Source organism: Mucilaginibacter pankratovii (genome assembly GCF_014773265.1).
Lineage (GTDB): Bacteria > Bacteroidota > Bacteroidia > Sphingobacteriales > Sphingobacteriaceae > Mucilaginibacter > Mucilaginibacter pankratovii.
In genome coordinates this window covers 1-57,073 of sequence record NZ_JACWMY010000018.1, presented here as the reverse complement: position 1 = coordinate 57,073, position 57,073 = coordinate 1, and the positions used below count along the sequence as shown (strand labels likewise).

At 45.7% G+C, this 57,073-nt stretch carries 59 protein-coding genes (1 of these 59 cut by a window edge); 30 read left to right on the top strand and 29 right to left on the bottom strand.

Going from position 1 to position 57,073, the window contains the following annotated elements; genetic code table 11:
* On the top strand, positions 1-380 hold the 3' portion of the coding sequence (locus tag IDJ77_RS26030; protein WP_191191929.1) for a NifU family protein. 172 nt of this gene lie to the left of the window's left edge; the window shows 380 of its 552 coding nt (coding positions 173-552); its start codon lies off the left edge, out of view; it ends in the stop codon at positions 378-380.
* Between the two features lie 136 nt (positions 381-516).
* Here the strand turns inward: IDJ77_RS26030 and IDJ77_RS26025 are convergent, their stop codons facing one another.
* From IDJ77_RS26025 to ppk1, 8 genes are all read right to left on the bottom strand, one after another.
* A complete protein-coding gene (locus IDJ77_RS26025) occupies positions 517-1,305 on the bottom strand; it encodes an inositol monophosphatase family protein (protein WP_191191928.1) in 789 nt (262 codons plus the stop codon).
* Complete coding sequence (locus IDJ77_RS26020) at positions 1,295-1,720, bottom strand: GtrA family protein (protein WP_191191927.1); 426 nt, start codon at positions 1,718-1,720, stop codon at positions 1,295-1,297. The genes IDJ77_RS26025 and IDJ77_RS26020 overlap by 11 nt, the downstream gene beginning before the upstream one ends.
* 34 nt (positions 1,721-1,754) lie before the next feature.
* On the bottom strand, positions 1,755-2,927 hold the full coding sequence (locus tag IDJ77_RS26015; protein WP_191191926.1) for a prolipoprotein diacylglyceryl transferase: 1,173 nt from the start codon (positions 2,925-2,927) through the stop codon (positions 1,755-1,757).
* Positions 2,928-2,957: 30 nt separating this feature from the next.
* Positions 2,958-4,277, bottom strand: a complete 1,320-nt coding sequence (gene mtaB / locus IDJ77_RS26010) for a tRNA (N(6)-L-threonylcarbamoyladenosine(37)-C(2))-methylthiotransferase MtaB (RefSeq protein WP_191191925.1) — start codon at positions 4,275-4,277, stop codon at positions 2,958-2,960.
* Positions 4,278-4,371: 94 nt separating this feature from the next.
* Positions 4,372-5,757, bottom strand: coding sequence for a S41 family peptidase (locus IDJ77_RS26005; protein WP_191191924.1), 1,386 nt, complete (start codon positions 5,755-5,757; stop codon positions 4,372-4,374).
* Between the two features lie 104 nt (positions 5,758-5,861).
* Positions 5,862-6,428: a UbiX family flavin prenyltransferase gene (locus tag IDJ77_RS26000; RefSeq protein ID WP_191191923.1), complete on the bottom strand. Its 567-nt coding sequence runs from the start codon at positions 6,426-6,428 to the stop codon at positions 5,862-5,864.
* Positions 6,429-6,590: 162 nt separating this feature from the next.
* A complete protein-coding gene (locus tag IDJ77_RS25995; protein ID WP_191191922.1) occupies positions 6,591-7,472 on the bottom strand; it encodes a Ppx/GppA phosphatase family protein in 882 nt (293 codons plus the stop codon).
* Positions 7,469-9,523, bottom strand: a complete 2,055-nt coding sequence (gene ppk1, locus IDJ77_RS25990; RefSeq protein ID WP_191191921.1) for a polyphosphate kinase 1 — start codon at positions 9,521-9,523, stop codon at positions 7,469-7,471. Before ppk1 ends, IDJ77_RS25995 begins: the two co-directional genes overlap by 4 nt.
* A gap of 141 nt (positions 9,524-9,664) precedes the next feature.
* On the opposite strand from ppk1, the gene IDJ77_RS25985 reads away from it, so the two are divergent.
* Positions 9,665-10,156 carry a YajQ family cyclic di-GMP-binding protein gene (locus IDJ77_RS25985; RefSeq protein ID WP_191191920.1) on the top strand — a complete coding sequence of 164 codons (492 nt, stop codon included), beginning with the start codon at positions 9,665-9,667 and terminating at the stop codon, positions 10,154-10,156.
* 238 nt (positions 10,157-10,394) lie between these two features.
* On the opposite strand, the gene IDJ77_RS25980 is transcribed toward IDJ77_RS25985, so the two are convergent.
* Positions 10,395-10,832: an Hsp20/alpha crystallin family protein gene (locus tag IDJ77_RS25980; RefSeq protein WP_191191919.1), complete on the bottom strand. Its 438-nt coding sequence runs from the start codon at positions 10,830-10,832 to the stop codon at positions 10,395-10,397.
* A 135-nt stretch (positions 10,833-10,967) separates the two neighbouring features.
* Here IDJ77_RS25980 and IDJ77_RS25975 point away from each other — a divergent pair, with 135 nt between their 5' ends.
* Positions 10,968-11,414 carry an acyl-CoA thioesterase gene (locus IDJ77_RS25975; protein ID WP_191191918.1) on the top strand — a complete coding sequence of 149 codons (447 nt, stop codon included), beginning with the start codon at positions 10,968-10,970 and terminating at the stop codon, positions 11,412-11,414.
* A gap of 5 nt (positions 11,415-11,419) precedes the next feature.
* Positions 11,420-11,908: a hypothetical protein gene (locus IDJ77_RS25970; protein WP_191191917.1), complete on the top strand. Its 489-nt coding sequence runs from the start codon at positions 11,420-11,422 to the stop codon at positions 11,906-11,908.
* 36 nt (positions 11,909-11,944) lie between these two features.
* On the opposite strand, the gene IDJ77_RS25965 is transcribed toward IDJ77_RS25970, so the two are convergent.
* Together IDJ77_RS25965 and folB are read right to left on the bottom strand one after the other, a co-directional pair.
* Positions 11,945-13,342 carry an FAD-binding oxidoreductase gene (locus IDJ77_RS25965; protein ID WP_191191916.1) on the bottom strand — a complete coding sequence of 466 codons (1,398 nt, stop codon included), beginning with the start codon at positions 13,340-13,342 and terminating at the stop codon, positions 11,945-11,947.
* Positions 13,332-13,709, bottom strand: coding sequence for a dihydroneopterin aldolase (folB, locus tag IDJ77_RS25960; RefSeq protein ID WP_191191915.1), 378 nt, complete (start codon positions 13,707-13,709; stop codon positions 13,332-13,334). The genes IDJ77_RS25965 and folB overlap by 11 nt, the downstream gene beginning before the upstream one ends.
* A 207-nt stretch (positions 13,710-13,916) precedes the next feature.
* On the opposite strand from folB, the gene IDJ77_RS25955 reads away from it, so the two are divergent.
* Positions 13,917-15,098 carry an acyl-CoA dehydrogenase family protein gene (locus tag IDJ77_RS25955; protein ID WP_191191914.1) on the top strand — a complete coding sequence of 394 codons (1,182 nt, stop codon included), beginning with the start codon at positions 13,917-13,919 and terminating at the stop codon, positions 15,096-15,098.
* A gap of 83 nt (positions 15,099-15,181) precedes the next feature.
* On the top strand, positions 15,182-17,320 hold the full coding sequence (locus IDJ77_RS25950) for a tetratricopeptide repeat-containing sensor histidine kinase (protein WP_191191913.1): 2,139 nt from the start codon (positions 15,182-15,184) through the stop codon (positions 17,318-17,320).
* Here the strand turns inward: IDJ77_RS25950 and IDJ77_RS25945 are convergent.
* A complete protein-coding gene (locus IDJ77_RS25945; RefSeq protein ID WP_191191912.1) occupies positions 17,288-18,640 on the bottom strand; it encodes a GH1 family beta-glucosidase in 1,353 nt (450 codons plus the stop codon). The genes IDJ77_RS25950 and IDJ77_RS25945 overlap by 33 nt on opposite strands.
* Before the next feature lie 414 nt (positions 18,641-19,054).
* Between IDJ77_RS25945 and IDJ77_RS25940 the strand changes: the two genes are divergently transcribed.
* The 6 genes from IDJ77_RS25940 (at position 19,055) to IDJ77_RS25915 (ending at position 22,394) form a co-directional block, all read left to right on the top strand.
* Positions 19,055-19,525: a DinB family protein gene (locus IDJ77_RS25940; RefSeq protein WP_191191911.1), complete on the top strand. Its 471-nt coding sequence runs from the start codon at positions 19,055-19,057 to the stop codon at positions 19,523-19,525.
* A complete protein-coding gene (locus tag IDJ77_RS25935; RefSeq protein WP_191191910.1) occupies positions 19,522-19,932 on the top strand; it encodes a hypothetical protein in 411 nt (136 codons plus the stop codon). Before IDJ77_RS25940 ends, IDJ77_RS25935 begins: the two co-directional genes overlap by 4 nt.
* Positions 19,929-20,579 (top strand): SCO family protein, encoded by a 651-nt coding sequence (locus tag IDJ77_RS25930; RefSeq protein ID WP_191191909.1) that lies wholly within the window; start codon positions 19,929-19,931, stop codon positions 20,577-20,579. The genes IDJ77_RS25935 and IDJ77_RS25930 overlap by 4 nt, the downstream gene beginning before the upstream one ends.
* Positions 20,576-20,995: a c-type cytochrome gene (locus IDJ77_RS25925; RefSeq protein WP_191191908.1), complete on the top strand. Its 420-nt coding sequence runs from the start codon at positions 20,576-20,578 to the stop codon at positions 20,993-20,995. Before IDJ77_RS25930 ends, IDJ77_RS25925 begins: the two co-directional genes overlap by 4 nt.
* A gap of 216 nt (positions 20,996-21,211) precedes the next feature.
* The gene (locus tag IDJ77_RS25920; RefSeq protein WP_191191907.1) at positions 21,212-21,442 is read left to right on the top strand and encodes a hypothetical protein; all 231 of its coding nucleotides are present in this window, start codon (positions 21,212-21,214) and stop codon (positions 21,440-21,442) included.
* Position 21,443: 1 nt separating this feature from the next.
* The gene (locus IDJ77_RS25915; RefSeq protein ID WP_191191906.1) at positions 21,444-22,394 is read left to right on the top strand and encodes an aldo/keto reductase; all 951 of its coding nucleotides are present in this window, start codon (positions 21,444-21,446) and stop codon (positions 22,392-22,394) included.
* Between the two features lie 73 nt (positions 22,395-22,467).
* On the opposite strand, the gene IDJ77_RS25910 is transcribed toward IDJ77_RS25915, so the two are convergent.
* Positions 22,468-23,466 carry a hypothetical protein gene (locus IDJ77_RS25910; protein WP_191191905.1) on the bottom strand — a complete coding sequence of 333 codons (999 nt, stop codon included), beginning with the start codon at positions 23,464-23,466 and terminating at the stop codon, positions 22,468-22,470.
* A 294-nt stretch (positions 23,467-23,760) separates the two neighbouring features.
* Between IDJ77_RS25910 and IDJ77_RS25905 the strand changes: the two genes are divergently transcribed.
* Positions 23,761-25,059, top strand: coding sequence for a PQQ-dependent sugar dehydrogenase (locus IDJ77_RS25905; RefSeq protein WP_191191904.1), 1,299 nt, complete (start codon positions 23,761-23,763; stop codon positions 25,057-25,059).
* Positions 25,060-25,114: 55 nt separating this feature from the next.
* Here the strand turns inward: IDJ77_RS25905 and IDJ77_RS25900 are convergent, their stop codons facing one another.
* From IDJ77_RS25900 to IDJ77_RS25880, 5 genes are all read right to left on the bottom strand, one after another.
* A complete protein-coding gene (locus tag IDJ77_RS25900; protein ID WP_191191903.1) occupies positions 25,115-25,636 on the bottom strand; it encodes a tetratricopeptide repeat protein in 522 nt (173 codons plus the stop codon).
* 422 nt (positions 25,637-26,058) lie between these two features.
* Positions 26,059-26,304: a hypothetical protein gene (locus IDJ77_RS25895; RefSeq protein ID WP_191191902.1), complete on the bottom strand. Its 246-nt coding sequence runs from the start codon at positions 26,302-26,304 to the stop codon at positions 26,059-26,061.
* A 247-nt stretch (positions 26,305-26,551) separates the two neighbouring features.
* Positions 26,552-27,301, bottom strand: a complete 750-nt coding sequence (locus IDJ77_RS25890; RefSeq protein WP_191191901.1) for an ABC transporter ATP-binding protein — start codon at positions 27,299-27,301, stop codon at positions 26,552-26,554.
* The gene (locus IDJ77_RS25885; protein WP_191191900.1) at positions 27,298-28,164 is read right to left on the bottom strand and encodes an ABC transporter permease; all 867 of its coding nucleotides are present in this window, start codon (positions 28,162-28,164) and stop codon (positions 27,298-27,300) included. The genes IDJ77_RS25890 and IDJ77_RS25885 overlap by 4 nt, the downstream gene beginning before the upstream one ends.
* Positions 28,164-29,135: an ABC transporter substrate-binding protein gene (locus IDJ77_RS25880; RefSeq protein WP_191191899.1), complete on the bottom strand. Its 972-nt coding sequence runs from the start codon at positions 29,133-29,135 to the stop codon at positions 28,164-28,166. Before IDJ77_RS25880 ends, IDJ77_RS25885 begins: the two co-directional genes overlap by 1 nt.
* Before the next feature lie 112 nt (positions 29,136-29,247).
* Between IDJ77_RS25880 and IDJ77_RS25875 the strand changes: the two genes are divergently transcribed.
* Together IDJ77_RS25875 and IDJ77_RS25870 are read left to right on the top strand one after the other, a co-directional pair.
* Entirely contained in the window at positions 29,248-30,393 is a 1,146-nt protein-coding gene (locus IDJ77_RS25875) for a methionine aminotransferase (protein WP_191191898.1), read from the top strand.
* Positions 30,394-30,451: 58 nt separating this feature from the next.
* Positions 30,452-31,228, top strand: a complete 777-nt coding sequence (locus IDJ77_RS25870) for an amidohydrolase (RefSeq protein WP_191191897.1) — start codon at positions 30,452-30,454, stop codon at positions 31,226-31,228.
* Between the two features lie 91 nt (positions 31,229-31,319).
* Here IDJ77_RS25870 and IDJ77_RS25865 read toward each other — a convergent pair whose 3' ends face one another.
* Positions 31,320-32,162: a phytanoyl-CoA dioxygenase family protein gene (locus IDJ77_RS25865; protein ID WP_191191896.1), complete on the bottom strand. Its 843-nt coding sequence runs from the start codon at positions 32,160-32,162 to the stop codon at positions 31,320-31,322.
* 165 nt (positions 32,163-32,327) lie between these two features.
* Between IDJ77_RS25865 and lepB the strand changes: the two genes are divergently transcribed.
* The 9 genes from lepB (at position 32,328) to IDJ77_RS25820 (ending at position 39,575) form a co-directional block, all read left to right on the top strand.
* Positions 32,328-33,437, top strand: coding sequence for a signal peptidase I (gene lepB / locus IDJ77_RS25860; protein WP_191191895.1), 1,110 nt, complete (start codon positions 32,328-32,330; stop codon positions 33,435-33,437).
* A gap of 3 nt (positions 33,438-33,440) precedes the next feature.
* Positions 33,441-33,791 carry a DUF1801 domain-containing protein gene (locus IDJ77_RS25855; protein ID WP_224751240.1) on the top strand — a complete coding sequence of 117 codons (351 nt, stop codon included), beginning with the start codon at positions 33,441-33,443 and terminating at the stop codon, positions 33,789-33,791.
* Between the two features lie 207 nt (positions 33,792-33,998).
* The gene (locus tag IDJ77_RS25850; RefSeq protein WP_191191894.1) at positions 33,999-35,015 is read left to right on the top strand and encodes a sensor histidine kinase; all 1,017 of its coding nucleotides are present in this window, start codon (positions 33,999-34,001) and stop codon (positions 35,013-35,015) included.
* Entirely contained in the window at positions 35,008-35,787 is a 780-nt protein-coding gene (locus IDJ77_RS25845; protein ID WP_191191893.1) for a LytR/AlgR family response regulator transcription factor, read from the top strand. Before IDJ77_RS25850 ends, IDJ77_RS25845 begins: the two co-directional genes overlap by 8 nt.
* A gap of 149 nt (positions 35,788-35,936) precedes the next feature.
* On the top strand, positions 35,937-36,161 hold the full coding sequence (locus tag IDJ77_RS25840) for a hypothetical protein (RefSeq protein ID WP_191191892.1): 225 nt from the start codon (positions 35,937-35,939) through the stop codon (positions 36,159-36,161).
* Between the two features lie 44 nt (positions 36,162-36,205).
* On the top strand, positions 36,206-36,949 hold the full coding sequence (locus tag IDJ77_RS25835) for a hypothetical protein (protein ID WP_191191891.1): 744 nt from the start codon (positions 36,206-36,208) through the stop codon (positions 36,947-36,949).
* 17 nt (positions 36,950-36,966) lie between these two features.
* Positions 36,967-37,377, top strand: a complete 411-nt coding sequence (locus tag IDJ77_RS25830; protein ID WP_191191890.1) for a hypothetical protein — start codon at positions 36,967-36,969, stop codon at positions 37,375-37,377.
* Between the two features lie 98 nt (positions 37,378-37,475).
* The gene (locus IDJ77_RS25825) at positions 37,476-38,543 is read left to right on the top strand and encodes a serine hydrolase domain-containing protein (protein ID WP_191191889.1); all 1,068 of its coding nucleotides are present in this window, start codon (positions 37,476-37,478) and stop codon (positions 38,541-38,543) included.
* Between the two features lie 93 nt (positions 38,544-38,636).
* Entirely contained in the window at positions 38,637-39,575 is a 939-nt protein-coding gene (locus tag IDJ77_RS25820; RefSeq protein WP_191191888.1) for a CAP domain-containing protein, read from the top strand.
* A gap of 50 nt (positions 39,576-39,625) precedes the next feature.
* On the opposite strand, the gene IDJ77_RS25815 is transcribed toward IDJ77_RS25820, so the two are convergent.
* From IDJ77_RS25815 to IDJ77_RS25795, 5 genes are all read right to left on the bottom strand, one after another.
* Positions 39,626-41,596, bottom strand: coding sequence for a glycoside hydrolase (locus tag IDJ77_RS25815; RefSeq protein ID WP_191191887.1), 1,971 nt, complete (start codon positions 41,594-41,596; stop codon positions 39,626-39,628).
* Between the two features lie 195 nt (positions 41,597-41,791).
* Positions 41,792-43,393 carry an ammonium transporter gene (locus tag IDJ77_RS25810; RefSeq protein WP_191191886.1) on the bottom strand — a complete coding sequence of 534 codons (1,602 nt, stop codon included), beginning with the start codon at positions 43,391-43,393 and terminating at the stop codon, positions 41,792-41,794.
* A 557-nt stretch (positions 43,394-43,950) separates the two neighbouring features.
* Positions 43,951-44,151: a hypothetical protein gene (locus IDJ77_RS25805; protein WP_191191885.1), complete on the bottom strand. Its 201-nt coding sequence runs from the start codon at positions 44,149-44,151 to the stop codon at positions 43,951-43,953.
* Between the two features lie 366 nt (positions 44,152-44,517).
* The gene (locus tag IDJ77_RS25800) at positions 44,518-45,987 is read right to left on the bottom strand and encodes a TlpA family protein disulfide reductase (RefSeq protein ID WP_191191884.1); all 1,470 of its coding nucleotides are present in this window, start codon (positions 45,985-45,987) and stop codon (positions 44,518-44,520) included.
* A gap of 175 nt (positions 45,988-46,162) precedes the next feature.
* The gene (locus tag IDJ77_RS25795) at positions 46,163-46,441 is read right to left on the bottom strand and encodes a DUF6958 family protein (protein ID WP_191191883.1); all 279 of its coding nucleotides are present in this window, start codon (positions 46,439-46,441) and stop codon (positions 46,163-46,165) included.
* 238 nt (positions 46,442-46,679) lie between these two features.
* Here IDJ77_RS25795 and IDJ77_RS25790 point away from each other — a divergent pair, with 238 nt between their 5' ends.
* On the top strand, positions 46,680-47,000 hold the full coding sequence (locus tag IDJ77_RS25790) for a hypothetical protein (protein WP_191191882.1): 321 nt from the start codon (positions 46,680-46,682) through the stop codon (positions 46,998-47,000).
* A gap of 57 nt (positions 47,001-47,057) precedes the next feature.
* On the opposite strand, the gene IDJ77_RS25785 is transcribed toward IDJ77_RS25790, so the two are convergent.
* Complete coding sequence (locus IDJ77_RS25785; RefSeq protein WP_191191881.1) at positions 47,058-47,240, bottom strand: hypothetical protein; 183 nt, start codon at positions 47,238-47,240, stop codon at positions 47,058-47,060.
* 97 nt (positions 47,241-47,337) lie between these two features.
* Positions 47,338-47,532: a cold-shock protein gene (locus tag IDJ77_RS25780; protein ID WP_128533579.1), complete on the bottom strand. Its 195-nt coding sequence runs from the start codon at positions 47,530-47,532 to the stop codon at positions 47,338-47,340.
* Positions 47,533-47,744: 212 nt separating this feature from the next.
* Here IDJ77_RS25780 and IDJ77_RS27905 point away from each other — a divergent pair, with 212 nt between their 5' ends.
* Positions 47,745-47,873, top strand: coding sequence for a hypothetical protein (locus tag IDJ77_RS27905; RefSeq protein WP_262708165.1), 129 nt, complete (start codon positions 47,745-47,747; stop codon positions 47,871-47,873).
* Positions 47,874-47,880: 7 nt separating this feature from the next.
* Positions 47,881-48,204, top strand: a complete 324-nt coding sequence (locus IDJ77_RS25775; RefSeq protein ID WP_191191880.1) for a hypothetical protein — start codon at positions 47,881-47,883, stop codon at positions 48,202-48,204.
* Positions 48,205-48,271: 67 nt separating this feature from the next.
* On the opposite strand, the gene IDJ77_RS25770 is transcribed toward IDJ77_RS25775, so the two are convergent.
* Positions 48,272-48,820 (bottom strand): PRC-barrel domain-containing protein, encoded by a 549-nt coding sequence (locus IDJ77_RS25770; RefSeq protein ID WP_191191879.1) that lies wholly within the window; start codon positions 48,818-48,820, stop codon positions 48,272-48,274.
* Positions 48,821-49,480 carry an OmpA family protein gene (locus IDJ77_RS25765; RefSeq protein ID WP_191191878.1) on the bottom strand — a complete coding sequence of 220 codons (660 nt, stop codon included), beginning with the start codon at positions 49,478-49,480 and terminating at the stop codon, positions 48,821-48,823.
* Between the two features lie 162 nt (positions 49,481-49,642).
* Between IDJ77_RS25765 and IDJ77_RS25760 the strand changes: the two genes are divergently transcribed.
* Positions 49,643-51,229 carry a M20/M25/M40 family metallo-hydrolase gene (locus IDJ77_RS25760; RefSeq protein ID WP_191191877.1) on the top strand — a complete coding sequence of 529 codons (1,587 nt, stop codon included), beginning with the start codon at positions 49,643-49,645 and terminating at the stop codon, positions 51,227-51,229.
* 439 nt (positions 51,230-51,668) lie between these two features.
* Positions 51,669-53,696, top strand: a complete 2,028-nt coding sequence (locus tag IDJ77_RS25755) for a tetratricopeptide repeat protein (RefSeq protein ID WP_191191876.1) — start codon at positions 51,669-51,671, stop codon at positions 53,694-53,696.
* Positions 53,697-53,809: 113 nt separating this feature from the next.
* Here the strand turns inward: IDJ77_RS25755 and IDJ77_RS25750 are convergent, their stop codons facing one another.
* The gene (locus IDJ77_RS25750) at positions 53,810-55,519 is read right to left on the bottom strand and encodes a GMC oxidoreductase (protein WP_191191875.1); all 1,710 of its coding nucleotides are present in this window, start codon (positions 55,517-55,519) and stop codon (positions 53,810-53,812) included.
* Between the two features lie 586 nt (positions 55,520-56,105).
* Between IDJ77_RS25750 and IDJ77_RS25745 the strand changes: the two genes are divergently transcribed.
* A complete protein-coding gene (locus IDJ77_RS25745) occupies positions 56,106-56,948 on the top strand; it encodes an MOSC domain-containing protein (RefSeq protein WP_191191874.1) in 843 nt (280 codons plus the stop codon).
* Positions 56,949-57,073: the final 125 nt, after the last annotated feature.

Genomic DNA, 57,073 nt, shown 5'->3' with positions numbered 1-57,073 from the left:
CCAGTAACTTTGTTACCGTTACCAAAACCGAAGGCAGCGAATGGAACGACATTGAAGCAATACTGAAAGAGTTTGTAAAAGGCGCTGTTGAATCAGAACTAAAGGTGCAGGAAATTGAACAAACCGGCGAGGTTGATTTTGAAGGAACAGAAACCGAGATCAAAATTCAGCAGATATTAAATGACTACGTACGCCCGGCTGTTGAGCAGGATGGCGGCGCTATCAGCTACCGTTCGTTTGATGCAGGTGTGGTTACTGTAGAGCTTCGCGGTTCATGCAGCGGTTGCCCGTCATCAACCGTAACCCTTAAAGCAGGTATCGAGAACTTATTAAAACGCATGGTACCAGAAGTTACCGAAGTGGTTTCTGAAGCATTATAACCGGGATTGCACCGATTTGATATTGATTCCACCGATTAAAAGATAAATTTATAATATAAAACGCCGATTTGAATGATCTTCAAGTCGGCGTTTGTGTTTCTATCCTATCGGTGAAATCAATCCCAAATCGGTGAAGTCAAAAAAATCTCTGAATATACGCCAGCATCTCCCCCGTTATCTTCCCGTTGGTTGCCAAAACTTCCCGGGTGTTTAATACTTCATCGCCACCTTTAAAGTTGAGTACTTCGCCGCCGGCTTGTTTCAGTATAACAATACCACCGGCAACGTCCCATGCGTTCAGGTTGTATTCGTAATAGGCATCAAAACGCCCGCTTGCCGTATAGCACAGGTCCACAGCGGCAGAACCTAAACGGCGCAGGCCGTGGCAATTACGCATCAATTCGGTAAATAATTCTATATAAGGAGCTTGTTTCGAAAAATCATAGTATGGGAAGCCTGTAGCGATAAGGCTATCGGCAACCGTTGGTTTGTTGCTTACTTTTATTTCCTTACCGTTGAGGTATGCAGGCGAATCGCCATGGGCGTAAAAGCATTCATCCTGGCATACTTCGTACACTACGCCTAAAACCAGTTCCTCGTTTTTTTGAAGCCCTATGCTTACCGAATACGAAGGCAAGCCATGTATAAAGTTGGTGGTACCATCCAGGGGGTCGACGATCCAGTTGTAAATATCGCCTGTTTTGGTGGTGGTTTTTTCTTCGGTGATAAAGCCGGCTTCGGGTATTATCTTCTCCAACCCGGCTACGATCTTTTGCTCGGCGGTTTTATCCACGTAGGATACCAGGTCGTTAAGTCCCTTGTATTCAATTTTATCGGCATCAAAGGTTATTCTTTCCTGGCGGATGAACTGGCCTGCAATTTTGGCAACCTCGGTTACCTCAGTAATAATGGAGTTAAGCTTCATTTGGTTGATGTTGACGTAAGGATAAACTGAACGAAAATACTTTATGTACAAAATAGCTTGCTACAAATAAACTTAATGCGGCACCTATGCGTGCATATGGCGGATAAATATTTAGCTGCTGTATCAATATCTTCAATACACCGAGGTTAGCAAAAAAACCAATAAAGGCCACGGTTGCAAACCTGCCGAACTGTTTTGCCGGTGATAATTTCGACTCGTTAAACACCAGGTATTTGGTCATTAAAAAATTGACAATAACACCCAAAGTATAGGAAATGGTTAGCGATACCGATGAATTCCGCACAGGAAACGAAAACATCCTGTAGCTTTCTTTCACAAATGTATAGTGGAATAACAGGTAAAAGGCCGACATATCTATCAAAAAACCGGCACTTGCCGAAAGCAGGAACCTCATAATATGGCTAATACTTATTTTATACCAAAGCCTTTTAGCCATGCGCAACCGGCGACTTTTTGTAGCGCACCGTACCAAAGTAGATTAGCGCTGCACCACCTAATACCATAATAAGCGATATCAGTTCTGCCTGGGTAAACGGGATGCCCGCAACTACGTATTTGGTGTTTACACGAATTAGCTCTATTGTAAAGCGCTCTATACCAGCAAGTATCATATAAATACCAAACAAAACGCCGGGCGCTTTAATATTGTGGCGAATCTTCCAAATGAAGAAGAACAGCAAAAGGCATATAACTGATTCGTAGAACGATGTGGGGTAAACCGGCAGCCTCAATTCGTTACAAAATTTGCCAACACAATCGGCAATACGGTTACCCGGGTCAACTTCGTTTACGTTATGCGGGAACTTGAACGACCACATCCAATCAGGTGCCCAACTCAACCAACCAGGCTTTGCCGCAAGGTTAGGTATCCCCCAGTCACCATCACCAGACATTTGGCAGCCTACCCTACCCAGCGCATAGGCAAGCATTACGCCTGCCGCACCAATATCCAGCATATCAAGCGGCTTTACATTGTGTTTGTTGGCGATATATAATACAGCTGCGCCACCGCAGATCAGTCCGCCGTAAAAGGTTAAGCCGCTAAAGCCAATGAGCATACCTACCGGATCTTTCATAAACTCGCCCCAGTTTTCGAGCGCATTGAATATTTTAGCCCCGGCAAAACCAAAAACGGCCGCCCAAAGTAATATGCTGCCCATTAGCTCGTGAGGATGCACAGTTATCCTGCGTTTTTCCGGCTTTGGTAATTGTTGTTTTTTTGCCTCGTAGTACGCCCAGTAAGCAAAACCCGCGGCAAATGCGATACCGCCTACCCAACTGCCACGCAGGGACAATAGAAACTCTTGCGGACTATCGATCAAGGCCGAATAATTCATGGCGGCATCTACCACTTTAAAGCCGAAGATAAATCCAAAAATCCCGTTACCCACCAATTCTCCGGTAGAAACGGGTTCGCCAACCATCACGTCTTTTTCGAAAGATTTGATGTATCCCGCTTTCTCTTTACGCTTAAATTCCTGTGTAAAGGCCCAATAGGCGGCCATAAAAGCCAGCGCCACAAAAAAGCCGAAAGTTTGTATAGGTAAAGGGATATTGATCCCGAAAAAGTATTGTAAAAGCGAGGATATGGTTGGAAACATTGGCTGGTATTTGTGAGGGCGAATATAGGTTTAATGCACTAAAATTTCTGCGCTTTCTGTTATTTCCATATCACCATCCGGTGAAATTTCGGTTAAATGCACCGTCTTTATTTCGTTAACCAGCACAGGATCGTACTTGGCTTTTACCTTAACGTAATTGCGGGTAAAACCGTGCATAAAGCCATCTTTTATGTCGCCTTCAAACAAAACCTCATCGGCTTTGCCTAATTGCGTTTCGTAAAATGCACGGCGTTTTTTGTCAGATAAAATGTGCAGCATCTTGCTCCTGTCTGCGCGTGCAGAGCCGGGTACAGTACCTTTCATTTCCGCCGCAGGGGTATTTTCTCTTTCCGAATAGGTGAACACGTGCAGGTAAGAAACATCCAGTCCGTTCAGGAAATTGTAAGTATCTACAAAATCCTCCCTTGTTTCGCCGGGGAAGCCCACAATAACATCCACGCCAATGCAGCAGTTCGGCATCACCTCTTTTATTTTTGCAACGCGACTGGCATATAGGTCGCGCCTGTAACGGCGGCGCATTAGCCCCAGAATTTTATCTGAACCTGATTGCAGAGGGATATGAAAGTGCGGCACAAACCTTTTGGAGGTGCTTACAAATTCAATGATCTCATCGCTCAGCAGGTTTGGCTCGATGGAAGAGATCCGGATACGCTCGATGCCTTCCACCTCATCTAAAGCTTTCACCAGGTCGAAGAATTTATCTTCGCGGTTACCATTACGGATGCCGAAATCGCCGAGGTTTACACCGGTCAGTACAATTTCTTTTACGCCCGATTCGGCTATTTGAATAGCCTGTGCTACCGCGTTCTCAATGGTATCGCTGCGGCTTGCCCCACGGGCCAGCGGGATGGTACAAAAGGTACACGAATAATCGCAGCCATCCTGAACTTTCAGGAAGGTACGGGTGCGATCGCCAAAAGAGTATGAGGGTACAAACTCGTTTGCCTCGGTTACCGGTTGGTTATATACTAATGTCTTGGGGTTCTTGGTCAGATCAGTAAGATACTCCACTATCCTAAACTTCTCGGCAGCGCCCAAAACCATATCCACACCAGGTATTTCGGCAATTTCCTTTGGTTTTAACTGGGCGTAGCAACCCACTATGGTTACGTAAGCGTTCGGCGAGATCTTAAGCGCCTCTTTTACTATCTTTTTGCATTTTTTATCCGCGTTCTCGGTTACCGAGCAGGTGTTTATTACAAACACATCGGGCGTATCACTAAACTCCACGGTATTGAAACCGGCCTGTGTAAACAGGCGGCCAATGGATGACGTCTCCGAGTAGTTAAGCTTACAACCAAGCGTATAAAATGCGACTTTCTTATTCATTTTCAGCCGGCAAAGATACGTTTTTTAGAGATTAGTTAATTAGCTGTTAGAGATTAGTTAGTTAATGGAAATGTAAAAACAATCTCCTTTTCCTCTATTTGGTCTTCTTATTCATCTCTTTAAGCGCAGCCTGCAATACGGTATCGGTGCCTGCAATTACATCGCTGGGGTTGCGTGCTATCTCAATATCCGGGATAACGCCAACGCCAACAAAGTCGCGCCCATCGGGGTAAGTATCACGTTTGGTACAGATGCGGCCGTCGGACAATCCCGGCAGACTGATAGGGAGCGGCTGCCCGGTACTGCCAAAAGTGCGCTGCCCCATGGTAGTGGCCCGGCCTCTTAAGCCATCCAAGATAATTAAAAAGTCTTCGGCAGCTGAGGCTGTGTTATTGCCCGTGAGCACAATTAACGGCGTGGTGATCTTTTTTTCTTTTACATCATTCTCAAAGGTCATGGTATCACCCTGGTACCAGTAATTGCCTTTATAAGAATCCAGCGCCTTTTTCTGCCAGGCGGTTAGGGCTTTTTTAGAAGTATCTTTTGATTGATAATAACCCCAAGCCTTAAACGACGACAGGTTATCGCGGGTTTTCCACGCCGAGCCTACCAGCAATTTCTTATCGGTAAAGTATTTTAATATCTCTGCGCCCACGCCCGTGTCGCCGCCGCCGTTGTCGCGGATATCTAAAATAACCCCTTTACAAGCGTACAATTGCGGCACGATGCTTTTAAACGCGCTGTCGATCTTTTCATCGCCAAAAGTGTTCAGCTTTACATAACCAATGCCATCCATCACCTTAAAATCCATCATTTTCCAGGGTGTACTGCCATTACGCCTCACCCATTTGGTGCCATAGGTATGAAACTGGTAATCATAAGGTATCACCTTGCCCTGCGGCGTTTTCAGCTTCAGATGGAATAATTTGGTTGAATCCGTACCGTAAAACATCATGGCCGCAGCGGTATTCCAAAGTACATGCTCGGTTGATGAGCTGATATAGGGTATCAGTTCCTTTTCGGCATATTCTTTTGCGGGGACGCCATTTACGCTTACTACCTCCGAGCCCAGCGGAACCAAATCTTTATACTGAACCGGAATATCGGTGATGATGAATTTCTTGTTAAAATTTTCGATGTAGATCCACTTATACCTCGATTTATGCGTGAGTAATTTCTCGGGGAACCCAACGCCGGTGTGCCCGTCCTTTAGCAACGCACAAAAACGCTGCATCAGCATGTAATACTCCCAGGTGTTTTTGGTGGCGATAACTTTGGGGATGTAGGCACGGTACGTGCTGTCCCAATTTACTTTTGCATGATCGAAATAAGCAAAGTTGGCATTCACTTCCGACCAAAATTTGCTCAGTCCGTACAGTTTATCTTCCGTAGGGATATTGGCAACTGTATCTATTTGGGCAAAAGCAGCACGGTAGTTTAGTGCCGAAAGTAGTAAAACAAGGCAGTAGATCTTTTTCATAAGATGAGGTAGGTGTTTAAACTCAAATTTAATTATTTGAGGGTACATCATCAAGAAAAAATTGACGTTACCGAAAATCTTTTCAGCAATTTAATTAATCAAAATCAGATCCCCTCCCACCGGTAACTTTCGTTTTCTAACCCAACAAGGTCTATCACGCGGCTTACTACCGTCATGGCCAGTTCCTCTATGGTTTTTGGCTTGCTGTAATACGATGGTATAGCAGGGCAAATAATACCGCCCGCTTCGGTTACCGTTTGCATATTGCGGATATGGATGAGATTGAACGGTGTATCACGGGCTACCAGGATCAGCTTACGGCGCTCTTTTAATATCACATCGGCGGCCCGGGTTATCAGGTCGTCAGACACGCCGGAAGCTATTCTGCCCAGGGTACCCATGGAGCAGGGAACGACAACCATGGTATCGAATTTGGCCGAGCCCGAAGCAAAGGGAGCCATAAAATCGTTTTTTGCGTAGAATTTAAAGGGATAGGCTTGATGATCGTTATTATCCAGTTCAAATTCCCAAACCTGTTTAGCGTTGTCAGACATCACCACGACAACTTCTGCTACCTGGGTTTGCAGGGACAACAGCTTATCCAGCAATAGTTTAGCATATATCGCCCCGCTTGCGCCGGTTACGGCCACTACAATTTTTCTCTTCATCATCCTGGCAACAAACTTAAGCAACAAATGTTAGGGCACAAAAAAGGGTCGAAAACAAGTTCTCGACCCTACATCTACCTATGAAAAACATGCCCTTTGAGCGGGCACTACAAATATAACAACAGTTTCTTAATTTCTAAACAATTATTTTAAATAAATTTAACGCTATACCTTTTGGTTTTTATCGATAAGTGTTTGAATGATACCGTCGACCATACCCACCGTTGGTACGTACATACTTTTGATATTGGCACACTTTAAAACGGTTAAATAGATCTCGCAGGCGGGGATAATTACGTCGGCCCTGTCCTGGTTTAGGCCCAGCACATTGATACGTTCTTTCATCGAAAATGAATCGAGGTAATTGTACAGCGATTTTAACTTAGCGTAGGTAAGCGGCGCGCCATCCTTCTCGTTGGAGAGCTTGTACAGCTTATTGATGTTGCCACCTGTACCGATGCCGAAAATATTTTTATGATGGCGGGTGTGCTCGCGGATAAAATCTTTCATCTCGTTCCAGGTTTCTTCTTTATCCTGATTATCCAGGATACGGATAGTACCCAAATTGAACGATTGCGATGCCTGCAATTCGCCACGCGAGAACAGCGAAAGTTCGGTACTACCGCCACCAACATCAATATACAGGTAGTTTTTATCCTTATCTATGTTGATCTCGGCATGGCTGGCGTAGATAATTTCCGCTTCGCTTTGGCCGTGTACAATTTGTAGGTCTATGCCGGCTTCGGTTTTTATACGGTCGGCAACTTCCTGGCCGTTATCCGCTTCGCGCATGGCCGATGTGGCGCAGGCCATATAATCGGTTACCTTAAAAACGTCCATCAGGTTTTTAAACGCCTGCATAGATTTTACCAGGTCGTCGGCCTTTTTATCAGAGATATGTTTATTGAGGAAGGCATCGTCGCCAAGGCGTACGGGCACCCGCACCAATGTGTTTTTTTTAAAGGAAACCGAACCGTTATTTTCTATAATATTGGCTATCAGCAGCCTTACTGCGTTGGAGCCAACATCAATTGCAGCGTATCTCAATTTGTAGTTGTTTTTGTTTTAAGGTAATTATAAATATCTATCTGGGCGCGCGTTAAGGTTTCGGCCTTGGTTTTATGGTATTTATTCAGGCTGCTTCCGGTTATTACGCGGGCCTTGGTGTTATCGCTTAATTGTATATTGATGATATCGCGTATCTCCTGGCGCAGGTTAGTATCGTAAATAGGAAAGCCAACTTCTACCCTGTTATCAATATTGCGGGTCATGAAATCGGCAGAGGTGAGGTATATCAGTTCGTTACCGCCGTTGCCATAAATGTGCACGCGTGCGTGCTCCAGGTATTTATCAACAATACTGATCACTTCAATATTTTCGCTAAAGCCTTTTATACCGGACACCAAACAACACATCCCCCGGATGATCATTTGTATTTTTACTCCTGCATTGCTTGCCTGGTACAGTTTAGCTATCAATTGTTCATCGGCAAGGCTGTTCATTTTAAATATCATGTAGGCCTTTTTACCGGCTTTGGCCAATTTCATCTCGTTATCAATGAGCTTGTAAATAGCCGGGCGCGAATCTATCGGTGATACGATGAGGTGCTTAAGGTCTTTGGGCAGGGTTAATTTTATCAGTGCCTTAAATATATGTACCATATCGGCTGTTATCCTTTTATCTGCGGTTAGCAGCGTATGGTCAGCGTAAATTTTCGCGGTTTTCTCGTTAAAATTACCGGTAGACAGGCATCCGTAATACGCCGGTTTGCCCTTTTCCATACGGGTTACGAGGCAAATTTTTGAGTGCACTTTGTAACCATCGATACCATAAAGCACATTTACACCCTCTTCCTCCAGCCTGTTACTCCAATAAATATTGTTCTGCTCATCAAAGCGGGCGCGCAGCTCTACCAGGCAATTCACCTTTTTGCCGTTTTTGGCGGCGTTAATGAGGGCGTATATAATTTTGGAGTTTTCGGCAAGGCGGTAAACGGTGATGCTTATCTCTTTTACTTTCGGATCGATTGCGGCCTCGCGCAAAAAGTGAATCACGTAGTCAAACGACTCGTACGGGGTGCTGATGAGGTAATCGCGCTTAGCTATCATCCCCATCAGGCTCTTGCCAAAGGATAAACCCGCCAGTGGCAATGCACGGGTTTTGGTGTATTCCAGTTCGGGGCGCCCCACATTGGGGAAGCTGATGAAATTTTTAAAGTTGTGGTATCGGTTCCCAGGGATTAAATTCTCGCCCTGCAGGCGCATTTTCTTCACCAGGTAGCCCAGCATGTCCGGCGGCATTTCTGTATCAAACAGCAGGCGCATTGGCTTGCCCTTGCGCCTCTTTAACAGGCTCTTGGCCAGCGAATCTATAAACTTCACGCTTACCTCCTTATCCAGGTCGAGCTCCGCATCGCGGGTGAGCTGTATGGAAAAAGCCTCTATGCTATCGTGCTCGAATATGAAGAAGATATCCTCCAAACTATAGCGGATAATGTCATCCAGCAGGATAATAAATTTAAGTTTATTAGTCTCGGGCAGTACCAAAAACCGCGAAAGGTTATCCGGTATCTCTATCAGCGCATAACGAAACTTCTTGCCTTTGGTGAGCTTTACAAAAAAGTATATCGCCCTGTCGCGCAGTTCTGGTATAGGTAAGGCATCATCCAGCATTATTGGTACCAGTGTAGACAACAGGCGCTCGCGGAAAAAATCCTTCACAAACTCGCCGCGGGTAACATTCAGCTGAGTATCGTTCAACAGAAAGATCTTTTCTTCGGCAAGTTCTTTTACAATGATATTTTCATACAGGTTATTGAATTTCTTCTCCTGCTTTACTACAATGTTTTTGATCTGGTTCAGCAGCTTTTTGGGGTTGTAACCCAGTATTTCCTTCGCCTTTTCGTTCAGGTTGCTCAGGCGCGTCAGGGTGGCCACGCGCACCCTGTAAAACTCATCCAGGTTGCTGCTGAAGATGGCTAAAAACTTTACACGTTCTATAAGGGGCACGGTTGGGTCGGCAGCTTCCTGCAAAACTCTGTCGTTAAAATATAGCCAGCTTATTTCCCTGTTAACTAACGGAATGTTTTTAGTATCCATAAAGCACAAATCTGCTTTTTTATTTGTTAAGATAATATTAAATTATTGTAATGTATACAAAGCAGGTAAACCAAATATCTGTATTATAGTTTACAGCTTATGCAAATCTTACATTAGCTTTGCAACACAAAACCACAAATTATGCCTTCATTTGATATTGTAAGCAAGATAGACGGCCAAACGCTGGACAACGCTATCAACACCGCTAAAAAAGAGATCCTGAACCGTTACGATTTTAACGGCAGCAAAAGCACTATCGACCTCGACAAAAAAACCAACGAGATAACTATAGTTACCGAAAACGATATGCGTCTGAAAGCGATCATCGATTCTATCATCAGCCGCATGTCTAAACAGCAGCTTGACCCACAAGCACTTGATTTTGGTAAGGACCAATACGCATCAGGCAACATGATCCGTAAGGAAGTTAAGATAAAGGAAGGCATTGATAAAGAGGTGGCCAAGAAGGTTGTAAAGAAGATAAAAGACAGCAAGTTAAAGGTTGAAGCTGCTATAATGAACGACCAGGTGCGTGTTACCGCCAAAAAGATAGACGACTTGCAAGCCGTGATCAGCCTGTGCCGCACCGAAGACTTTGGCCAGCCGATGCAGTATATTAATATGAGGGCGTAGGGAGGATTTTGGAATTGGGATTTGAGCTTTCGGATTTATTTTCTAAATCCGAAATCGAACACCCTAAATCCGAAATAAAAAAAGACCGCTCCTTTTACAGAACGGCCTTTAAACTAAACCAAACTTATGAAAACACTCTTTAGGGCCTCACCCCAGCCCTCTCCAAAGGAGAGGGAGTAAAGATTTTTTTTAGTCCTCTCCTTTGGAGAGGATTTAGGTGAGGGTCCTAACTCTTCAATTATTTTACAGCTATTTCTCTTGATTGAAATTTAGCTTCTTCTCTTTTTGCCACGGTAAGTTTTAAGATCCCGTCGGTATAATCAGCTTCAATCTTAGCGTAATCGGCGCTGTCTGGCAAGGTGAACGAGCGTACAAATGAGTTGTAGCTATATTCGCGTTTGCTGTATTTCTTTACTTCCTGGCCGTTTTCGGTTTTCTTTTCTGCCGAAATGCTCAACACATTTTTATCCAGGTTAATTTTAAAGTCTTCTTTCTTTAAGCCCGGTACTGCTAATTCTATATGAAATTCGCTGTCGTTCTCTGCTATGTTTACGGCAGGTACACGTGCAACCAATTTGTCGCTTAAAAACGAATCGTTTACGATAGAATCGAATACATCGTTAAAGAATGGATTAACATTGCTTTTCAGTCCGTTGTTAAATTTTACTAATGTCATTTTTATATCCTCCTGAGTTTTTGTTTTTATTAACTTCGTTGATGATTTATCAACTGTTATACCAACAGTAAAAACCAGGCGTTTACAAGACAGAATGTCTGTAAAATAAAAACCCAACAGACAAGTTGTCCTACTATGGCTGAAAAACTAACAGATTACAAGTATAAAACCGACATAGCCATCCGCTTTTCGGATATCGATAGCGTGGGTCACGTAAATAATGCCGTGTACCTCACCTATTTTGAAGTGGCCCGTTTTAATTACTGGCGCGATGTTGCCCATTGGAACATAAAGGAAACTGGCATTATTGTGGGTCGGTCTGAGATCAACTACCTAAAACCCGTAACTATTGATGACCGGCTGGTTTGCTACGTGCGCGTTATCCGCATAGGCAACAGCAGTTTTGATGTGATGCATGTATTGGTAAAACTTACCGATAAAGGCGAAGAGATCTGCACCACCTGCAAAACCGTGTGTATCAGTTATGATTATACCGCAGGCAAATCTATCTCTATCCCCAGGGAGGGCAGGCAAAAAATGATAGATTACGATGAGCCGAGGTTGATTTTGAATACGAATTAACTTTAATGCTTGTATCAAAGAAAATAGCGGATAACGTCTTGCATTTATGTATAAATGAGAAACTTATCTACAAAAGATGGCTTAACACCGGCGCATCCAAAGTATTTGACATAATTGCCTACGACAAATACACAAATGCCAGTCACCAAGATATTGAATATGAAAGCTATCGTGGGCTATTGTGCGTACGGGCAATGTTAAAACTTAAAAGCACTGAGGAGGGCGGTAGAAAAACCGGATTCAGTAGTGGGTACCGGCCAAATCATGTATTTGAATATTTAAATGGTCGTCTTTTGCAGACCTATATCGGGGAGATCTTATTTGAATATGATGGGTTATTTATGCCGGGCGATGTGAATGAAGTTATTGTTCGGTTCATATTAAACCAAAGATTTGACCATTATATAAATGTCGGCCGAAATTGGTGGATACACGAAGCTGGGTTACAAATAGGAGAAGCTGAAATTATTGAGATACTGCCTTCTACTAAATAACCTCAAAACTAAACCAATAGCCGTTTCATCTGCCATCTAAAAGATTTTCCCCGGATTCAAGATTCCATTAGGATCAAAAACAGCTTTTATCCCTTTCCAAAGTGCAAAGTGTATAGGCGTGTACTTCAGCGACATAAATTCCTTTTGCACCACACCAATACCATGTTCGCCGGAGATGGTGCCGCCAAGACTAACGGTTAGTTCAAAAATCTCGGTGATGCCGGCTTTTAGTTTATTGTTCCAGTCTTCATCGCTCATACCGGCTTTAATGATGTTTACATGCAGGTTGCCATCCCCACAGTGGCCGTAGCAAACCGATGCAAAACCGTAACGGCTGCCAATTTCTTTAATGCCATTAATGAGTTTTGGCAGCGCGGCACGTGGTACTACGGTATCCTCCTCCTTGTATATCGAATTTGACTTTACCGAAACCGCCATGGTGCGGCGGATGCGCCAGATCTCTTCTTTTTGTGCCGAGGTATCGGCAAACAGTACGTCGCGGCAATTATGCGCTTCTAAAACTTCGTTTATCTTTTCGCAGTCGGCAAATATCACATCCTGGTTGGTACCGTCGGCTTCTATCAGCAGGAACGCTTCCGCTCCATCCTGCAGGTCGAAGGTTAGCCCGTCATGCTCTATCACCCACTCTATCCCCTTGCGCTCCATAAACTCCAGCGCGGATGGCACCACCCCCGCCCTGAATATCGCCGAAACCGCCGCGCAGGCATCCTCGTTACAATTAAAAGATGCCAGCATCAAGGCATCCAAAGTAGGTTTGGGTATCAGCTTAACCACAATTTTGGTAACGATGGCCAGCGTACCCTCGCTGCCAATAAGCAATTGGGTTAAATTATAGCCCGAAGCATATTTGAGGGTATTGGCGCCCGTCCAGATCACCTCTCCGGTTGGCAGCACTGCCTCCATATTCAGCACATATTCGCGTATAGTGCCGTACTTCACCACCCTTGGCCCGCCGCTGCAATTGGCCACGTTCCCTCCTATAAAACAACTGCCTTTGCTGGCAGGGTCTACCGGGTATAGCAGGCCTTTTTCGGCAACGGCATTTATAAATATCTCGGTTATAACGCCCGGCTCAACGGTGGCCTGCAGGTTCATCTCGTCAATGTCCAGGATCTGGTTAAAACGCTCCATCGAGATCATCAGGCCGCCATTAATAGCCAGCGCGCCGCCCGCCAAACCCGTACCGGCCCCGCGTGGTGTAACCGGGATAAGGTTCTGGTTACAAAATCGCATTAAAGCGGCCACTTCCTGTGTGTCCTTTGGCTTGGCCACTACTTCGGGGTAGTACACCAGATCCTCGGTTTCATCGTGGCTGTAACCCGCTATGGTTGCCGGTGTGCTTAACACGGCATCGCTGCCCACAATAGCGGTTATGGCGGCAAGGCTTTCCGCGTTTATTTTATTAAAGGCCATGCTTCGCTTTATCTTTATTATAACTAATACTCACTACCGAGTTTTGCACAGGGCCACCCAAAGCCGGGTGAGCCTTTTTAATAGTAACGGATGCTGCTCTTACATAGCCGTACTTACCGGTTATGCCGTCAATAATGCCCTGGGCCACGGTTTCGATAAGTTTGCGGGTATGCTGCATTTCGGTTTTGGCAATAAGGTATAACTCCTCGTAATTCACCGTATTAGCAATCTTATCGTCGTTAAAATCATAGGCGTTCTCAAAAACCACCTCAATATCCACTACAAAACGGGTACCCAAAAGCTGCTCCTGCGGGTAAAACCCGTGATAAGCAAAAAACTCCGCGCCTTGTAAAGCTACTTTTACCATGTGGTAAAATTAGGTTTTTATTTGGTTTGAGGGAGGCAATTGTTGATAATGATTAATTGCTAAAAAATATTTTCTCCCAAAAACCATGTTTAAATCGTTTAAACCTACTTTTTACTAAAAAGTGCCCCCACTATATCAAAATCAACGTTTTTAGGTTATTTAATCCCCTAAATCCTGTATATATTTGGCCAACCAATACATATTACCATGGCCAAAACCGACCTGTACGAAGCACCGGATTACTACCAGATAGACGAATTTTTATCAGAAGAACACAAACTTATCCGCCAAAGCGTGCGCGATTGGGTGAAGAAAGAAGTAAGCCCAATTATTGAGGATTACGCGCAGAAAGCCGAGTTCCCGAAACAGCTTTTGAAAGGGCTTGCGGAGATAGGAGCTTTCGGCCCTACCATCCCGGTTGAATACGGCGGCATGGGCCTGGATTACATGGCTTATGGTATTATTATGCAGGAGATAGAACGCGGCGACTCGGGCATCAGGTCTACCGCATCGGTACAGGGTTCGCTGGTGATGTACCCTATTAATGCTTACGGGTCTGAAGAGCAAAAACAAAAATACCTGCCAAAACTGGCCTCGGGCGAGTTGATGGGCTGTTTTGGCCTTACCGAGCCCGACCATGGCAGCAACCCCAGCGGCATGGTAACCAATATAAAAGATAAAGGCGACCATTATTTACTTAACGGCGCAAAAATGTGGATCTCCAACTCCCCTTTCGCGGATATTGCCATTGTATGGGCCAAGGATGAAGAAGGTAAAATACGCGGATTGATAGTAGAGCGCGGCATGGAGGGCTTCAGCACCCCCGAAACTCACAACAAATGGAGCCTAAGAGCATCCGCCACGGGCGAGCTTGTTTTTGATAACGTAAAAGTGCCAAAAGAAAACTTGCTGCCAAATGTTTCGGGATTAAAGGGCCCGCTTGGCTGCCTTAATCAGGCTCGTTATGGTATAGCGTGGGGCGCATTGGGCGCGGCGATGGATTGTTATGATACCGCACTCCGTTATTCTAAAGAACGCATTCAGTTTGGCAGGCCGATAGCAGGCTTTCAGCTGCAGCAGAAAAAACTGGCCGAAATGATAACCGAGATAACCAAAGGCCAATTGCTGGTTTGGCGTTTAGCCACTTTAAAGAACGAGAACCGTGCTACCCCGGCGCAGATCTCTATGGCTAAGCGTAACAGCGTGGAAATTGCCATTAATATTGCCCGCGAGGCCCGCCAGATGCTGGGTGGCATGGGCATCACCGGCGAGTACCCGATAATGCGCCACATGATGAATTTAGAATCGGTAATTACCTATGAAGGCACGCACGATATCCATTTGCTGATAACCGGGATGGATGTTACCGGCGAAAACGCTTTTAGTTAATTATTTTAGGTTGTTTTATAACTAAAATATTCTGCTGAATATTATATTTGTTGGTGAGGTGTTTAACTGCCCCTAAAACGTTGATGTACGAACTTAAGTATTCTGCAAGGAAACTCCTAAACTGTAATTGGTGGCTTTTTTTACTAACGCTTACGATAGTATCGTGCGGAGAGAAAAAGGCTGTCGATGATGGAAACTATTCTGAAGAATATTTAACGGTGCAAACCAAAGCCGACAAAATTTGGGGCCTCAGAAACAGCGATGCGGCTGTTCGTTTTATGGATTCGGCCTTTAAACGCCTGCCAAACCCTACCATTAACGATCGTTTTCGGTTTTATGCTTTTCATTACGTGCATTACCAAAAATTAAAGCACGAGTATGAAACCGCCTTGTTATATGCCGACAGCATGGTTGCCATAGCCAAAAACAGCGTAACCCCCAAACAATATTCTATGAACTACGCCGAGGCCAACTTTGCCCGCGGCGATTCGTATTTCGAACTGAAACAGTATACCGACGCCTATCAAAGTTATTACCAGGGCTATCTAACCGGCAAAAACTATCTAAATTTTGCGGCCCTTGGCGATTATACCTATCGCATGGGGATGATCATGTACAAAAAAGGGCATTATAAACTGGCGGCCAGCTATTTTAAAGACAGCTATAAGCAAAACAAGGTAGAAAATTACACCCTTAATAAAGATTTTGTAAGCTTTTACCGCAGGCAGGAATTATTAGATAACGTAGGCCTAAGCTACCGCCATAACGCCGATAATGATAGCGCCATTGTTTATTTCGACAAGGCGCTGGCATTGATCGACAGCAGCGCTCCCGCCTTCCCGGACAGGAAGCTGCACCTGGATATGGCCCGCGGCGTAGTTTATGGCAACAAAGCAGAAGTATATATCCAAAAAGGCGATACCGCTACAGCTATGGGCTTATTGCGTAAAAGTATAGCCATAAACCTGCAGCCGCGCTACGATAATGTGGACGCACAATTAACGGAAGTAAAACTGGGTAATCTATACCTGAAAATGAATCAGCAGGATTCGCTTAAAAACCTCCTCGGCAATTTACGCAACCAACTGGATACCATAAAAAACCCGGACGCGGAAGCAGATTACAACCGGCTTTTAGGTAACTACTATATCAAGAAGAACAACCTGCGAAGCGCAATAAATCACATACAGCGTTATAACCTGCTAAAAGATTCTATTACGGCGCGTGCCAGCCTGCTGATGGAAAGCGACGTAAATCAACAACTGGCAAATTACGAAAAGCAACACGAGATAGACACCCTGAGTAATGATAACAAGTTGCAGGCCATTTATTTATATGTTATAGGCCTTGTAGCTGTGCTGGCCTCAGCAATCATTTTCCTGGTATTTCGTAACTGGAGGCGCTCTAAAAAAGATGTGTTGACGGTAAATATCCTCAACCAGCAAATAAACGAGCAGAACCATGTGCTGGAGAACGCGCTGAACGAGTTGAGTAACAGCAGCCAGGAGAAAGACCGCATTTTACGCACCGTGGCGCACGATCTGCGCAACCCTATCGGCGGTATAGCCTCATTAACCGCTATGATGGCCGAAGACGATTATACCGACGACCAGAAAGAGCTGATAAACCTGGTGAAAGAAACATCGGTAAACTCGCTGGAACTGATCAACGAGATATTGGAAGCAACAAACATCGCTTCGGTACAGTTAAATTTGGAGCCTGTAGAGATAAACTCGCTGGTAAGCAACAGCGTAGAGTTATTACGGTTTAAAGCCGCAGAAAAGGGCCAGAAAATCCTTTTAGAACCACTGAACAAACAACAGGAACTGGTCATCAGCCGCGAAAAGATCTGGAGGGTAATTAGTAACCTCATCAGTAATGCCATCAAGTTCAGCCCAACCGGTCAGTCTATCCATGTGAGGGTAAAAACCGGTGTAGGTGAAGTGATCATATCGGTAGAAGACAATGGCATTGGCATCCCCGAAAAACTTAAAGATCAGGTATTTAATATGTTCACCAGCGCGCAGCGGCCGGGTACAGATGGTGAGAAGTCTTTCGGATTGGGCTTATCAATTTGCCGCCAGATAGTGGAAAAACACAACGGTAAGATCTGGTTTGAGAACAACCCAACCGCCGGCTCTACCTTTTTTGTAAGCCTCCCTGCGCCTGGTGTAGATAATAAAACCCGGCTACCCGAGCAGCTTAGCATACCACTGGCCTGATGATTTGACTATGCGCTTCTGCGTATCAAAATCAACATGTATCAGCCCAAACCTGGGGTGATAGCCTTCGGCCCATTCAAAATTATCGGTTAGCGTCCACACAAAATAACCAAATACCTTGCAGCCCTCCTGTTTTGCCTTTAAAACCTGCTGCAGATGGTCTTGCAAGTAGGTTACACGTTTAGGATCGTCAACAGTATCACCGGTAACCACATCCGGGAAAGCGGCACCATTTTCGGTGACGATGATCTTTTTTATTTGCGGGTAGCTATCGTACTTTTTCAGCATATGATAAATGGCGGGTGGATGCACTTCCCATTTCATAGCCGTCAACTCAACAGCACGTTTTTCGGCTTTAACCAGTGTAGCGCCGATGTAGGGAGTAAAAAAAGAATATTTTACAATCTCTCGCGTATAGTTCTGCAGGCCGATAAAATCAAAATCAAAGCTCATGTTATCCTCGTCGCCCGGCTTAAAATACTTTTGAATCCCTTTTAGAGCCGCAACTTCCGTGGGGTAGCCTAAACCCAATATCGGCTCTAAAAACAAACGGTTTATTAACGCTTCTGCACGCCCGGCAGCAGCTACATCTTTAGGCCTGTTAGAATGTGGTTCGATATGCGAGCAGGAGAACGTGGTGCCTAAATGCACATGGGGCAGTGTTTTGCGCATCACCTTTGCGCCTGCCACTAAGCTCAAAACCACATGGTGCACCGCGGGCAGGAAATTTCGCAAGCCCATTCTGCCGGGAGCGTGGATACCTAAAAAATAACCTGCACCGGTAAAAACGGCCGGCTCGTTCATTACCATCCAATTTTTTACCCGGTCGCCGAAAGCGTCGGCACAAATTTGTACGTAATTGGTAAACCAGCCAATGATGTCGCGGTTTGTCCAGCCGCCTTTGTTTTCCAAAGCTTGCGGCAAATCCCAGTGATAAATGGTGAGCCAGGGTTCAACACCTTGTGAGAGGCAATAGTTTATAACCTTATTATAATGATCTATCCCTGCCTGGTTTACTTCGCCCTCGCCCTTTGGCAAAATGCGCGGCCAGGCGATTGAAAAACGAAAATTCGGAATGTTAAGCTTTTTTACCAGGTCGATATCCTCCCGGTAATTCTCATAAAAATTGCAGGCGGTTATGGGTGTATCGCCGTTAAGTATCTTGCCTTTTTTGGCAGTAAAGGTATCCCAGATAGACGGTCCTTTTCCGTCGGCACCACAGGAGCCTTCTATTTGCAGGGCGGCGGTAGATACCCCCCAGGCGAAATCATCGCCAAAAAGTTTTTTATCGAGTTCTTGTCCTGCTTGTTCAGATACCATTAATTTGAGCTAATGCGAGGCCCAAAATGTACATTATAATTGTATAAACGAAACGCTTTCGTAAAAATTAGTGCTTAAACGATGAACGCATGCTTTTTAAAAACAGGTATTCGCGTATATCGTTGATGATGGCGGTTAGTCTGCTGAAGATTTTCATTGTCGCGGTGTTTTATTGTTTATGCTAATGTACGTAGGTGATGTGTGCTTAACGTGTTGTTTGTGTTATGATTAGGTTAAGGGGCAGGAGAACCTAAAACGTAGTTTAAATATCGAACACCGAATTTCCAATATCGAATAATGAAGTGTTTGGTTCGGGCTTATAGGTTCATAAATTCATTATTCGAAATTATTCCGACTTTAATATTTACCCCACCCTGTTTAAATTTCCACTAACCGTTGCGTACTTTTGCGCTGATGAAAAACTATTTTATCCGCCTGTTTAATTACGATGCCCATGCAAACAGGCAGATGAATGGGCTGATAGCGCAGTTTGGTGACATGGAAAAACCCAGAGGCTGGATGGCGCACCTGCTTGCTGCCCAACAGATCTGGCTTTTACGCTGCAAAGGCTTGCCTGCCCCCGGTGGCCCGTTATGGCCGGATAACAATACCGAAGAAATGGCAGGCACAATCACCACAAACAGTACCAACTGGCTAAACTACCTGGAAACGCTACAGCCGGAGGATTTCGACCGCATTATTACTTATAAAACCCTGAAAGGCGATGACTTTGAAAACACGCTGAGCGATATACTGGCGCATGTGATAAACCACGGTACGCACCACCGCGCGCAAATTGGGCAACACCTTAAACAAGCCGGAGCTACCCTGCCCGCTACCGATTATATATTATACGTACGAGAATTATACAAAACCACATCATGAAGAAATTATTTGCCATCGCCGCGTTAAGCATGCTATTTTTTAGCTGTGCCGATCCTCAAAAACAAGAAAAAGAACTGCTTGACCAGGTGATCGACATTCACGATAAAGTAATGGCCAAAGATGAGCAGGTAATGAAAGCAAAAATTCAGCTGGATACCCTGCTGAAGAAAGATGCATTGCCAAACCCGGATACTGCGGCAACCAGTCTGCTGAAACTGCTTGACAATGCCGACGCTAAAATGGAGGACTGGATGCATAAGTTTGATGCCGAGAACAAAGGCAAATCTCATGATGAAATTATGGCTTACCTGGCCGACCAGAAAAAACAGATAGAAGCCATTGATAAAGATTTTGATATTGTGATAGAAGCAACAAACAACTACAAAAAATCGCTGATAAAAAAATGAGGAAACTGGCTACGCTGATTGGCGTAATATTACTTTACGCAGCTTGCAAAAATGGCGGCACGCAGGCAACACTGCCCATTTATGGCAACCGGGATACCAAAACCATCACCAAAGATGGCAAACAAGTGGTAGATACCATTTACCAAACCATCCCGGCATTTAGGTTTGTGAACCAGTACGGCGATAGCATTACCCAAAACAGCCTGAAGGGTGATATCTACGTAGCCGATTTCTTTTTCACCACCTGCCCTTCTATCTGCCCTATTATGCACCGCAACATGCTGAAGGTTTATAGCGAGTTTAAAAACGTGAGCGATTTTAAGATCATATCCCACAGCATCGACCCGAAACATGATAGTGTGCCTATACTAAAAAAATATGCCGACGGCCTGGGTATCAGTGGTAACAGCTGGTGGCTGCTGCAGGGCAAAAAAGACGACACCTATAATCTATCTGCCAGTTACCTGGTGCGCCGCCCCGAAGAAAGCGCAAAGGAACTGTTTATACACGATGGCTATTTTGTGCTGATAGATAAGCAAAAACGAATCCGCGGCAGCTACGATGGTACCGACGAAAAAGACGTTGCCCGGATGATAGGCGATATCAAGACCCTCCGCGCTGAAACCAACCCCCAAATTGCCCAATGAAGTTTAAAATAATTGCCGGCCTCGTTTTAATACTTTCGGTAATTATTGCCTCCTGCGGAAGCGCGGAGGATATGGAGTTTAAGCGCTACTACTTAGGCGGCGAGCAATTATACAAGCAAAGATGCCAGAATTGCCACGGCACCAAGGGCGAAGGATTATCAAACCTCATCCCGCCGCTAACGGATAGCACATTCCTCAAAACAAATAAAAAACAGCTGGCCTGTATTGTAAACAACGGGCTTAAAGGCGCCCTGGTGGTGGTAAACGGTAAAAGTTTTGTAGGCGATATGCCTGCAAACAACATTCCACCTGTCGATATCGCCCGCATACTCACTTATATAACCAACTCATTCGGTAATAAAATGGGGACGGTCAAATCGGAGGATGTGGCGTTAAGTTTAAAAGATTGTAAATAAGTTTTATCAATCATATAGTTCGAATAGTTAGGGCGTTCCCTGCGGGCCGGGCTATCCGCTCATACTGCGCAGGCCTTAATCACATGGCCGGTATCCGCTCCTATCCCTAACGCAAAAGGCAATGCTATCTTAATATAAAACAATACGTTAAGTCAAATAGCTGTCGGTATCCAAACACAAACCCATACCCGTTGTTAAATTTATAAAACAGATATTATGGAACAACAATTTGACGCGGTGCTTACCGGATCGGACAGCGAAGTAAACGGTATTGCAACCCGCCTTGATAGCGGCGCTTATGAATTTAATTCGCTGGATGGCAGCCTGCAGCTCATTATCGCCCGCGATGCCGATGGCAAATGGGAGCGCGTAGCCGGTACCGAGCCTTACTTTAGCGGATGGATTGATGAACTTGCGGAGCAAATTCCCACAGCTATAGATATTTAATATGGAAAAACGAGAATTAGGCAAATCGGGGTTAATTGTACACCCCTTTGTTTTCGGCGGCAATGTTTTCGGTTGGACGGCGGACGAGAAAACGTCCTTTGGCTTGCTGGATGCCTTCATAGATAGTGGCTTTGATTTTGTAGATACGGCCGATGTATACTCTAAATGGGTGCCCGGCCATACCGGCGGCGAATCGGAAACCATCATTGGCAACTGGATAAAACAAGGTGGCAAGCGCGATAAAATTATCCTGGCAACCAAAGTGGGCAAGCCCATGGGCGAAGGTAAAACCGGCTTATCAAAAGCCTACATTACTAAAGCGGTAGAAGATTCGCTTAAACGGCTGCAAACCGATTATATCGACCTGTACCAATCGCACGAAGATGATACCAATACACCGCTGGAAGAAACCCTCGCCACCTTTACCGACCTTATTAAACAAGGTAAAGTACGCGCTATTGGTGCATCTAATTATAGCGGGGCCCGCCTGCGCGAAGCTTTGCAGGTAAGCAAGGATAATGGCTTCGCCCGTTATGAGAGCCTGCAGCCCGAGTATAATTTGTACGCCAGGGAAGATTACGAACACCAGTACGAATCGCTCTGCAGGGAGAATAACCTGGGTGTTATCACCTATTTTTCGCTTGCCAGTGGTTTCCTCACGGGTAAATATCGCTCAGAGGCCGATCTGGATAAAAGCAAGCGTGGCGGCGGTATCAAAAAATATTTAAACCCGCGTGGTTATAAAATTTTGGCCGCCTTAGACAAAGTTGCCGCAGAATATAATGCTACACCCGCTGCCGTTGCACTTGCCTGGGTTATGGCAAGGCCGGGCATCACCGGGCCAATTGCCAGTGCAACCAGTATACAACAGTTAAAAGAAATTGGCAAAGCCGCCGAACTCAACCTTAGCCCCGAAGCTACAGAATTGCTCACCACCGCGAGCAGCTACTAAAAATTAAAACAAAAAAGAAGCCTCCCGGATATCAGGAGGCTTCATCATCTATATATATTGGGGATGTAATTGCTTAGAATCTTGCGGGGCGCATAAAACCGCTTTGCCTTACCATTTGACGGCCGCCGCCGTTGTTTTGGGCTACCTGCCCGCCACCACCGTTGCCTCTGTCGCGGCCGCCACCGTTTTGGCTACCGCCACCGTTTCCGTGCTGGCCACCGTTATTGGTAGGTTGCTGAGGCTGTTGTTGCTGGCCACCACCATTTTGGTTGCCCCAGCCGCCACGGCCACCGCCCTGATTGCCGCCACCGTTAGATGGTTGTTGCTGTTGGCCACCGCCATTTTGGTTGCCCCAGCCACCACGGCCACCGCCCTGGTTCCTGTCTGGTTGTGATGGTTGTCCACCACCCCAGCCACGTCCGCCGCCCTGGTTTCTGTCGGGTTGTGATGGTTGCCCGCCACCCCAGCCACCACGGCCACCGCCCTGGTTCCTGTCTGGTTGTGATGGTTGTCCACCACCCCAGCCGCCGCGTCCGCCACCCTGGTTTCTGTCTGGTTGGCCGTAACCGTTGTGATCGTTACGCTGTGGTTGTCCGTAGCCTCCGCCGCGGTTATTGTCTCTGCCCCAGCCACCGTTATTGTTGTTGCCACGGTTGGCGTAGTCGTTATTACGACGGTTCCAGTTACCCCGGTTAGGGTTACCTCCCCAACGGCCACGGTATACATCGTGGTTCATGTATGGCCTGCGGCCACGTACTTCAAACCTGCGGGCGCTGCGCCAATCGTAATTGCGATATGCTCCGGGTAAATATTGTGCCCTTATCCAGCGGCCGCCGTCGTTATAAAAATAGCATTGTAATGGTATGCTGTAGTAGGCTTCCACTTCGGGTAAGTAGTAGTAATCATCGCTGTCGTCAAAGTCGTCATTATAAATAACTTCGGGTTGTGGCGCAGGCACGTATACATGCCTTACAGGGATATTTAAGCCAATATGTACCGATATTTGGGCCTGGGCTTTGTTTGCAAACAAACCGGCTAAAACCACTGCGGATAATAAATATATCTTTTTCATGTGTTTCAAATTTTATACATCTATGACGGCATCGGTCTACGAAAGTTTAATGCCAAATACCAATAATACTACAGGCCAATATCCAAACAGAACATAATTCTTACATACCAACCAAATAAAGAATTAGATTTCAATAAGTCGAGTTCAGTAACGGTTTAGCAAATCAAGATTTCCTTGCGGACGGTAAAAAATATTTTGCCCATTGGTAACAGTATTGTGATTATCGCTCCATAATGCCAAACTGATTTCCGTATCTCCTGTTAATTGGTTAATTTGAAGATCAAAACATTTATTATGAACAACATCAAACAATTAAATTTTTTACCCGTGTTCGCAATCGCCTGCCTTAGCTTTTTATTCACGGCGTGCAATGGCGATAAAACTAAAACCGCCGGGGCGGATAGCGCCGTCACTGATACCTCCGGCCCCGGCTTAACGCTTCCAACTGGTTTCAGCGCGGCGGTTATTGCTCATGACCTCGGTAGCGTTAGGCATATCGCCATTACTCCGCAGGGCGGCATCTATGTAAAACATAAAAGCGCAGGCGGCAACGCAGGCATTTTATACTTAACCGAAGCCAATGGCGCCGCTACGGTAAAAACATCCTTCGGTACTTTTGACGGTACCGGTATTTATGTAAAGAACGGATACCTGTATGCTTCCTCGGATGAGGAAGTTTTCCGTTTTAAACTGAATGCCAATAACGAAGTAGAAACCCCTGATAAACCGGAAAAAATTGTAACTGGCCTTATATCCCGTAGCCAGCATGAGGCGAAGGCTATTTTGCTGGATGATGCCGGTAACTTATACGTAAACATTGGCGCTTATTCCAACTCCTGCCAGGTGAAAGACCGCACCAAAGAATCTCCGGGCCAGCCGGGCTGCCCAATACTTGATTCGGCTGCGGGCATCTGGCAATTTAAAGCTGATAAGCTAAACCAAACCTATAAAGACGGCCAGCGCTACGCTACCGGCCTGCGCAACGTGGTAGGTATGGACTGGAACAAAACCAGCAACAAACTTTATGTAATGCAGCACGGCCGCGACCAGTTGCATGATAACTGGCCGGCACTGTACACCGAAAAACAATCGGCCGTATTACCGGCAGAATGTATGTTTGCCATGAACAAAGGCGATAATGCCGGCTGGCCATATGTATATTACGACCAAGAGCAAAAGAAAAAAATTGTAATGCCGGAGTACGGCGGCGACGGCAAAAAAGAGGGCGACAGTAAATTTATCGACCCTGCCGCAGCTTTCCCGGGCCACCTCGCTCCTAACGGTTTGTTATTTTATACCGGCAGCCAGTTCCCCGAGAAATATAAGAACGGTGCGTTCATCGCCTTCCACGGCTCATGGAACCGTGCGCCCGAGCCGCAAGCTGGTTATTTTGTAGTTTTCCAACCGTTAAAAGATGGCAAAGCCGATGGCCCGATGGAAGTTTTTGCTGATGGTTTCTCTGGCTCGGCAGAAAATACTGCCAAAGGCAGTGCAACCCACCGCCCATGCGGCCTGGCACAAGGTCCCGATGGTTCTCTGTATGTTACCGATGATGTGAAGGGAACTATTTATAAGATAAGTTATAAAAAGTAAGGCCACTATACCTCGCATAAAAAAGGGTGCACCGATATCGATGCACCCTTTTTTGTTATCCGCTTAGCGTGTATTGGTAGGCTAAGCTTTGCTGCATTTTTTCCTTTACGCGGTCTATGGCTTCTTCGCTTTCGTCGCGCTGGGTTTTGGCGGTTGCTTCCATGTAAGCGTTCCGATACGCTTCCAGGGCTTTGGGCCATTGCCTGTTCTTTTCGGCATACAGTCCCAATAGTTCGTATATAGAAGCGGTATTTACGCCGGGCGTTGCCAATGCTTTCGCTGAAACGACGTCTACCTGCCTGTCCATCTTCAGGAATACCACCAGGCTCAGGTAATGAAAATAATTATCAGGGAACAAAGGCTCCAGTTCCATACAGGTTTTAAAGTGGAAGCCTGCGGTTTGGTAATCCTTCAAATCGTAATAATATATTTTACCCAGTTGGTGGTGTGCACGGGCGTAAGTAGCATCGTCGGCAATAATGGCATTCAGCAGGTTAAGCGCCTTAGGCGTTTCGCCAAACGACAGCTCGTCAACAGCCTGCAAATACTTTTCTTCAATAGTATAATAAGTGTCCATAAAATTAAATTATGCATTCCTGCGGACAGATGTCTGCGGGGATTTGTGTTCGATAAAAAATTAAAAATTGTTGTCCCGGGTTGTGCCGGCGGTACTATGAGGAGAAATGGATCCTTGATGCAAAGCTCTCCTGCTGCGTGCCCATGGGCCGCATATTGGTGGTGGAGTAAGCGTGATTTAAAAGCATCGTTGTATTATTTGTGGCGAAAATACACAGGATGGAACAAAAAAGCAAACACGATTGCAGGATTTTTTGATTTACACGATTATGTGCAGACTGAAATAGAGGATGTTGCATATTCTCTAAACTCGAATTTTTGGAATTAACGAATTAGCAGAATTGGATTTGAGGATTATTCTACGAGAATAAAGAATTCTGCGAATTCCAAAAATTCGTCAAATTCGAGTTCAGACAAACCATCTTACGCCGCAATCCGGTTCATCTTCACTACCTCTATCATGTAGTTATTCATTAGCTCGTATTCGGAGATGATCACGCTGAAATCTTCGAAACGTAAGCCGTCTTCAAAGGCATACAGGGTATAGCCGCGCTTGTTGCCATCGTACTCGCCAAGCTCGTATACTTCTTCGTAATTTTTGCTTTTGATCTTTGCGCCGCTTACCAGTTGGTAAGAATCGGATATATTTTGGAATGTAATGTTCTTCATAGTACTGATGCCTATGCAATTACTTTGCCAAAGTTTTTTAGGCGATTTGTGTCCTCTATTATACCGGCCAGCGTGAGCATCCTGATCCGGCTGCTGGGAATCAAAAAAGTTTACAAAAGTTTACACAATTCATTGGTAACTTTTATAATTATCTGATAATAAATGACTTAAGTTTTTACAGGGTTTACACACAAAGCTCTTTATTTTACCGATAGTAGTATGCATGCTTGTACAAAAGCTCGATATTTTATCCAAACCACTCGAACAGCTCTGCCTGTTTTAACTTTGCTTTTTCCTTTGCAGCGATGTCCTTCAGGATCTCGCCCTCGCCCATCTGGATAATGCGGGTACCGTAATTGGCGGCGTCCTTTAAATTATGCGTTACCAGTATGGCGGTAAGGCTGTATTGTTTAATAAGCGCATCAGCGGTGCAAATTACGTTTTCGGCAGAGCGCGGGTCGAGGGCGGCGGTCGGTTCATCAAGCAGGAGGATCTTGCATTCGTCCATAACGCTCATGAGCAGTGTAAGCGCCTGCCTTTGCCCGCCGGAGAGCGTACCAATGGGCTGCTCTGTTTTATCTTCCAGCCCCATGCCCAAAGCGGCTATCTTTTCGCGCACTAGCGCCTTAAAGTTTTCGTTTTTGCCGATGGTCAATCCTTTGCTTTTGGTACGGAGCGCTGCAAGCCGGAAATTGTCCAGGATGCTCAGATCGGCAGCAGTGCCCGAGAGCGGGTTTTGAAAAATACGGGCTATCCATTTGCTGCGCTGGTAATCGGTCAGTTTAGTGGCGTTGTTACCGGCTATGCTGATAGTGCCTGTATCGGGCAGGATGGTGCCCGCCACCAAATTAAGCAGCGTGGTTTTACCCGAACCATTGGAGCCCACGATCACTACAAATTCGCCCTCGTGTATCTCCAGGCTTAATTTCCCTAACGCTTTTACCTCGTTGGGTTTACCCGCGTTAAAGGTTTTGCTGATGTTTTTTAACGCTATCATGCCTGGCGGGAAGTTAAGCGCGGCAGGCCGACGATAATCAATACAAACATAGCTGTCACCATTTTTAGCAGGTTGGGGTTTACGCCGATATCCAGCGTAAAGGCCAGCACCAGTTGGAAGATAACAGCACCCGCAAGCACCAGTACCAAACTCCACCAAACTGATGTAATTTGCATCCAGCTAATAAGGGTTTCAGCAATGATAACCGAGCCCAGGCCGATGATCACTACCCCTATGCCCATGCTAATATCCGCAAATCCCTGGAATTGGGTGATAAGGTAGCCGCTCAGCGCCGTTAAAGCATTGGCAATGGCCAGGCCGATGATCTTCATCCTATCGGTATTTACGCCAAGCGCGCGTACCATTTGTTCGCTGTTGCCGGTGGCACGCATGGCAATGCCAAAATCGGTCTTAAGCAGGTAGCCGATAAGTAAGGTAAGCGCAGCTACGAATAACGAAAGAATGATCAGTGAATTTTGGTTGGGATCAGTCAGCACATTCAGCACCGAAAATAAGGTTGGCAAACTCAACAGGGGTAAATTAGAACGCCCCAAAATAGTGAGGTTTACGGAGTAGAGCGCCGTCATTACCAGGATGCCCGCCAGTAAGGCATTTATTTTTAGTTTGGTGTGGATGATACCCGTAAGAGCTCCGGCAACAGCACCAGCGCCTATTACGGCTAACAAAATGAACCATCCCGGTTGGTTATGCGTAAGCATGATGCCCGTTACCACGCCACCCAGCGTGTAGCTGCCATCGGTAGTAATATCGGGGATGTTGAAGATCTTCATGGAGATATAGATCCCGAAGGCTATCCCCGCGAAGCATAGCCCCTGCAACAATGCGCTAAGGTACAATCCCATTATTTTACGGCGGTATAATCGGCCGGGATGGCGATGTTATATCTCTTTGCGGCAGCTTCATTATAAACGCGCTTACGCACTTTTACCATTTCCAAAGCAATCCCATCGATTTTACGTGTTTTGAGGAATTGCGCCGCTTGCACGCCACTTTGATAGCCCCATTGGTAAATATCGGCTCCAAAGGCGGCAACCGCGCCGCGCTGCACCAAACCGGCTTCGCTGGTAAATATGGGCACATTGTGTTCATTACAGCTTTTCAGGATGGTTTCAAAGGCGGCAAATACCGTATTATCCGGATTAGCGAAGAAGGCGTCGATACCTTTACCCAACAACGCCTGCGTAACCAGCTGCGCATCGGCAGAAGAATTGAGCGGCAAGGCAATGATCTTTATATCCAGCTTCGCTGCCAGCCCTTGTATGCGGTTTAATGCATCGGCAGATTGCGGCTCGCTTTGATTATAGATCATCCCGATGGTCAATTGCGCACCTTTTGGTTTTAACAGCTTTGGGATAATAGCGAAAGAGGTATCAATGTAATTCAACTCCTCCATAGTGCCGAACAAATTTGCGGGCCCTTTGCCATTGGCATCGGCAACCTTCATCCTATCGGGCGTTGGCGATACCATCTGAAAAATGGGGATGTTTTTTGTTTTTTGGATAGCGGCCACAGTCGATAACGTGGTAGAAGTTGCCAGCAGGTCTACCTTTTCGGCCACAAACTGGTTCACTATGGTGGTGAGTGTAGGGATGCTACCCTGCGCGTTGCTATACTTTATTTCGATGTTCTTTTGTTCCTCGCTAAAACCGTTTGCCTTTAATGCTGCTACAAAGCCATCCTTGGCCTGCGCTATGGTGGCATCTTCAAAAGCATCTACAAAACCAACCACCGGCACGGCATCCTTAGATTTTGGCGTGCAGGAAACAACGGCGGCAATTAACAAAATGGCAATGGATAGCTTAGGAAATTTCATATATCAAAAATAGTTAAACAGCATGGATATTTGTATTTATCATCTTCTAAATTGTCTCTCGAATATCAGAATTTTCTTATGGCGATGCTTTTTTTGCCTATTTTAGCCGTTGATGATACCCGTTATTTCTAAACTGCCCCAAACAGGAACCACCATATTTACGGTGATGTCGGCACTTGCTGCCGAGCTTGGTGCTATTAACCTATCGCAAGGTTTTCCTGATTACAATTGCGCACCCGAACTGGTAGAACTGGTGAACAAGGCCATGCAAAACGGCCATAACCAATATGCGCCAATGCCCGGCCTGATGGCCCTGCGCGAACAAATTGCCATTAAAACTGAAAAACTTTACGGTGCGGTTTACAACCCCGATACCGAAATTACCGTTACCGCCGGCGGCACACAGGCAGTTTTTACGGCCATCAGCGCTGTGATACACCCTAATGATGAGGTCATCATTTTCGAGCCGGCGTATGATTGCTATGCCCCCGCCATTAAACTAATGGGCGGCGTGGTAAAATCATTAGAACTCGACCCACCCGATTACCGCATTGCCTGGGATATGGTGAAACGCCTTATCAACGGTAAAACAAAAATGATCATTCTTAATTCGCCGCATAACCCTACCGCAACTATTTTGCGTAAAGAGGATATCGACGAGCTGAGCGCCCTGGTAAAAAACCAGGATATACTGATATTAAGCGACGAAGTATACGAGCACCTGATCTACGATAACGAAGTGCACCACAGCATGGCCCGTTACCCGGAGCTGCAGCAACGCAGCTTTATCGTATCGTCATTTGGTAAAACATTCCACGCTACGGGCTGGAAGATGGGTTATTGCCTCGCCCCTGCTTACCTGATGACCGAGTTCCGTAAGATCCACCAGTTTTTGGTGTTCAGCGTGAACGCGCCCATGCAGCATGCCATTGCCGAATATTTAAAGGACGAGAACACCTATTTAAGCCTGCCGGATTTTTTTCAGCAAAAGCGCGATTACTTCCGCGAAGGGCTTAAAAACACCCGTTTTCAACTATTGCCATGTGCGGGGTCGTACTTTCAATCGGTAACTTATGATGCCATTACCGATGAGAAGGATTCGGATTACGCCATCCGTTTAACAAAAGAGATCGGGGTGGCATCTATACCTGTTTCGGCATTCTACCGCAAGGGTACCGATAAGCATGTACTGCGATTTTGTTTCGCAAAAAGACAAGAAACTATTGATAAAGCCGTTGATAGGTTAATAAAGGTTTAACCTTTAGTAAATATTAACGTATAAATTTACCAGCCGCCGCTACCTATAAAATCTGCTTATGGATAATCTGAAAGTTACCGTTTACCAGGGATATTTATTTTGGGAGAACATTGATAAAAACCTGCAGAATATCTCGCTAAGGTTATCCGGTATCCGCGAAAAAACGAACCTGATCATCCTGCCCGAAATGTTTAATACCGGCTTCACCATGAATGCCGAAGCGTTGGGAGAAGAAATGGGCGGTAAAACGATGAAATGGATGCACGATACCGCAAAAAAGTACGATTGCGTGGTAACCGGCAGCCTCATTATTAAAGACGATGGCAAATACTATAACCGCCTCATCTGGATGCGCACAGACGGCACCTGTGAGCATTACGACAAACGCCACCTCTTCGCCCTTGGCAAAGAACATAACACTTACACTGCGGGCACTAAAAAACTCATTGTAGATATAAACGGTTGGAAAATTTGCCCCGCCATATGTTACGATCTCCGTTTCCCGGTATGGCTGCGCAATGTTGATGAGGACTATGATGTGCTGATGATTGTAGCCAACTGGCCCGAAAGACGCGCTCTGCACTGGCGCACCCTGATCCCTGCTCGTGCGGTAGAAAATCAAAGTTATGTAATTGCCGTGAACCGCGTAGGCCACGATGGCAACGAGGTTTACCATTCCGGCGATTCTACGTGCATCAGCCCCAACGGCGATGTGGTGTATTACAAACGCGACGAGGAAGATGTGTACACCTTCTCCATCATTTACGACGAAGTGAAAAAGATTCGCCGCGCCCTCCCGTTTTTAAAGGACGCGGATGCGTTTACGTTAGTTTAATGTGCAGATTTCAGATGTGCAGATGTTTTTACCGGAAAGCCATCATCTGCACATCTGAAATCTGAAATCAGTACATCTGAAATCTGCACATTTACTTCTCCCACCCGGTTTCCTTCAGCGCCGGGTCGTTCTCTTTTACTAAAAAATCATTATTGGATAACGAGCCGGCGTCCCATTCCAGGATGGCCTCATCGGGTACAATTTCTACCGGGGTTTTCCAGGAAGTTGATGTTTCGTTATAAGCTAAATTTGATTGCAGCGAATAGCAACTGATGATAGACCACCGCGGACTATCTGACAGGTTAGCTTCCGAACGATGCAATAGGTTACTATGGAATAAAAGAGCGTCACCTGCTTCCAGCTCACAATAGATCAGTTCCATTGTTTTAAGAGCATTCTCCACCATCACCATATCCGCGCCCACCTGTTCGCCCGAGAACCCGTGGTTTACGCGGCCCAGTTTGTGCGAGCCTCTGATCACCTGCAGGCACCCGTTCTGTTTGTTGGCATCTGTAAGGGCAACCATTACGCTCATCAGCTCATCGGGGAACATAAACTGGTTTTTGTACCAGTAGCCGTAGTCCTGGTGCCATTCCCAGGCACCGCCAACTTTGGGTTCCTTCTGCATTAGTTTGGAGTGAAAATGGCAAACCGGGGCATGTTCGCCTAATAGCTGTGCTACCGGAGCAATCATTTTCTCACTGCGGGTAAGGTAGCCAAACACATCGTTACCGGGCGTAAACCAAAGCGAGAGGCGCGTTTTTTTGCCATCCTGATCGTTCAGGTCGAGCGCGTTCTTGCGCATGGCATCATCATTAAGGGCGGTACTATATAGTTTTTCTATCTCGGCTTCGCTACAAAATTGTTTAATAACGAGGTAACCATCGCGCTGATACTGCGCTATTTGCTCAGGGCTGAGTGCTTTGCTTTCCATAAAAGTGGTGAAATTGGTTAGGTAAATTTAAGAGATTTATCTAACCAATAAAGCAAGTGCGATATATCTATTAATTATAGCTAAAAATCGCTTAGTTGGCTGTAACATTTCCTGCCGGTTACGCTCTAAGTGAATAAGGAATGCTGAATTAATACCATAATATCTATGAATTGGAAATTCTTATCGCGCAAAAAAACCGATACCGCAAAGCCAAAAAAGAGCAAAACACGCGAATGGCTTGATGCTATTTTATTCGCGCTGATTGCTTCGACTATCATCCGCGGGTTGTTATTTTCGGCATTTGCTATCCCTTCCGCATCTATGGAAGGCAGTTTGATGACCGGCGACTACCTGTTTGTAAGCAAATTATCCTATGGTGCCCGTATGCCGATGACGCCGATATCCATACCGTTTTTAGAGTCGACCATCTGGGGCGGCACAAAAACCTATTGGGATGGCATACAGCTGCCCTACTACCGCCTGCCTGGTTTGGGCGATGTAAAAAAAGGCGATGCGGTTGTATTTAACTACCCTGCCGAAAGCGTTCCGCGCCCGGTGGATATGCGGGTGCATTATATAAAGCGTTGCGTTGGCCTACCCGGCGAAACCGTTACCATTGTTAACGGACAGGCATACACCGATGGCAAAGCGGTAAAAAACGCGCCGCAGGCCCAAACCTCTTATTTGGTTGTTACCAACGGTACACCGTTAAACCAGGATGTATTAGACGATCTGCATGTAGAAGTGCGGAGATTTGACGGTACAAGTACTTACGAACTGGTGATCCCTACCGATAGTTATTCGCAGCTAAAAAACTTCTCTAATATAAAGTCTGTTACGCAGGTAAACCAGCCAAAAGGCGAGGGTAATATGCAGATCTTTCCGAATAACGCCTTATTTAACTGGAACGAGGATAACTACGGTCCGGTGCTAATCCCCAAAAGAGGAACCGTAATACAACTGAACGACAGCACTATGGCACTTTATAAAACTGCCATAGAGGTTTATGAGCACAACAAACTGGAAATTAAAGGCAAAGAGGTTTTCATTAATGATAAAAAAGCCGATAGCTATACCTTTAAAATGAACTACTACTGGATGATGGGCGATAACCGCCACAATTCGGAAGATTCGCGTTTTTGGGGTTTTGTACCCGAAGACCATATCGTAGGCAAAGCCGTGATCACCTGGATGAGTATAGACAGTACGCAATCTTTCTTCAAGAAGATCCGTTGGAGCCGTATCTTCAGTCCGATCCACAGCGTAGAGCAATAGGCCTTGATACGCCCGATAGATAACTATTTTTTAGAAAAGCCAGAGCCTGCAAAAAGCGCCCTGGCTTTTTTGCGTGGCCATATTTTATCGCTGGACACTCATCTTACCGAGGAATGGAAATACGGTATGCCTATGTATTGCTACAAGGGCAAAATGTTTTGTTATTTATGGGTGCATAAAAAATACGGGCAACCCTATATTGGCATTGTGGAAGGCAACCGGCTTAGCCACCCTGATCTGTTGCAGGAGAAGCGTGCCCGGATGAAAATATTGGTGATAGATGCTACGGAGGACATCCCTGTGGAGAAGATAAATGCAATTTTAGAGGAGGCGCTCGCCTTTTATAATAATTAGCCTCCGTGCGCAATTTTAAGGTATGGAGTAATTACAACTTTATTGAGTAGCACAGGCACATGGCAACGCGGAGATCCATCTAAATCAAATTTCCTTTAATTCCTTAATTCGACAACTTAAAGTCGGACCAGAAAATTTCGCCACCGCTTTTTTCAGCTTCACCTTTTATTTTGGCGGCCGGGTTTGTATATTCCCTACATTTACCCAATGGATAAAACCGAGAAACAGATCTGCCTGTACAGTTCTGCCCTTTTAGCGCTTCTGCTAAACGCCGGCAAACTGCTCGCCCTGCGCGATAACGGTATCCTGGCGCAGTATTGGCGCTTCAACACCGCGGAATTTATCTTCCAGGTGTTGGTGAATTTCGCATTTTGCTACCTCATCTTTTACCTCAATCTCAAAAATCAATCGCTTAGCTCATTGCGGGAGCGAAACAAATATCTGCCTTATCTTGGTATTAATGTTTTGGTCGGCCTGTTGTTCATGGTCTTTTTCGGCGGCATACAACGCCGGGTTTTCCGGATCGATGAATTTCGACAGATCTACTGGGCAGGTTACATGGCACGTTTCGGGCTGACAGCTTTGCTTACCGGTATCCTCACTAAAATTATTCTATTATTGCGCGAAAGTAAAAGGCATATCCGGGAGAACGAGCGCCTAAAAAACGCCTATACCATAGCCGAACTTGAACTGCTAAAAGAGCAGCTTAACCCGCATTTCCTGTTCAATTCGCTTAGCAGCCTGTCGGGTGTGGTGCGCGAGGACCCGGCGCTCGCACAACAATATATTAAGCACTTATCCAAAGTGTTTCGCTATAGCCTGGATAAACCGGCCAACAATTTAGTTACCGTGGCCGATGAACTGCAAATGATAAACTCTTTTGCCCAACTATTAAAAATGCGGTTGGAGGATTCATTTAGTTTAACGGTAGCTATCAGCGAAGACTACCTTAATTTTCAACTGCCACATCTTTCGCTGCAACCTTTATTAGAGAATGCCGCCAAGCATAATTCGGCAACTACCGCCAATCCGCTAAGGGTTAATATTTATATTGATGGCGATGAAATTGCTGTGAGCAACAACCTGCAGCCTGTTACCGCCGAAAGCAGCGGTATAGGCTTAGCCAATTTAAACGAACGATTTAAAATACTGATAAATAAAGAGATAAACATTATTAAATCGCCCGTTACTTTCACCGTTAAACTCCCCTTACACCATGCCTGAGCTACGCATCGTAATTGTGGAGGACGAGGCAGTTACAGCCCGCAACCTGGCCCACATGCTGCAAAGTATTGATGGCAGCATCCTTGTCGCTGCCATGCTGCCATCGGTAAAAGATGCGATTGATTGGTTTGATACCAATGCTGTTTACGACCTTATTTTTATGGATATCAGCCTGGCCGATGGCATGAGTTTCGAGATCTTTAAAAATACCACTATTACCCGCCCGGTGATATTTGTAACCGCTTATAACCAACATGCACTACTCGCCTTTAAAAATAATGGTATCGACTACATCCTGAAACCATTTGATGAAACAGAAATAAAAGCCGCGCTTACTAAATACAAAAGCCTCGTAGCACCCCCGCCGTCGGCCAATACAAATACACTCGAACTGGAGCGATTGCTTCAGCAGTTGGGCAAACTCAGCAAGCCCTATAAACGCTCATTTCTGGTGCATTTCAGGGAAAAGCTGGTGCCTGTAGAAACCCTGAAAATTGCCTGGTTTTATACTGCCAACGAGATTGTATATGCCCACACTACCGATGGCCACCAGTACATTATGGAATTCACCATGGAGCAATTGGAACAACAGCTCGATCCGCAGCAATTCTTCCGTGCCAACCGTCAGTACATTATCAACCGCGTAGCCATTACAGAGGTAGATTTTTATTTCAATGGCCGCCTTTCGGTAAAAGTAAAACCCGATCCAACCGAACATATCCTCATCAGCAAAGCCCGCGTACCCGAGTATAAAGCCTGGATGAATAAGTAAGCCCTTGCTTATAAATTGGATTAAAGCCGCGTAACGTACAAACATTAACACTTCACCCCCCAATTTTTCAGTTTGGCCGGTTTTAACGAAACGATGCCCGATAAATTGCCTCAAATTAGCATTAACAACAAGTACCAAATACACACAACATGAAAAAAGCAATCTTCAGTTTAATTATAACACTTGCAGCCATAACGGCACACGCACAAACTAGAGTAGTGGTAAGGCATCCTCACCGCAGGGTGATAGCAGTGGTACGCCCGGCTGTTTTGAGACCTGTTGTAGTAGCACAACCTGTAATAGTTGCCCGGCCGGTAGTACGCCAGGCCGTAGTAGTTCGCCCTGCACGCAGGCGCATTGTAATTGTACACTAAATCAAATTTCCATCCAAAACAAAAAAACACAACAATAAATCAACATGAAAACAAACCAAATTACCGCATACCGTAGCAGCGCAATCAAAATGCTTTTGATCCCCGCGCTGGGCTTAACCATGATCTTCTCCTCCTGTAAAAAAGATGGCACAACAACCGCTGCCGTTACCGCAGATGAAGCAGCCGAAGTAATGGTGCAATCCATTGATCCTGCCAGCGGAGGTCTCGCCCTGCAAACCACAGCAGCTACCACCATCACCTTAACCAATAGCAGCAGCGTAAAATGCGGCGTAGCTAAAGATAGCACCATCAGCGGATCTGGTGGCACAGCGGCGCGCGCCTACACCTACAACCTCAACTGGCACCGCTTGCTTACTTGTGGGGTAGGCAGCCTCCCGTCTAAACTCGATTTTACTTTTACCGGCGGCAGCACCTATTCGGGGCCCAAAATGTCATCAGATGATAACTCTACAGGTGCCTTCTCCGTAACCGGGTTGGAACCATCCGGCGCAGAGTACACTGTTAACCAAACATATACCCGCAATGGCACGCAACAATCAAAAGTGCGCAATAACCGCAGCTTTACCAGTACTGTTAATGTTACAACCACCAATGTAAAAGTAAATAAGGTAAGCCAGCAGATCACCTCGGGCACGGGAATCATCGCCATAACCGGCACCGCATCTACCGGCGAGGCATTTAGCTTTACGGGCACCATTACGTTCCTGGGGAGCAAAAAAGCAACTATTGTATTAAGCACCGGCGCCAAATACCAGGTACAGTGGTAAAACATTAAATTGCAGCTATGAAAAATATACTATCACAAGCAGGATATGGGTTGGCCCCTATCCTGCTGCTGCTGGCTATGCTTTTTCCCGCCCAGGTAAAAGCGCAGAAAATGGATGCGGCAACTCTTAAAAAATCCACCCCGCAGCAGCGGGCCGACTGGCAGAACAAAATGATGAAGGACGACCTAAAGCTTACCGATGCACAATACCAGCAGGTAAGCAAGCTCAACCTGGAGTATGCCCAAAAAATGCAGCCGCTATTTACCTCTACGGATAGCCGCTTCAGTAAAGGCATGAAAGCACGTTCCATCATGAAAGAAAAAGACGGTAAGTTGAAAGCTATTTTAAGCGACGAACAATACAATATATATCAAAAAATAGTAAAAGAAAAAATGGCAGAAGTAAAGAAAGCCATAATGGAAGATTGAATAGCTGATTTTAATAATTTACGGATAAGGTTGACAAGAAAAATTAGCTACTCAGCCGAATCATTTAAATTAACGGCTCTGTCAAAAAACATATAACCATGAAAAAACACATCATACTCATCGCCATTGCGTTACTCTTCATGGGCAAGGCCGTTGCCCAGCAAAATTTTGACAAGGTAGATACCTGGCTGAACGATAATACCCCGGCCATGGGTGGGCGTAGCGTGCTGGTGGTGTACAAGGATGGTAAAGTAGTTTACAACAAGGCAGTAAATGATCTATCCCGCCGGCAAAAAATGGTGAACAAATTTATGGCCCGCCGGCAAAATAAAACTGCTAACCTGGATGATTACAACTCCGCCACAAAAATCCCTATTGCCAGCTGCAGTAAATGGCTCAGCGCCGCTCTGGTGATGACCTTTGTAGATGAAGGCAAACTAAAACTAACCGACACAGTTGGTAAATATCTGCCCATTTTATCGCAGCATGGCAAAGGCAATATCACCTTAAGCCAATGCCTTTCGCACACAACGGGTATCAACCCGCCATCGCTTAAAGAAAGCTTGCAGGAAATGCGGGGCGTAAATACTATGGACGAAGCCATAGCTGACATTGCCAACCTGCCTATGGAGGACAAACCCGGTACCGTATTCCATTACAGCAACGCCGGTTTGCAAATTGCCGGCGCCATCATCGAAAAAATAAGCGGCAAGGATTTCCACGCTTTGTTTGCCGAGCGTATTGCCGCCCCGCTGGAGATGAAGAACAGCGATTTTGGTACCAGCAAGGTGGCCTTGCCCGCCGGAGGTGCTAACAGCAGCGCCGACGATTACACCAACTTTTTAGTAATGATCCTCAATAAAGGCGTGTACAAGGAGAAACGCATCTTAAGCGAGAAAAGCGTTGCTGAAATGCAGGTGAACCGCGTAACAGCAGATGTAAAAATTGGCTACGCACCGGCCGAGGCAGGCACTATGGGCTATGGCTACGGCGAATGGGTAATGGGGCCAAATGTGGTAAGCAGCCCGGGTTTGTTCGGCAGTTTTCCGGTGGTGAATAATAAAGCGCGTTATACCGCCTTTTTGCTGTGCTATTATATTAAAAACGACGGCCGTGGCGAACGGTACAAGCAGTTGGTAGCGTTGCTGGAAGATGCGTTGAAATAGAAGAACATATTAACCCGCACAAAAAGGCAATAATCATGCTGCGTAACAAACAAAAAACGCTAAAAACTTAGCATGTTTGTATCCGCGCGTTTTATGAACAAACTACACATTAACAGGTTATCCACCACTCTTTTGTTATTTTTAATAATAGCGGGCTGTAAAAAAGATGGCAACGGTAATTTTAGTTATGATAAATATTACGCTACCCGCCCGGATATTCAAAACTGTATTGCAGGCAGTTTAAACAGCAGCAGTAAAGAAGCTGTGCTTGCCAGGGTAAACTACATCCGCAGCCTGCACAAATTGCCCGCTGTTGTTTATAATACCGAATATGACGAACTGGTACAGCAATCGGCCCTAATAGGCGCTGCCAATGCCGAACTTGACCATTACCCCGGCCCCACTGCGGAATGCTATAGTAAAGATGGCGCCCTCGGCAGCAGCGCGAGTAATCTCGGTATCAGCCTGAGCAGCCAAACAGACAATTTTAAAGACGAAACCAATGTTGACAGATGGCTTACCGAAGAATACAGCCAAACCATTGGCCACCGCCGCTGGCTGCTCGACCCCTTTTTAAAGTACATATCGTACGGGCGGGTAGATGGCAAACCAAAAAAGTCGGGATATAGTTTTGTATCCGCCGCATCACTTAAAGTGATCAATAGCGAGGTTGCCGAGATCCCCTACCTCAATATTGCCTATGTAGCTTACCCCAGTGCAGATTATCCCAGCGCGCTCTTCCTTAAAAACGGCATATTAAGCTTTTCGGCATTGTACGACAAGAACAACGAATGGAACAACTCCTATGTAAAATATACCCATGCTACCGTTGAAGTAAGCACCGACGGTGGCCAGGCAATGCCCGTTTCTGCCATTAGCTTTGATAATGAAGCCGAAGGACTACCCAATTCTATTCAATGGAAGATAGACGGTTTAAAAGATAATATCACATACATCGTAAAGATAAAAAATGTGGTGGCCGATGGCGACATCATATTGAATTATCAGTATAGCTTTAAGCTGGTGAAGTAGGGAATTAAACCGCTTTAATCGTGTTGATCTTTTAATCCTGTAATCGTGTTTTATTCGCTAATTACGCTCACGTAACTTACCGCCGGCAGTTTAAATTTCGCCACGCCATCTTTTACCTCTACGGCGCGTTCTTCTTTCATATTCGTCTTCCGGTTGGTGATGTAATAACGCAGCCGGGCAATTTTCGCAGGCAGGCCGGTTAAATTTACTTCGCGCGTGCTGCCGTTGTTTACCAATTGCACAGCATATATACCTTTATCCTTATCGCCCATAGCCGCCGCAGAAATTCCGGGCCTGTCTACACTTACCGGCATGGCAAATAAGCCTTTAGGCGTGGTGGAAAGCTGCTTTAAATTCCAGAAACGCTGGCCCGGGTGCAAAGGCTCGGGGTTGCCAAAGATCCCGCCTCCTATCAGTGGCGAGTAGTCGGCGGTAAGCTGCCATTGCAATATAGATACCGGCTGGCATATGGCCAGCAGGCGGGTATACAGGTTTATCTCTTCCAGCGCGTAGGTTTGCTCCTGGAAGATATCGGGATAGTTCCAGGCGGCGGCATCTATACTGCCCTCGCCCACAATTAGCGGCACATTCATTTTGGTGGCGGCATCTGCCCATTTTTGCAGGGTAGCACTATCCCAGCCCCTCCAGGAGTGGAATGATATGGCGCCTATGTACGGCTTTGCAGCGGGATCGTCCATTGCGGGGTATAAAAATTTATAGGTTGTTGCGTCCGAATTATCACCCAGCAACAATTTGGTTTGCAAACCTTTGGAGGCCATGTAAGCGCCCAGGCCTTTAATAAAATCGCGGTGCTCCTCCCCTGTTTGGCGAATGTTGATACCCAGGTCAGATTCGTTGAAGGAGAACATTTTCACCTCGAAACCGTATTTGGCTTTCAGGTAAAGAATATAATCTGTTATCGATTTGTAGATGGCTTCGTCCTGCGCATGATCCAGCGGATTACCCCAAATACCTTCGGGCGTAGGCCTGAACCGTGGCGGGCCTACAATGGCCCAGTTGGGTGCCGACCATGCCGACAAGATCACCGGGATGCCCATGCTATCCAACCGGTGTGCCATCTGCATTGATTTCAGCACAAAGGGGTTTAGTTTACCATTGTTTGCTTCTGCTGTGGGGTCAACATCTTTTTCGGGCTGCCAAAAACGCCAGGGCATCTCTACCCTGCCCCAGGCCACGCGGAGATTTTGCAGACTGTAATCGATCACCTGCGGATCGGTCTTCGGGTTCTGCAAGCGAAAATTACCGCCAAGCCCGGCAAACTCACGCCCGGGATGCGCGGTATTGATAACGAGGTTTACCGGTTGTGTATCTACCAGGCCATCGGCTTTAATACTGAAGGTTTTGGTAATCATATCGCCGCGATGCACCGCATCCAACGCCAGCGGTACATATAGTTGCAGGTTACCTACCGAATCTTTACGCACGATAACCATCTCGGGTTCATCAAAACTTACTTTTAGTTTCCTCGCGGGAGCAATAAATTCCACGCCTTTTGCTTTTACACTTACAAAACTATTGGCAAAGCCCGGCGCGTATTGTTTTAACGAATCTTCTTTTACCCCGGCCAGCTGCAGGCGGCTTTCGCCATACTCGGCTACAGGCAGGGTGATGCAAAAGAAAACACCCTTCAACGCGGTATCCTTTTTAGCAATCACCTGCACATTCACTTTTATTTTTCCGGAGCCGGCATCAGTAACCGTCTGACTGAAAAAAAGGCTATCTATACGGGTCACCACGATCTGGTCATCTCCCCGGCGACTGTATTTTGGCGATTGCTTTTCTTTAGCGGTAGCCGCCACGCGCTTGCCATTGGCGCTGATTACCCGCAGGCTGGTCTCGAAACTATACAGCTGCCCTTTGGTACGGATACCGGTGATATTCCCCCAGGGCTCTACTTCCGCCTGGGCGTAAGCGTGGTTAGCGGCAAAAGTACCAAGCAATAAAGTAAGTATAACTGAGGCCCTAAAAATGGGGCGCAAAATGGTGTAGTAAGTTTTCAATTGGCGTGGTGTTTATAGTTGCCTAAATTACAGTAATGGCCGCTATTGCCGTCAATGATATTTTAACATAAACAGATGAATTTAGGCAATGCAATAATCAAAACAACCCACAAAAAAGCAGCCCCGGTAGTTTACGGGACTGCTTGGCATTGAAAATATCCGGCAAAGCCGGGAGTACGTTTATTTTTTTGAAATTTAGGCTGGCTGTTTAACGCCTTTGTCCATCAGGTCACCCAAAGTAATCTCCTCATCATCTATAGGATAAACCTCGGTACCATGGTCAAATACATCAAGCCCGCCAACACCCAGTTCACCATGCTCTTCCACACGCAGTTTCCATGGATGTGGTAGCTTGTTGATGATATACATCATGGCAAAAGATACAATGAACACCGCTGCAGTAATAATGAAACTGCCAACCAATTGTGCCTGAAGCACTCCAAAACCGCCACCATACAGTAAACCTGTAACAGGAGCAGTATTATCGGCACCTGTTGGTGTAGTAAAACCATACTGGCCGGATGCGAATAAACCTAATGACAAAGTTCCCCAGATACCGTTGATACCGTGTACCGAGAATGCACCAACAGGATCGTCGATACGGAACCACTCAATTAAATAGATACCGCCAACTACAATTAAGCCGGCAATACCGCCAAGCATAATAGAGCCGAATGGGCTAACCCAGTAACAAGGGCAGGTAATAGCAACCAAGCCGGCAAGGAAACCGTTCACGGTGAAGGCCAAATCGAACTTACCTTTTGTTTTACCCCACCATAAAGCGGCAAGCATAGCGGTGAAACCGCCGGCGCAGGCTGCTAAAGTAGTGTTGGTAGCTACGCGACCAATACCTTGCACGTCCATAGCGTTTAAGGTACTGCCCGGGTTAAAGCCATACCAGCCAAACCACAGGATAAAACCACCCACGGCGGCTATCAGTAAGTTATGGCCGGCGGGTAGGCCGCCTTTTTCTTTATTATCGCGTGCAAATATGCGGCCTAAGCGTGGCCCCAAAACTATTGCGCCGGCCAATGATGCAACACCACCTATAGTATGCACTACGGTTGATCCTGCAAAGTCGCGGAATGGCTGGCCCAATAATTTTGCGAACACGCCCGATGTACCCATGGTAGCCAGGAAACCGTCAGGTCCCCAGGCCCAGTGGCCGATGATTGGGTATATAAAGCCTGTGATACCTATCGAGTACAGGATATCGCCGCGGAAACTTGTGCGGCCTATCATAGCACCGGATACGATAGTAGAGCAGGTATCGGCAAATGCAAACTGGAAGATCCAGTGCGCCAATACCGGTACACCGTAAGCCAGGTAGGTATCAGGTATGTTTTGTAAAAAGAACCAGGTTTTACCGTCGGCGCCGCCCCAGCCAATAAAGCCGTTGCCCTGGCCAAACATAAAGGCATAACCAATAGCATAGAATAAGATACCGCAAAGGCAGGTATCAAAAATACATTCCATTAAAACGTTAACGGTTTCCCTTTTGCGGGCGAAACCAGCCTCAAGCATTACAAAGCCTGCCTGCATGCCAAATACAAGGAAAGCGGCAACTAAGGTCCAAACGGTGTTGATGGTGTTGATCATCGATGTTTCGTGCGCAGTGTAGGTGTCTGCAGCATGGGCCGGTGTACCAAAAAAGTTTGGCAGCACCATCATCGCCATTACAACCAGGAACAAGCCGGTTAGTTTCCCGATGAAAATGGTAGCGCCGAGCTGCCATTTTTCCTTCGACAGCTGCCGGAAGGAGTCCAGCAGGCTGATTTTTGTAGAATTACTCTTCATTTGTTGTTAATTAAGTGGATTGATATGTTAAAAAAAGTCTTTTTAGCAAATGGGGGTTGAAATCGCTATTAAACACAACAATTAGTAATTAAAGCCAATCGATTAGGTATTAATTATTAATATTTTATGAAAATATGAATGAATTTCAATAAAAACAAATCATAAATAAGATATTTTCAATAAACAGTACCAAAAATTCAATTATTAACATACAAAAACAGGTAAATAATTTTCAAAAGAAGAAATTAGAGAATTAAAAATTGTGATTTTATAAAATACAGACCTATTACAGTCCACTTTTTTGCATTTTTGATAATATTAACAAAGATTTAAACATTTTTTAATGCAAAGCGTATGCTATGCACGCATAAAATCAATAAAAAAAGATGCTTTTTGGAGGAATTTTATAGATTAAGGAAGGAAATACGAAATAAATAGCCGATAGCTACGATGTGCGAGCTAAAAAACAAATACAATAGCAATTGAGTGAAATAAAAATAGTCAACCCATAAAATTAACACGATTGCTCCCTGATTAGCGGGATAATGCTGTCGGGATTACTTAACACCCGCCACGCCGGCCTCAGCCAGCGATCTTCGCAAACCATCATTCAACTTTAAGTAGTTTTCTAAAGCAGCCTTAAAGCGAAAGTACCGCTGCTTCTCGAACAGGGCCAGTTTTGGTTTTACATCATCCAGCAATTCTACCGCTTCGGCGAGGTACCGCTGCAGTTGTTCTGTTTCTTTAACATTTTCCATAACGGGGTAATTCATACCCGAAGGTAAGCGTTATAGTGTTATTTTACTAATTTTTTTAGTAAAATATATCGTCTATTACTAAAAAGCATCAACTATTTTAACCCCAAATACACTAAGTGTTTCACTTTACATGCGGGACACTTGAAACAGTGAAACACCTTTAATATTGATTATCAAAACTTTACATTTTTTAGTGGGACACTTTGGGACATCCCTGTTATTTAGATAATTCTCATAAACTGCTTACTATAAATAAATTATTAAAAATACTAAAAATCATAAAAAAATATCGGCTGGGACAGTTTGGGACGGGCCATGATACACTTTGAAGGTATTTGCTCTATTAAAGACCTCCGCATCTTATCATTACTTCGCTTTTAACATGCTCTCCTTAGCTACCAGCGCATCCAGCTTTGGGTGTAACGAGTAACTTTGGCTGGGGCCGGGGCTGTTATTATCAACTATCTTACCGGCGGCATCTATTATATAATAATGCGGAATGCCATTTATATTGTAGGCTTTGCATACGGGGTTTTTGTTCCAACCCCGGGCAATAAGATTTACGCCATGCAGTCCCAGTTTTGCAAGGCTGGCCTTCCATTCCGGCTCATCACTATCCACACATATATTAATAAAAACGATGTTTTTGTCCTTATACTTTTCGTGCAGGGCGGGCACATGGTTTTTAATATCATATATACAGGGGCCGCAGCCTACTCCCCAAAAATCAAGATAAACCACTTTACCGCGAAACTCGCTTAAAGATACCAACTTCCCGTTTTCATCCTTTAAAGTGAAGCCGGGCGCAGGTGTACCCGGTTTCAGCCGCTGGATATTTGCATAGAACTTCTTTAACGTATCGGCATAAAACGGCGTTTGCACTTTTGTTATAAAGTCGCGGTACACGGCGCTTGCATCATCAAAATCATAGTACTCAAAGCTAAACATGATCGACGACGTGATGCAAAAATCCCTAACCTCCGCAATTTGCAGGCTCGCCAGCATGGTATAGTAATCTTTCCAGGCGATTGACCTTGGCACCTCCTTATCCCCCGAAGCCATAGACCACGATTTAAAAGGCTTTTGAAACCTTACATAATCAAAAATAAAATTGCGGTATTCATAACTATTACGGTACCAATCGGCCGACTCCTGGGTGTAAGTTTCAGAATTGTTAAAAACGCTGAACATTTTTGTTTTATCAGATGGCTTTTGGTAAAAAAGCGGGTACTTGTCAAGCAGCTTTAGGTTATACATCACCTTAACGTTTCTGAAATAGATATCGGTGAGGTACTTATCCGTATTGACAGTTAATGGCCCTCCTAACAGGATATCCACCTCCTTGTTAAAGAAACCGTTCACTAAAGCATACCTCGCAGAATCCGGTGCTTTCTGATAAAGCTTTTTCTGTTGCTCAGATGTGCTTACCAGGTACGCACGGGCCGCCGTTAAGGTTTTGATCTCCGCATTGAGCAGCGTATCGGGCGAAGAAACCTGGAGGGTGTGATCAGCATCCTTAGCATCATACCTCACTAAAATGGTATCACCCTTTTTCAGCTTAAGTTGCAGTCCGTTACCCTGGCGTAAAAATATCTCCAGCTCATTCAGGGGTCTGCTAAACCGCTTTACAAAATCACCGTTCTTATCCACTGGCACTGACAGTGTTTCAAATTTAAGATACGATACCTCGCTGTAATCCCACATATCTTCGGTATGGTTATCAATATGGCCCTTAACAACCGCGTAAGCAGGTTCGATAATGGGCAGCGTTTTTTTATTTTGCGCAGCAAGGTTCAGGCTTATCAACGAAGCCAAAAGCAGGGTGTAATATTTCATTTTGTTGTGATAGATAGATAAATGGCAGGCTGCTCGGTTTAGCGGAGGCAGCATTTACTAAGTACCGCTAATTTACAGAAATATGTAATGGAGAAAGTTGTTATTCAGATGGATTTTTCGATGGGGGAACAAACAAGATAACGATTGAGTTAGATTCCCTTAAAGAGATTTTTTTTTAAACCCTACTATAAACCGGAGGTTTACTTTTACTCCGCTGTATCAGCCCCCTTGCTTCCAGATCCAGTTTAACCGTTTCGCCATACCAATGGGCATTACCCGTAAAATGGCCGTTAACCCGTTGATAGAGCGCCTCCATAAGCTGCGTATGGCTTAAGTCGCCGTCCTTCAAAACTTCCAATATGGCGGCCTTGATAGTCTCGTATTTTTCCAGGGAAATAACCTTATTGGTTTTGCCGGCATCGGGGTGCAGGGTTTGGGTGGTGGGTTCTTTCATGGTGCTTTACTATATTCAATAGTACAGAAAGTTTATCAATTAATTGGAGGTTTTAAGAATCAGATAAAAAGCTAAATCCGAAATCGAAAATCCGAAATTCGAAATCGAACATAACCGTACACCCCGCTGTATCACTACAGGACAGCGAACGCTATATAATTTACACAATTAAATGAAAATCAATTACTTAAAAGCATGGCATTCCTTTTGACGCCTTTACCTTATAATTGGTGCCATCATGAGAAATAACCGGCCATTGATCAGGCGTACCTTTCGCCAGGAACGCTTCGATATCCTTATCAAAAAACAACGTAACGGCAACGCCACCTTTAACGACCTTACCGAACTGGACGACATTGTAAACCGCGACCCCGAGATCCGCGAAAGCATCCTCGAAGAAATGCACGAGCATGAGCATCCCACCGAAGGGCCAAAGCAGGAAGAGATAGTGATAGTAGAAACGACTAAACCGCCGGGCCTGCTGCAGCAGTTGAAGTTATTTATTAACCGGTTGTTTATGGTTGAGGCGAATGGCCTTAAAGCTGTTTTACTGGGCTGAAAACAGGATTTCTTTAAGCTTAATACCTTGGTGGCATAAGCTTAAAGAAGATGATGTTTATTTTTCGGGAGGTGTTGAGGTGATCTCTCCAAATTCATTTACGTAGGCCATCATGCTGTCCAGGTCGGTACTGCCGGGGTTATCCTTGCGTTCCTGTTTGCGGTATGCCTTGTCTTCCTTTTTTTTCTGGCGATTTTTTTCCAGTTGTTTTTTCATAAAAGTTGCTTGCGATTTCGCCATATGGGTATGTGGATTTGTTAATAATAATTAATTTTAAGGGAATAAAAAAGCATCTGCTTTACAGCAGATGCTCACGATTAAATTTTATAGTATTTTGTTAAACTACTTTTACATTTACCGCTGTTAGGCCTTTTTTGCCTTCTTCTACATCAAACGTAACGCTATCGTTTTCGCGGATCTCATCGATCAGGCCGGTTGAGTGAACAAAAACATCGCTTCTGTTATCACTCTGTGAAATAAATCCAAAGCCTTTTGTGACGTTGAAAAACTTTACAGTTCCTTCTTTTGACATTATAATATTGTTTTTAATAAGCGTGCAAGGTAGTCATTATATACCACAATATTTTAAAAATTAAACTTTCACTTCAATTTAATTAAAAAACTTGCTCATTTTCAATAAATAAAGGGTACATTTAAACAATTCCACAATTACATTTTTAAAACATCTGCTGCGTTTCATGGCGAGGCAGGTATTCATTTCAACAAATTACACACCCATATATCATGAGCAAAGACAAGAAACAGGTTAAAGAAACCAAGAAAGAAAAAAGCCTCAACGTAAACAAAAAAGTATCTTCTTATCAATCAGGCAAATCCACCTCATCTGCCGATCTTACCTCCAAGAAAAAATAATCTCCTGATGGACGAAAAAACAATAGAAAATCAAACCCGCCTGTACCTGTACGACCTGATGAACACCGCCAAAGAGCACGGTTTTAAAGCTGATGATGTTTGGGAGTTTAGCCTTGTTGGCGATATAGAAAAATTGCGCTTACAGAAAGCATATCATCCTACCATAGCAACCAAAATGTTGCCCGAGGCTGTTTTAGAAGTGTTTCACCAGATAAAATCGAGGCTGAACCAATCTTTCACCAAAGACGAGCAATCGCTTGATAAACGCACCGTAGTTACCGATAACCTGAACTACCTGGTTGCCTACAATTTAAAAAGACCCCGCACTTAGCAGCGTCTTGAGTCAAAAGTCTTAAGTCAAGAATTAACACACCGGCTTAAGACTTTCGACTTTATTCTTACGCCTCCGGCTCATCCAAATAACTTTTACTTACCTCATTATCTGCCCCTGGCTGGCGGCGTTTGCCATAGAACTTGGTTTCGCTGAAATGGTCGTGGTCGTAAAAATCGGTACCCAGCATTACATTGGCTTCCGGGCTTACAAATACATTGCGGATCTGTGCTTCGGTATCGGCATCTATCACTCTTCCCCTTTCGTATAGCGGTAAAGCTAAGATCTGGGCTTTGGTAATATCGGGTATAATAACGTTATCCTCTTCTTCGTGCAGTTCGGCAACACCTATGGGTACCAACACGCGGCCATCTTCCAGGTCGAGGTCGTTATTTTCCATGTGCAAAATAACGTACCGCACCTTACGCGATTGCGGGTTGAAAAGCAATTCATCCACCTCGCCTATTTTATTATTGTCAGAGTCGCGCACATCCCAGCCCTGTATGTCCGGCTGCCCGTCTGCTATCTCGAAATCGCTTTCGCTCAACTCTTCCAGTTTGCTGTAATCGTTATCTTCTGAAGCCATATCGCTATCATTTAAGGTTGAATATTCCATTTAGTTTTTTGTTGTATCTGCCGGGAACGCCACAATTTCCACGCTCCGGTTTTGCTGCCTGCCGCTTTCAGTTCCGTTGGTGGCTATCGGTTTAGCCTCGCCAACCGAGTGTACCGAGATCATCGCTTCGGCAAAACCACCCTTACTGATCAGCCAATCCTTAACGGCGTTGGCCCTTTGCGCACCCAGGATGCGGTTGGTTGATGAGGCGCCTGTGCTATCGGTACGGCCATAAACTCCAATCGCCGCGTTGTTAAACCTTTTATGCAGCGATGCCGATATCAGCTGCAACCGGCCATCGGCGCTGCCCTGTAAGGCGCTCTGATTTTCGGCAAAAAGGATATTCTCGCCCAGGCCATATATGGTATATTTATCCCCACCGCGTACCACAATAGCGGTATCGGTAATTTCATCATAGGTTGATCTTGGTAATTCAAAATCCACCGCTTCCCAATCGGGCTGCGTAACAGCTATTTTTGTAGATGTATTATTGGTATCCACGCGGGTGGAGTCCGAATCGGTGGTTTTTAAAGCCTGGGGCTGGTAACTGCGGTTGCATCCGCGCCACAGCATAAATATTACACCCAGTATCACCAAAAGTATAACGATCCATATCCAAAACGGGGTACGTTGTTTGGGCTGTACATCCAGTTGCGCCATAATTTAAAATAAGGTTTGCTTAAATCTCTTTATACCAAAGCATCAGAAGAGTATTTGGTTTTAAAATAATAGCACAAATTCTACTAATAGATTAATTTTCGCGCTTTGTGAAATTCCTGTTACCATATCGTAAACCAATGGCTATTATTTATCTTAGCCTGTATGAAAACTACCAACACCCTGTTGCACTTCCTCGGTGCAAAAAACATCACAAAACTGCTGGTTATCCCGGCGCTTTTTGCGGCCGGTACAGCGTCGGCACAAACAAAAGACCCGGTTGTAGATAACATTGTAAAAGAAGAGACTGAAAACTCGCAGCTGGTACCGCTTGCGCAACAACTGTTTGATGGTATTGGCCCACGCCTGGTGGGCACGCCGCAAATGGAAAAAGCAGGGCAATGGGCGCTGGAAAAATATAAAGGCTGGGGCATTACCGCACGGTACGAAAAATGGGGCGACTGGCGCGGCTGGGAACGCGGCGTATCGCACATTGATATGGTTACCCCACGTGTAAAATCATTGGAAGGTACACAACTGGCCTGGAGCCCGGGCATGAAAAAAGCCGTTACTGCCGAAACCATCATCCTGCCGGAATTTGCCGACTCGATAGCCTTCCAAAAATGGCTGCCTGCGGTGAAGGGTAAATTTGTAATGATATCTATGCTGCAGCCAACAGGCCGGCCCGATTATAACTGGACGGAATTTGCCACCAAGGAATCTTTCGACAAAATGAAAGCCGACCGCACCGCGCAAACCGATGCCTGGCGCAAACGCATCAGCAACACCGGTTTAACTGCGCGTACCTTACCCTCTGCTTTGGAAAAGGCCGGTGCGGCAGGTGTTATTACGTCCAACTGGTCCGCTGGTTTTGGGGTTGATAAGATCTTCGGTGCTTACACAAAAAAAACACCTACCGTTGATATAGCGCTGGAAGATTATGGTATGCTATACCGCCTAACCGAAAGCGGCAGCAAACCAACCATCAAAATACAAACCGAATCTAAAGAGCTTGGCGCTGTGCCAACCTTTAACATTGTTGGCGAAATAAAAGGTACCGAAAAACCTGATGAGTATGTAATGCTTTCGGCCCACTTCGATTCGTGGGACGGCGGCCAGGGCGCTACCGATAATGGCACCGGCACCTTAACCATGATGGAAGCCATGCGCATCCTTAAAAAAGTATACCCTAACCCAAAACGCACCATTTTAGTTGGCCATTGGGGCAGTGAAGAGCAGGGCCTGAACGGTTCCCGCGCTTTTGTGGAGGATCACCCGGAAATTGTGGCCAACCTGCAGGTATTGTTTAACCAGGATAACGGCACCGGCCGTGTGGTGAATATCAGTGGCCAGGGGTTTTTAAACAGTTACGATTATATTGGCCGCTGGCTGAGCAAAGTACCGGCAAACATCCGCGAGCAGATCACTACCAATTTCCCGGGCGCACCGGGCGGCGGCGGTTCTGATTTTGCATCCTTTGTGGCTGTTGGTGCACCCGGCTTTTCGCTAAGCTCTAACAGCTGGAGCTATGGCAATTACACCTGGCATACCAACCGCGACACATATGATAAAGTAGTATTTGACGATGTAAAAAACAACGCCATGCTAACCGCCATACTGGTTTACATGGCCTGCGAAGACCCTGCTAAAACATCACGCGATAAAGCCGTGCTGGGCATTAACCCGCGCACCGGCGAGCAAAACAAATGGCCGGCACAAACCAAGGCCAACAGGCATGGTGGGTTTGAATAAGCAAGCCGTTAATACGCTCGTAGAGTTGACTCACCGCGACGACCCGCTTGCGCGGGCGTCGACCCTCTCTATCTGCGATAAAGAGGGTGAGGAAGTACATACAAAGCCACTGACATTCTTCATTAGGGAGCTTTTGCCTTCTCACCCTCTTTCCGCTTGCGGAGAGAGGGTGAGAAGGCAGCGAAGCGAACCCGGGGTGAGTCAAATGGCCTTTCAATACTGAGTATTTAATTCCCCAAAAATAGCGATGGGTTTAAAACCCGTCGTTATTTTATTTAAGCAGCACAGCCTCACCGCTGTGCTTTTTTTATTTACAATTAAGGTAATTACCTATAGCTTATGGCTATATTAATCATTGCTTAAAACAGCGGCATTTGCTTAACTTGGCAAACCTTTTGCCCTATGTTACGTACATTAGGCATATTTGAAAAATAAATTAATGAAGAGATTATTAATTATTCTGTTTTTGTTGCCGGTTTATTGCATAGCCCAAACCGCTACCGATTACATAACCAGCGGCAACACAAAAGCAAATATGAAGGATTATAAGGAAGCCATAGCCGACTTTAACCGCTCCATTCAAATGAACCCCGGCGTGGCAAGGGCATACCTGTACCGCGCCAATGCCAAAGGTAACATTGGCGATTACACCGGCGCCGTGGCCGATTTCACCAAAGCGCTGGAACTGGACCCGCGCTTGCTGGATGCCTGGCATTACCGGGCCAATGCCAAAAGCAATTTAAAGGATTACGCAGGCAGCGTTGCCGATTTTAATAAAGCTATAGCCCTAAATCCGCAAAAGGGAGAACTATACAAGTACCGCGCGGTGGCTAAAGCTAACCTGCACGATGATAAAGGGGCGATAGTTGATTTTGACATTGCCGAAAAGCTTTTACCGGGTGATGCGGATCTGATCTATTACCGGGCAAATTCCAAGGGGAATCTTGGCAATTACAAAGCTGCCGTCATTGATTTTGATGCCGCCATTAAAGCAGAACCAAATAATTCTGAAGCCTGGTTTTACCGCGGCAACGCCAAAGTAAATTTAAGGGATTACAAAGGCGCCATGGCAGATTACCGCAGGGTAGTAACCCTTAACCCCCAAATGCCCGAACTTTACCATTATTTGGCCTCTGCCGCCAGCAATGCCGACGATGATAAGGGAGCCATTGAGTTTTTTGACAAAGCCATTGAGCAAAGCCCTAAAAAAGCCGAACTATACCTGGGCCGCGCTATTTCCAAAAACAACATGAATGACCGGGATGGCGCCCTTGAAGATCTCGGTACAGCCATTAGCCTCAACCCAAAATACGATGAAGCCTACCAAAACCGGGCCGATGTTAAGGTAAATATGAAAAACTTTACCGGCGCTGTTGCCGATGCTGACACCGCTATCCGCATTAATCCTAAGAACGCTTATGGGTATATGTCGCGGGCTAAGGCTAAGATAGAGTTGAACGATACGGTTGGTTCGCTTGCTGACTTTGCCACTACCATTAAAATAGAACCTAAAGCTACCTACGCCTACGTGGGCAGTGGGGATATCAAGGCGGCTCAGCACGATTATGCGGCCGCTATAGCGCTTTACAACAGGTCGCTAACGCTGGATCCGCGCAACCCTTACGCGCTGCTGCATCTGGCACGGATAAAAATGAAGAACGGCGATGTGGAAGGTAGCCTGGCCGATTATAAAGCCGCCATCGAATCGACACCGCAAAATAACGACCTGTATATAGATTATGGCAAAGCGCTCATTGCTTCCGGCCGGTATACCGCAGCTATAAAAGTATTTGATGATGCCATTGTAATAAACCCAAAGAACGTAAACTTCTACAGTTATCGTGGTGTTGCCAAAAGCAAATTGGACGACCTGGCAGGCGCCATGGCCGACCACGACCTGGCTATAAAACTGGCTCCCTCCTCTTCGGACGCATTCATTAACCGGGGCAATAGCCTGGTGGCTTTAAAAAAGTACGACGAGGCTTTAACCGATATCAATAAAGGCATCTCGCTAAACGAAACCAACGATGAAGCCTATCTTGCCCGTGCAGATCTTAAACTGGTTAAACAGGAATATTTAGGTGCGGTATACGATTATATCAACGTGCTGCTGCTCAACCAAAATAACGTAAAGGCTTATACCGGCCGCGCAATTGCCGAAAGCTTTACAGGCGATACCATTGCCATGAAAAAAGACTTCGCGACCGCCCTTAAACTGGAACCCAAAAGCACAACCGTATTAATGGCCCGCGCAACAGCCCGCATGAATTTGAAGAACTGGGCGGCAGCGTTAACCGATTTAAACGCAGTTATTCTGACAGATCCCAAAAACGCGACAGCCTACCTTAATCGCGGCATCATCAAAGCCCAGCGCGGAGAGAAAACAGCAGGTTGCGCCGATATTAACAAAGCGGTAACCCTTGGTTTAAAAGAAGCGGGTGATAAACTGGCGATGTATTGTAAATAATTTTTTGATTACACCGATTTTATTCTGTGATTTCACCGATTTTTTTGCTTTGTTACCTGACTGGTTGCATCCTTTTTAACTGCAAACTGCCTACTGAGAACTGCAAACTACCTCTAAATATTCCCTTTCTTCAGCTCATCCGCAGCAAAATTCGCGGCGCGGGCGGTGAGGGCCATATAGGTTAGGGATGGGTTTTGGCAGGCGGCGGAGGTCATGCAGGCTCCATCGGTAACAAAAACGTTCATTGCATCCCAAACCTGATTATTTTTATTCAATACCGAGGTCTTGGGATCGTGGCCCATGCGGGCGGTGCCCATCTCGTGGATGCCATCGCCAACATTATGCCCCCTGTCGTGCGTCTCAATATTTTTAACGCCCGCAATTTCCAGCATGGCTTTTGCCTCATTTACGATATCGATGCGCATCTTTTTTTCGTTATCCTTTATCTCGGCATCCATGGAAAGGATGGGTAAGCCCCACTTATCTTTCCGCTCCTTATCAAGGGTTATTTTATTCTCATGATACGGCAACAGCTCGCCAAATCCGCTCAGGCCCATCTGCCAGGCTCCGGGCTCAGATAACGCCTCTTTGTATTTTGCACCGATGTTAAGTTCGGCAATTTCGCGGCTCCAGCCCTGCCGGCTCGCTCCTCCCTGGTAGCCAAAACCACGCAGGTAATCGCGTTTATCGCCAAACAGGTTGGCAAAACGTGCCAGATAAATGCCATTAGCGCGGCGGCCATAAAAGTATTTATCCTCGTAGCCTTCCATCACCCCGCTTGCACCAAGGTTGTAATGATGATCCATAATATTATGGCCCAGTTCGCCGCTGCTGCTGCCCAGCCCATCGGGCCAGATCTCTGTTGCCGAATTCATCAGCACCCAGGCGCTGTTTAAAGCCGAGGCGTTTACAAACACCACTTTGGCATAAAACTCGTATGTTTTGTTAGTCTCGGCATCCAGCACCTCTACCCCTTTGGCCCGCTTGCTGTCCTTATCGTATAGTATTTTAGTAACAATCGATTGCGGCCTAACGGTTAAATTGCCCGTTGCCAAAGCTGCCGGCAAAGTAGATGATTGCGTACTGAAATAGCCGCCAAAAGGGCAACCCTCCCAGCAACGGTTACGGAACTGGCACTTGGTACGCCCGGGGATAGCCGCCGTTAAATTAGCCACCCGGCCAATGACCATGTGGCGGCCAAACTTCTTTTTAATACTGGCTGCAACATCCCTCTCTACCCAATTCATATCCATAGGCGGCAAAAAATGTCCATCAGGCAGTTGCGGCAAGCCTTCCAGCGAGCCACTGATGCCGGCAAATTTTTCGGCATGAGTATACCAGGGGGCAAGGTCTTTATAACGGATGGGCCAGTCTATCGCCCAGCCATCCTTTGCGTTCGCTTCAAAATCCAGGTCGCTCCAGCGGTAGCTTTGCCTGCCCCATAGTATGGATCTTCCGCCCAGTTGATACGATCGCCACCAGTTAAACGGCTTTACTTCGGCATAAGGGGCTTCCTGCTCATCAACCCAGTAATCCATAACGGCTTCCTGCGCACCCCAATTGCGCGATATGGCGGGTCGGTGGTGTCGCTGTGCCTGGGTAACATTCCCACGATGCTCAAATTCCCAGGGGGCTTTGTTAGCCGTTTTATAATCTTTTATGTGTTCGAAGTTGCGCCCGCGCTCCAGCATAATGGTTTTTAAACCACGTTCGGTAAGTTCTTTTGCGGCCCAGCCGCCGCTGATGCCCGATCCTATTACAATAGCATCGTAGGTATTATTGGCCGTAGCCTTTCCATTAATATTTGGCGCGTCTATCAACATAAATTTTTAGCGTTAAGCCGGGTGCCGGCGGTGATAATTGATAAACAATTTTATTGATTAATAATTGCAATTGCAAACGATTGCTTAAAAGAGGTTAGAGGTTAGAGGTTAGAGGTTAGAGGTTAGAGGTTAGAGGTTAGAGGTTAGAGGTTAGAGGTTAGAGGTTAGAGGTTAGAGGTTAGAGGTTAGAGGTTAGAGGTTAGAGGGAAATGCAGAATAAGACACCTTGTTTTGAATTCTGAAAATTTCTTTAATTTCTTAAAATTCGAGTTCGGACAAATTTGGGCGATGCCTTCGGCTCGGGCTATGCGCTCATACTGCACAGGCATTAGCCACAGGCCGGTATCCGCTCCTATCCCTATCGCAGGTTCTGAACCGCTGATTTTAATGATTAAATGATTGCGCTGAATGTTTAAACAATGATTGTCTTGATTTGAATCACTTGATTAATCCTCAAAATCAGCGTCATCCTAAAATCAGGAAAATCAAGGTTCAGAAAAAAATCCTGTCAAATCCGTTAATCCATAATCCTGTTAAATTACCCTATGGCAACAACTTTCCCCGTGCAAAGCTTTATTTTTGCTTCATGTTAAAGATAAGCGCCCTTTACATATATCCCATAAAATCCTTAGGCGGAATAGCACTCGATACCGCCGTCCTTACCGATCGCGGCCTGCAGCACGACCGCCGCTGGATGCTGATAGATGCCGATAACCGCTTCCTTTCGCAACGCGAGAATGCGCAAATGGCACTGCTTAAAACCGCATTGAGCGATGACGGTGTGGTAGTTAGCTATACACCCGATAGCAGCTGCGTTACCATTCCATTTTTACCGCAAAGCGAAGAAATGCTGGATGTTACTGTATGGGATGATACCTGCCGCGCCCAATTGGTGAGCAATGATATGGATGAATGGTTTTCGGAGAAATTAGGTTTGCCTTCCCGCCTGGTTTATATGCCTGATGATAGCCTCCGCCAAACAGATCCAAGGTATACCAACGAAGGCAACATCAACTCCTTTTCGGATGCCTACCCCATGCTCATCATCGGCCAGGCCTCGCTGGATGATTTGAACACCCGCCTGCCGGAGGCCCTGCCCATGAACCGCTTCCGCCCCAATATTGTATTTACGGGTGGCGAAGCTTACAGCGAGGATACTATGAAACACATTCATGTGAACGGAATAGACATGCATGGTGTAAAACTCTGCGCCCGCTGCGTGATGACCACAATTGACCAAGACAGTGCAAAAAAAGGCAGAGAACCCCTAAAAACGCTGGCTAAATACCGGTTAAAAAACAATAAAATCTATTTCGGGCAGAATTTGGTGCACGCCAATGAGGGAATCTTAAATGTGGGCGCGGCGATAAGGGTTTTGGAAGTGCATGAGGAGGAGAGGTTTTTTATAAAGCCGGTGGAAATAATTTAGCGTGTTCACCCCATCGTCATTGCTGTAAAGGTTAGATAATTCGGTAACAGATTAGCTTTACGTAACAAAGCTAAAAAGTTATGCGCATCAACACGAATGACCTAACACTGAAACGTAATTATTTG

Bases quoted from the DNA above. Each gene is read 5' to 3' on its own strand.
- IDJ77_RS25945 (WP_191191912.1), bottom strand. From the start codon at position 18,640: ATGGTATCTGAACAAGCAGGACAAGAACTCGATAAAAAACTTTTTGGC.
- IDJ77_RS25840 (WP_191191892.1), top strand. From the start codon at position 35,937: ATGAAAAAAGCAATCTTCAGTTTAATTATAACACTTGCAGCCATAACG.
- folB (WP_191191915.1), bottom strand. From the start codon at position 13,709: ATGGTAAAAGTAGCTTTACAAGGCGCGGAGTTTTTTGCTTATCACGGG.
- IDJ77_RS25915 (WP_191191906.1), top strand. From the start codon at position 21,444: ATGGAAAAACGAGAATTAGGCAAATCGGGGTTAATTGTACACCCCTTT.
- IDJ77_RS25865 (WP_191191896.1), bottom strand. From the start codon at position 32,162: ATGGAAAGCAAAGCACTCAGCCCTGAGCAAATAGCGCAGTATCAGCGC.
- IDJ77_RS25750 (WP_191191875.1), bottom strand. From the start codon at position 55,519: ATGTTGATAGACGCGCCAAATATTAATGGAAAGGCTACGGCCAATAAT.
- lepB (WP_191191895.1), top strand. From the start codon at position 32,328: ATGAATTGGAAATTCTTATCGCGCAAAAAAACCGATACCGCAAAGCCA.
- IDJ77_RS26000 (WP_191191923.1), bottom strand. From the start codon at position 6,428: ATGATGAAGAGAAAAATTGTAGTGGCCGTAACCGGCGCAAGCGGGGCG.
- mtaB (WP_191191925.1), bottom strand. From the start codon at position 4,277: ATGAATAAGAAAGTCGCATTTTATACGCTTGGTTGTAAGCTTAACTAC.
- IDJ77_RS25875 (WP_191191898.1), top strand. From the start codon at position 29,248: ATGATACCCGTTATTTCTAAACTGCCCCAAACAGGAACCACCATATTT.
- IDJ77_RS25885 (WP_191191900.1), bottom strand. From the start codon at position 28,164: ATGGGATTGTACCTTAGCGCATTGTTGCAGGGGCTATGCTTCGCGGGG.
- IDJ77_RS25980 (WP_191191919.1), bottom strand. From the start codon at position 10,832: ATGACATTAGTAAAATTTAACAACGGACTGAAAAGCAATGTTAATCCA.
- IDJ77_RS25810 (WP_191191886.1), bottom strand. From the start codon at position 43,393: ATGAAGAGTAATTCTACAAAAATCAGCCTGCTGGACTCCTTCCGGCAG.
- IDJ77_RS25830 (WP_191191890.1), top strand. From the start codon at position 36,967: ATGAAAAATATACTATCACAAGCAGGATATGGGTTGGCCCCTATCCTG.
- IDJ77_RS25745 (WP_191191874.1), top strand. From the start codon at position 56,106: ATGTTAAAGATAAGCGCCCTTTACATATATCCCATAAAATCCTTAGGC.
- IDJ77_RS26020 (WP_191191927.1), bottom strand. From the start codon at position 1,720: ATGAGGTTCCTGCTTTCGGCAAGTGCCGGTTTTTTGATAGATATGTCG.
- IDJ77_RS25825 (WP_191191889.1), top strand. From the start codon at position 37,476: ATGAAAAAACACATCATACTCATCGCCATTGCGTTACTCTTCATGGGC.
- IDJ77_RS25910 (WP_191191905.1), bottom strand. From the start codon at position 23,466: ATGAAAAAGATATATTTATTATCCGCAGTGGTTTTAGCCGGTTTGTTT.
- IDJ77_RS25930 (WP_191191909.1), top strand. From the start codon at position 19,929: ATGAGGAAACTGGCTACGCTGATTGGCGTAATATTACTTTACGCAGCT.
- IDJ77_RS25770 (WP_191191879.1), bottom strand. From the start codon at position 48,820: ATGGAATATTCAACCTTAAATGATAGCGATATGGCTTCAGAAGATAAC.
- IDJ77_RS25845 (WP_191191893.1), top strand. From the start codon at position 35,008: ATGCCTGAGCTACGCATCGTAATTGTGGAGGACGAGGCAGTTACAGCC.
- IDJ77_RS25940 (WP_191191911.1), top strand. From the start codon at position 19,055: ATGAAAAACTATTTTATCCGCCTGTTTAATTACGATGCCCATGCAAAC.
- IDJ77_RS26005 (WP_191191924.1), bottom strand. From the start codon at position 5,757: ATGAAAAAGATCTACTGCCTTGTTTTACTACTTTCGGCACTAAACTAC.
- IDJ77_RS25835 (WP_191191891.1), top strand. From the start codon at position 36,206: ATGAAAACAAACCAAATTACCGCATACCGTAGCAGCGCAATCAAAATG.
- IDJ77_RS25805 (WP_191191885.1), bottom strand. From the start codon at position 44,151: ATGGAAAATGTTAAAGAAACAGAACAACTGCAGCGGTACCTCGCCGAA.
- IDJ77_RS25850 (WP_191191894.1), top strand. From the start codon at position 33,999: ATGGATAAAACCGAGAAACAGATCTGCCTGTACAGTTCTGCCCTTTTA.
- IDJ77_RS25965 (WP_191191916.1), bottom strand. From the start codon at position 13,342: ATGGCCTTTAATAAAATAAACGCGGAAAGCCTTGCCGCCATAACCGCT.
- IDJ77_RS25890 (WP_191191901.1), bottom strand. From the start codon at position 27,301: ATGATAGCGTTAAAAAACATCAGCAAAACCTTTAACGCGGGTAAACCC.
- IDJ77_RS25760 (WP_191191877.1), top strand. From the start codon at position 49,643: ATGAAAACTACCAACACCCTGTTGCACTTCCTCGGTGCAAAAAACATC.
- IDJ77_RS25800 (WP_191191884.1), bottom strand. From the start codon at position 45,987: ATGAAATATTACACCCTGCTTTTGGCTTCGTTGATAAGCCTGAACCTT.
- IDJ77_RS25775 (WP_191191880.1), top strand. From the start codon at position 47,881: ATGGACGAAAAAACAATAGAAAATCAAACCCGCCTGTACCTGTACGAC.
- IDJ77_RS26025 (WP_191191928.1), bottom strand. From the start codon at position 1,305: ATGAAGCTTAACTCCATTATTACTGAGGTAACCGAGGTTGCCAAAATT.
- IDJ77_RS25905 (WP_191191904.1), top strand. From the start codon at position 23,761: ATGAACAACATCAAACAATTAAATTTTTTACCCGTGTTCGCAATCGCC.
- IDJ77_RS25795 (WP_191191883.1), bottom strand. From the start codon at position 46,441: ATGAAAGAACCCACCACCCAAACCCTGCACCCCGATGCCGGCAAAACC.
- ppk1 (WP_191191921.1), bottom strand. From the start codon at position 9,523: ATGGATACTAAAAACATTCCGTTAGTTAACAGGGAAATAAGCTGGCTA.
- IDJ77_RS25780 (WP_128533579.1), bottom strand. From the start codon at position 47,532: ATGTCAAAAGAAGGAACTGTAAAGTTTTTCAACGTCACAAAAGGCTTT.
- IDJ77_RS25920 (WP_191191907.1), top strand. From the start codon at position 21,212: ATGGAACAACAATTTGACGCGGTGCTTACCGGATCGGACAGCGAAGTA.
- IDJ77_RS25755 (WP_191191876.1), top strand. From the start codon at position 51,669: ATGAAGAGATTATTAATTATTCTGTTTTTGTTGCCGGTTTATTGCATA.
- IDJ77_RS25935 (WP_191191910.1), top strand. From the start codon at position 19,522: ATGAAGAAATTATTTGCCATCGCCGCGTTAAGCATGCTATTTTTTAGC.
- IDJ77_RS25820 (WP_191191888.1), top strand. From the start codon at position 38,637: ATGAACAAACTACACATTAACAGGTTATCCACCACTCTTTTGTTATTT.
- IDJ77_RS26015 (WP_191191926.1), bottom strand. From the start codon at position 2,927: ATGTTTCCAACCATATCCTCGCTTTTACAATACTTTTTCGGGATCAAT.
- IDJ77_RS25975 (WP_191191918.1), top strand. From the start codon at position 10,968: ATGGCTGAAAAACTAACAGATTACAAGTATAAAACCGACATAGCCATC.
- IDJ77_RS25870 (WP_191191897.1), top strand. From the start codon at position 30,452: ATGGATAATCTGAAAGTTACCGTTTACCAGGGATATTTATTTTGGGAG.
- IDJ77_RS25790 (WP_191191882.1), top strand. From the start codon at position 46,680: ATGAGAAATAACCGGCCATTGATCAGGCGTACCTTTCGCCAGGAACGC.
- IDJ77_RS27905 (WP_262708165.1), top strand. From the start codon at position 47,745: ATGAGCAAAGACAAGAAACAGGTTAAAGAAACCAAGAAAGAAAAAAGC.
- IDJ77_RS25880 (WP_191191899.1), bottom strand. From the start codon at position 29,135: ATGAAATTTCCTAAGCTATCCATTGCCATTTTGTTAATTGCCGCCGTT.
- IDJ77_RS25925 (WP_191191908.1), top strand. From the start codon at position 20,576: ATGAAGTTTAAAATAATTGCCGGCCTCGTTTTAATACTTTCGGTAATT.
- IDJ77_RS25900 (WP_191191903.1), bottom strand. From the start codon at position 25,636: ATGGACACTTATTATACTATTGAAGAAAAGTATTTGCAGGCTGTTGAC.
- IDJ77_RS25895 (WP_191191902.1), bottom strand. From the start codon at position 26,304: ATGAAGAACATTACATTCCAAAATATATCCGATTCTTACCAACTGGTA.
- IDJ77_RS25785 (WP_191191881.1), bottom strand. From the start codon at position 47,240: ATGGCGAAATCGCAAGCAACTTTTATGAAAAAACAACTGGAAAAAAAT.
- IDJ77_RS25765 (WP_191191878.1), bottom strand. From the start codon at position 49,480: ATGGCGCAACTGGATGTACAGCCCAAACAACGTACCCCGTTTTGGATA.
- IDJ77_RS25950 (WP_191191913.1), top strand. From the start codon at position 15,182: ATGTACGAACTTAAGTATTCTGCAAGGAAACTCCTAAACTGTAATTGG.
- IDJ77_RS25955 (WP_191191914.1), top strand. From the start codon at position 13,917: ATGGCCAAAACCGACCTGTACGAAGCACCGGATTACTACCAGATAGAC.
- IDJ77_RS25970 (WP_191191917.1), top strand. From the start codon at position 11,420: ATGCTTGTATCAAAGAAAATAGCGGATAACGTCTTGCATTTATGTATA.
- IDJ77_RS25985 (WP_191191920.1), top strand. From the start codon at position 9,665: ATGCCTTCATTTGATATTGTAAGCAAGATAGACGGCCAAACGCTGGAC.